Raw genomic sequence first — 46,385 nt, forward strand, 5'->3', positions numbered from 1 at the left:
GTCCGCCCGGACCGGCGGCCGCCCGGACCGCAGCCGTCCGGGCCGGTGTCCGTCCCGGTCCGGGTGTCTCGCTCAGGCGCGGCCGATGCCGTCCAGTTCCTCCAGGGCGTCCGCCGGGAGGGCCAGGTCGGCCGCCGCGATGTTCTCGTGGAGGTGGGCCACCGACGAGGTGCCGGGGATCAGGGCGATGGCCGGGGAGCGGTGGAGCAGCCAGGCCAGGGCCACCTGCTGCGGGGAGGCGCCCAGGCGGGCGGCCACCCTGGTCAGCGTCTCGGACTGCAGGGGGGTGAAGCCGCCCAGGGGGAAGTACGGCACGAAGGCGATGCCCTCCGCGGCGCAGCGGTCGACCAGGGTGTCGTCCTGGCGGTTGGCGAGGTTGTAGAGGTTCTGGACCGTCACGACCGGGGCGATGGCCTGCGCCTCGGTGAGCTGTCTGGCGGACGCGGCGCTCAGGCCGAGGTGGCGGATCAGCCCCTGCTGCCGCAGCTCGGCCAGGGCGCCGAACTGCTCGGCCACGGGCTCCTCGTGCGGTGTGTCGTGGGAGCCGAGACGCAGGTTCACCACGTCCAGGGCGTCCAGACCGAGGTGCCGGAGGTTGTCGTGGACCTGGGCCCTGAGATCGGCCGGGTCCAGGATCTGCCGCCAGCTGCCGTCCTCGCCGCGGCGGGCGCCGACCTTCGTGACGATGCGCAGGTCCTCCGGGTAGGGGTGCAGCGCCTCCCTGATCAGTTCGTTGACGACCGCGGGACCGTAGAAGTCCGCCGTGTCGATGTGGGTGATGCCGGCGTCCACCGCCGCGCGCAGGACCGCGATCGCCGCGTCACGGTCCCGGGGCGGGCCGAAGACGTTCGGCCCGGCGAGCTGCATGGCGCCGTAGCCGACGCGGGTGAGGGTCAGGCCGTCGGCCGGGGTGAGGGTTCCGCCGAGGGATGCGGGCATGTCGTCGTGCCTTTCGCGAGTATGCCGTGGGACGTGCTGCCCCCACCCTGCGTCCGGTCCGCGGGCCGCGGCAGCGCCCCGCCGTTCCTGGGAGTGACAGGGACAGGAACGTCCGGCGGGCACGGCCGTACGGTGAGGGCATGGACACCACGAACGCGCTCGGCGAGTTCCTGCGCGCCCGCCGGGCGCTGGTCCGCCCGGAGGACGTCGGGCTGCGCGGCGGCGGTCTGCGCCGGGTGCCGGGGCTGCGGCGCGAGGAGGTCGCGATGCTCGCCGGCATCAGCTCCGACTACTACCTGCGCCTGGAGCAGGGCCGGGACCGCAATCCGTCGCCGCAGGTGCTGGAGGCCGTCGCCCGGGTGCTGCGGCTGGACGCCGACGCCACCGCGCACCTGATCGGCCTGGCGCGGGCGTCCGGCGCACGCCGGCCGTCGGAGCGGTCGCGCGCCACGGGCCGCGTCCGCGGCGCGGCGGGGCGGGAGACGGTGCCCGTCAGCATCCTGCAGCTCATCGACGGCTGGCCGGACCACCCCGCCTACGTGCAGAACAGGTTCACCGACGTGCTCGCCGTGAACCGCCTGGCCGCCGCCCTGTCCCCGAACTACGCCCCGGGCGTCAACCTGCTCAGGGCGGTCTTCCTCGACCCCGCCGAGCGGGACCTGAGGGACGACTGGGAGGAGACCACGCGGGAGGCGGTGGCCACCCTGCGGGCCCGCGTCGGACCGGACGTGGACCATCCGCGGCTGCGGGAGCTGGTCGGTGAGCTCTCCGTCCGCAGCGACCGCTTCCGCAGCCTGTGGGCCCGCCACGACGTGCTCCCCCGCAGGGGGCTGGTCAGGCGGCTGAACCATCCGCGGGTGGGCGCGCTGGAACTGCGCTCGGACAAGCTGACCGTCGACGGCACCGACGGGCTGACCCTGGTGGTCTTCCACGCCGAGCCCGGCAGCCGCAGCGCGGAGCTGCTGAGGATCCTCGGCAGCCTCGCCGCCTCCCCGGACGGCGAAGGGCCGGGTGGCGGAGCACCGCTCGGCGACGGGCCGCGCGGCGGCGCGGCGGCCGACTCGGAGGCCGGGCCCGCGCCGGAGCGGCCGGTGCGGCGGGAACGGTGGGAGCAGTAGATCCCGCACGGCATGCGCGAGGGGCCCCGGACCGTGCGGTCCGGGGCCCCTCGTACGCTCCTGCGCGCCAGCGCTACGGCAGCTGCGCCGCCCGCGCCTCGCGCCGGTTGTCGCGGAAGTTGTTCACCCGGCGGGCCGTGGCGAACACCGGGATCACCGCGCCGAGCACCAGCTGCAGCGCGCAGCCGGTCTGCAGCAGCAGCTGGCCGCTGGGGGCGTCGAAGGCCCACGCCGCCAGCAGACCCATCGACAGCACGATCCACGACAGCATCGCCACCGCCAGGCGGCCGCGCGGCTTGGGGTACTCCACCCGGCTCACCATCAGCCAGGCGGTGCCGAGGATCGCCAGCAGCGTGGCGAAGAACGGCAGCTCCAGCAGGACGATCGAGACGACCGTCAGCGCGCCGAAGGGGCTTGGCATGCCCTGGAACATGCCGTCCTTCATCGTCACGCAGGAGAACCGCGCCAGTCTGAGCACCACCGCCAGCAGCACCACCACCGCGCCCAGCGCCGCCACCCGCTGGTGGGCGTCGTCCGCGACCATGCCGTAGACGAGGACGAAGTACGCCGGGGCCAGGCCGAAGCTGATCAGGTCGGACAGGTTGTCCAGCTCGGCGCCCATGGGGGAGGAGCGCAGCTTGCGCGCCACCAGGCCGTCGAACAGGTCGAACACGGCCGCGCACAGCATCAGGATCACGGCCGTGGCCGCGCTGTGCCGGGCCATGCCCGTGGACTCGTCGTTGCCGGTCAGGTGCGGGATCAGGATGCCGGTGGTGGTGAAGTACACCGCCATGAAGCCGCACGTGGCGTTGCCGAGGGTGAGGGTGTCGGCTATCGACAGCCTCAGCGAGAGGGGCATCTCCTCCTCGTCGTCGTCCTCGGCGGCCTCCGGCACCCAGCCGGTCTGCGTCTGCGGGTCAATCACGGTCAATGCGAGTCACCCCAGCCACGGTCTTCTGGCCGACCTCCACCGCGACCTCGACGCCCTCGGGCAGGTAGAGGTCGACGCGCGAACCGAAGCGGATCAGGCCGATCCGCTCGCCCTGCTCGACCTTGGTGCCCTCGGGCAGGTACGGGACGATGCGGCGGGCCACCGCGCCGGCGATCTGGATCATCTCGATGTCGCCGAGCTCGGTGTCGAAGTGCCAGATCACCCGCTCGTTGTTCTCGCTCTCCTTGTTGAAGGCGGGAACGAAACCGCCGGGCACGTGCTCGACGGACGTCACCGTGCCGGCCAGCGGGGCGCGGTTGACGTGGACGTTGAGCGGGCTCATGAAGATGGCGACGCGGGTGCGGCCGTCCTTCCAGGGCATGATGCTCTGCACCACACCGTCGGCGGGGGAGAGGACCCGGCCCTGGCCGATCTCGCGCTCGGGGTCGCGGAAGAACCACAGCATCCCCGCCGCGAGCGCGGTGGCGGGAACGGCGACGGCCTTGGCGGCGCCGGAGCGGCGGGCGCGGGCCAGGCTGACGGCTGCGGTGGCGACGGTCGGCAGAAGCCACGGCGATGCTCCGCGCGCGAGGCGTACGCCGACTCGGCTGTCGCGTGGTGCAGAGGTTTGGCTGTGGGGCATGGATGACCTTCGTAGCGGATGATGCCGCGCTTCTGACGGGGGACGGCGGCTTTCCGCGATCGTAGCGGCTAACGGCCGCAACTGGGTAAGCCGGGAAGACGAGTCGGCGGCCGAAGCGTGCCCACGGGGTGTGATCTTCTTCTCGAAGAAAACACCCCGTAGCAGGTCATTCAGCCCTGGAAGCGGTACTCCTCGAGCAGCCGCCGCCCAATGATCATTTTCTGGATCTCGGCGGTCCCTTCACCGATCAGCAGCATCGGCGCCTCCCGGTAGAGGCGCTCGATCTCGTACTCCTTGGAGAAGCCGTAGCCGCCGTGGATCCGGAAGGCGTCCTCCACGACCTCCTTGCAGTACTCGGAGGCGAGGTACTTCGCCATGCCGGCCTCGAGGTCGTTGCGCTGACCGGAGTCCTTCTTGCGGGCCGCGTTGACCATCATCGCATGCGCGGCCTCGACCTTCGTGGCCATCTCCGCCAGCTTGAACTGGATCGCCTGGTGCTGGGCGATGGGCTTGCCGAAGGTGTGCCGCTGCTGGGCGTAGGCGACGGCGAGCTCGAAGGCGCGCTGCGCGACGCCGCAGCCACGCGCCGCGACGTTGACGCGGCCCACCTCGACACCGTCCATCATCTGGTAGAAGCCGCGCCCGGTGACCCCGCCGAGCACCCGGTCGGCGGGAATCCGCAGGCCGTCCATGATGAGCTCGGTGGTGTCGACCCCCTTGTAGCCCATCTTCTCGATCTTGCCGGGGATGGTGAGACCGGGGCGGACCTCGCCGAAGCCGGGCTCCTTCTCCACCAGGAAGGTGGTCATGGACTTGTGCGGCGGCGTGCCCTCGGGGTGACCTTCGTCACTGCGGACCAGGACGGCGACGAGCGAGGACGTGCCGCCGTTGGTCAGCCACATCTTCTGGCCGGTCAGGACGTACTCGTCGCCGTCCTTCACCGCCTTGGAGGTGATCGCCGACACGTCGGAGCCCAGGCCCGGCTCCGACATGGAGAAGGCGCCGCGGATCTCGCCGGCCGCCATCTTCGGCAGGAAGTAGTCCTTCTGCTCCTGCGTGCCGTGCTGCTTGAGCATGTACGCCACAATGAAGTGGGTGTTGATGATGCCGGACACCGACATCCAGCCGCGGGCGATCTCCTCCACGCACAGCGCGTACGTCAGGAGGGACTCGCCCAGACCCCCGTACTCCTCGGGGATCATCAGGCCGAACAGGCCGAGCTCCTTCAGGCCGTCGACGATCTGCTGCGGGTACTCGTCGCGGTGCTCCAGCTCGGTGGCGACCGGGATGATCTCCTTGTCGACGAAGTCCCGGACGGTGGAGACGATCTCCTGCTGCACGTCGGTCAGACCGGCGGTCTGGGCGAGACGGGCCATGGCCTACTTCTCCTGCTGCTTCGGTTCCGGGCGGCCCGGCTGCTCGCCGCCGCGCTCCTTGATGTACGTCTCGGTGGGCACCATCACCTTGCGGCGGAAGACGCACACCAGGGTGCCGTCCTGCTTGTAGCCCCTGGTCTCGACGTGGACGATGCCGCGGTCGTTCTTCGACTTCGACGGCCACTTGTCCAGCACGGTCGTCTCGCCGTAGATCGTGTCGCCGTGGAAGGTCGGCGCCACGTGCTTGAGCGACTCGATCTCCAGGTTGGCGATGGCCTTGCCGGAGATGTCCGGCACGGACATGCCGAGCAGGAGCGAGTAGACGTAGTTGCCCACCACCACGTTCCGGCCGAAGTCCGTCGTCTTCTCGGCGTAGTGGGCGTCCATGTGGAGCGGGTGGTGGTTCATGGTCAGGAGGCAGAACAGGTGGTCGTCGTACTCCGTGACCGTCTTGCCCGGCCAGTGCTTGTACGTCGCGCCGACCTCGAACTCCTCGTAGGTCCGTCCGAACTGCATGCGCTCACGCCTCCGGGATCTCGAACTTGCTGGTGCGCTGCATGCCGGCGGCGCGGCCCTTGCCCGCGATGACCAGCGCCATCTTGCGGCTGGCCTCGTCGATCATCTCGTCGCCGAGCATCGCGGAGCCCTTCTTGCCGCCCGCCTCGGACGTGTAGTACTCGTACGCGTCCAGGATCAGCTCGGCGTGGTCGTAGTCCTCCTGCGAGGGGGAGAAGACCTCGTTGGCGGCGTCGACCTGGCCGGGGTGCAGCACCCACTTGCCGTCGAAGCCGAGCGCGGCGGCGCGCCGGGCGACCTCGCGGAAGCCGTCGACGTTGCGGATCTGCAGGTAGGGGCCGTCGATCGCCTGGAGGTTGTGGGCGCGGGCGGCCATGAGGATCTTCATCAGGATGTAGTGGTAGGCGTCCGCCGGGTAGCCGGGCGGCTGCTCGCCGACCACCAGCGACTTCATGTTGATCGACGCCATGAAGTCGGCCGGGCCGAAGATGATCGTCTCCAGGCGGGGGGAGGCCTGCGCGATCGCGTTGACGTTGTTCAGGCCCTGCGCGTTCTCGATCTGCGCCTCGATGCCGATGCGGCCGACCTCGAAGCCCATCGTCTTCTCGATCTGGGTCAGCAGCAGGTCCAGGGCGACGACCTGCTCGGCGTTCTGCACCTTCGGCAGCATGATGCAGTCCAGGTTCGGGCCCGCGCCCTCGACCACCGTCACGACGTCGCGGTACGTCCACTCCGTCGTCCAGTCGTTCACCCGCACGACCCTGGTCTTGCCGCTCCAGTCGCCCTCGTTCAGGAACTTCACGATCGTGTGCCGCGCCTCGGGCTTGGCCAGCGGCGCGCACGCGTCCTCCAGGTCGAGGAAGACCTGGTCGGCGGGGAGGCCCTGGGCCTTCTCCAGGAAGCGCGGGTTGCTTCCCGGTACGGCGAGACAGGAGCGCCGCGGGCGAAGGCGGTTGAAGGGGTGCGCGGCGGAGCCGCCCGTTGGAAGGGCGGTGGTGGGCGACGGGCGGGCAGTCATGCGGGGACCTCCAGAGGGTCGAGCTTGTTCGCTTTCCGGATCTCGTCGACGATGCGGCCGATGATTCCGGTGATGTCGAAGTCCTTCGGGGTGAAGACCGCGGCCACTCCGGCGGCTCGCAGCTGTTCGGCGTCACCGCTGGGGATGATGCCACCTGCGATCACCGGTATATCTGTGGCACCGGCCACACGCAGCCGCTGCAGCACGTCCGGCACCAGCTGGGCGTGCGAGCCGGAGAGGATCGACAGGCCGACCGCGTGCACGTCCTCGGCGAGGGCGGCGTCCACGATCTGCTCCGGGGTGAGCCGGATGCCCTGGTAGACCACCTCGAAGCCGGCGTCGCGGGCGCGCACGGCGATCTGCTCGGCGCCGTTGGAGTGCCCGTCCAGGCCGGGCTTGCCGACCAGGAAACGCAGCTTGCCCACCCCGAGGTCGCGGGCGGTCCGCTCCACCCGGCGGCGCACCTCGGCGAGCCTGGTGCCCTCCTGCGCGGTGACCGCGACGGGCGCGGAGGAGACGCCGGTGGGGGCCCGGTACTCGCCGAACACCTCGCGCAGCGCCCCGGCCCACTCGCCGGTGGTGACGCCGGCGCGGGCGCACTCCAGGGTGGCCTCCATGAGGTTCTCGGTGCCCTTCGCGGCCTCCTTGAGGCGCTCCAGCGCCTTGCAGGGCCGCGGGTGGTTGAACGGCGGCTGGTAGCGGGTGTCCCGCCAGTGCCGCAGCGACTCCACCACGCGGGCCTCGACCGCCGGGTCCACCGTCTGGATGGCGGTGTCCAGGTCGGCGGTGAGCGGGTTGGGCTCGGTGGTCTCGAAGATGTTGACGCCGACGATCTTCTCCTCGCCGGACTCGATCCGGGCCCGGCGCTCGGCGTGCGAGGCGACGAGCTGCGACTTGAGGTAGCCGGACTCGACGGCGGCCAGCGCGCCGCCCATCTCCTGGATGTGCCCGATCTCGGCGAAGGCCGCCTCGACCAGCTCGTCCACCTTCGCCTCGATCACCTTCGAGCCGTCGAAGATGTCGTCGTACTCCAAAAGGTCGCTCTCGTAGGCCAGCACCTGCTGGATGCGCAGCGACCACTGCTGGTCCCAGGGGCGGGGCAGGCCCAGGGCCTCGTTCCAGGCGGGCAGCTGCACGGCCCGCGCGCGGGCGTTCTTCGACAGGGTCACGGCCAGCATCTCCAGGACGATCCGCTGGACGTTGTTCTCCGGCTGCGCCTCGGTCAGGCCGAGCGAGTTCACCTGGACGCCGTAGCGGAAGCGGCGGTGCTTGGGGTCCTGGATGCCGTACCGCTCCCGCGTGATGCGGTCCCAGATGCGGCCGAAGGCGCGCATCTTGCACATCTCCTCGACGAAGCGGACGCCCGCGTTGACGAAGAAGGAGATGCGGCCCACGACGTCGCCCATGCGCTCCTGCGGCACCTGGCCGGAGTCGCGCACCGCGTCCAGCACGGCGATCGCCGTCGACATCGCGTACGCGATCTCCTGGACCGGGGTGGCGCCCGCCTCCTGCAGGTGGTAGCTGCAGATGTTGATCGGGTTCCACTTCGGCATGTGGGTGACCGTGTACGCGATCAGGTCGGTGGTCAGCCGCAGGCTGGGGCCGGGCGGGAACACGTGGGTGCCCCGCGACAGGTACTCCTTGACGATGTCGTTCTGGGTGGTCCCCTGGAGCTTGCTGATGTCGGCGCCCTGCTCCTCGGCGACCACCTGGTACAGCGCCAGCAGCCACATGGCGGTGGCGTTGATGGTCATGGAGGTGTTCATCTGCTCCAGGGGGATGTCCTGGAACAGGCGGCGCATGTCACCGAGGTGGGCGACGGGGACCCCGACCCGGCCGACCTCGCCGCGGGCGAGGACGTGGTCGGGGTCGTAGCCGGTCTGCGTGGGCAGGTCGAAGGCGACCGACAGGCCGGTCTGGCCCTTGGCGAGGTTGCGCCGGTACAGCTCGTTGGACGCCTCGGCCGTGGAGTGGCCGGCGTACGTCCGCATGAGCCACGGGCGGTCCTTCTTCCGTTCGGTCATGGCGGATGCCTCAGACGTTCCGGAAGCGGTTGATGGCGTCGATGTGCTTGGCGCGCATCTCCTCGTCGCGCACGCCCAGGCCCTCGGTGGGGGCCAGGCACAGCACGCCGACCTTGCCCTGGTGCAGGTTGCGGTGCACGTCGTAGGCGGCCTGGCCGGTCTCCTCCAGCGGGTACACCTTCGACAGCGTCGGGTGGATCTTGCCCTTGGCGATGAGGCGGTTGGCCTCGTAGGCCTCGCGGTAGTTGGCGAAGTGCGAGCCGATGATGCGCTTCAGGGACATCCACAGGTAGCGGTTGTCGTACTGGTGCAGGTAGCCCGACGTCGACGCGCAGGTGACGATCGTGCCGCCCTTGCGGGTGACGTAGACGGAGGCGCCGAAGGTCTCCCGGCCGGGGTGCTCGAAGACGATGTCGACGTCCTCGCCGCCGGTCAGCTCGCGGATGCGCTTGCCGAACCGCTTCCACTCCTTCGGGTCCTGGGTGTTCTCGTCCTTCCAGAACTTGTAGTCCTCGGCGGTGCGGTCGATGATCAGCTCGGCGCCCATCTTCCGGCAGATCTCCGCCTTCTGCGGGGAGGAGACCACGCAGATCGGGGTGGCGCCGCCGGCCAGGGCGAACTGGGTGGCGTAGGAGCCCAGGCCGCCGGAGGCGCCCCAGATCAGGACGTTGTCGCCCTGCTTCATCTGGGCGCCGTTGCGGGAGACCAGCTGGCGGTAGGCGGTGGAGTTGACCAGGCCGGGGGCCGCGGCCTCCTCCCAGGTGAGGTGCTTGGGCTTGGGCATCAGCTGGTTGCTCTTGACCAGGGCGATCTCCGCCAGGCCGCCGAAGTTGGTCTCGAAGCCCCAGATGCGCTGCTCGGGGTCGAGCATGGTGTCGTCGTGGCCGTCCGGCGACTCCAGCTCGACGGAGAGGCAGTGCGCCACGACCTCGTCGCCGGGCTTCCAGGCATTCACGCCCGGGCCGGTGCGCAGCACGACGCCCGCGAGGTCGGAGCCGATGATGTGGTACGGCAGGTCGTGCCGCTTGGTCAGCGGCGACAGCTTGCCGTAGCGCTCCAGGAAGGCGAAGGTCGGCACCGGCTCGAAGATCGAGGTCCACACCGAGTTGTAGTTGACCGAGGAGGCCATGACGGCCACCAGAGCCTCGCCCGGGCCGAGTTCGGGCACCGGGACCTCGTCCAGGTGGATCGACTTGCGCGGGTCCTTCTCACGGGTGGGCATCCCCGCGAACATCTCGACCTCGTCCTTGTGGACGGTGATCGCGCGGTACGACTCGGGGAGCGGCAGAGCGGCGAAGTCGGCCGAGGTGGAGTCGGGCGACTGGATCGCGTCCAGGATGTCCTTCACGGTCACGTGTGCCTCCGGCGGTGGGCGCCCCCCGGGAGGGACGCCGAGGGGTGCGTCGAGTGCTGAGGGTTGCTGCTGGGTGAGGGTGTGCCGTCGGTTCGGCGGTGGTGCTGTGGCGGCGCTTTGTGGCGCGAGGGTTGCCTGTGACGCAGGCGTCCGGACACGCGGGCCGTGAGGTCCGCGGGGACAGCCCGGACAGCCTCAAGGTATGGCACGGTGTGTCAACTGACAAGGCACTGCGTGCCAGAAATTGCTCTCAGATGAAATCTTTACTTAACAAATGAGCGATGATCGATCAAATCTACTTTCGAGTAGAGGGAGGAAGCCCACAAAGCGCAGGGCCGGAAGCGGCACTCAGTGTCGCTTCCGGCCCTGCGCGCTTCCGGCCCTGTGTCGCTCTCGGCTCTTCGCCGGTGTCTGTCCCGCTGCGGCTACGAGCGGTCCTTCAGCGCCTGCTCGATGGTCCGCATCACCTCGTCCAGCGGGGCGTCCGTGCGGGCCACGGCCACCAGGACCTCGCCCTGCCCGGTGACCGCGGCCGGCTCCGCCCCCGGCTCCTGCGGGGCCTGTCGCCCGATGCCGATGCCCGCGCCGAAGGTCCGCCGCACGATCGCGAAGGCGTGGTCGAGCTGGGCCTCCACGTCGCCCTGGCCGCCGGCCCGCAGCCAGCGGCGCAGCACGTGGTTGTGGGCGGTGACGACGGCGGAGGCGGCGACCTCGGCGAGCAGCGGGTCGTCGTTGGCGTCGTCGGCGTGCGCGTGCTCGTCGAAGTGGCCGAGCAGGTAGCGGGTGAAGAGGCGCTCGTAGCGCGCCACGGAGGCGATCTCCGCCTCGCGCAGCGTGGGCACCTCGCGGGTCAGCTTGTAGCGGGCGACCGAGATGTCCGGCCGCGCCGCGTACATCTTCATGACCTCCTTGATGCCGCGGCAGACGGTGTCGAGCGGGTGCTCGTGCGGCGGGGCCGCCTTCAGCACCGCCTCGGCGCGCACCAGGGTGTCGTCGTGGTCGGGGAAGATCGCCTCCTCCTTGGAGCGGAAGTGGCGGAAGAAGGTGCGGCGGGCCACTCCCGCCGCCGCGGCGATCTCGTCGACCGTGGTCGCCTCGTACCCCTTGGTGGCGAACAGCTCCATGGCCGCGGCCGCCAGTTCGCGGCGCATCTTCAGCCGCTGGGCGGCGGCACGGCTGCCTGCGGCGCTCTCCGGCGTGTCGGGCGCGGCGGGTGTACGTGAGGACTTGGCGGGCTGGGACATGCCCCGAACGTACTGCATCCGCGCAGCGTGATGCGCGGACCCGGGGCTTGCCCCGCCCGCGCCGGGCGGGGCAAGCCCCGGGGCGGGCGGGGTGCCGGCGGCCGGGTCCAGCAGCCCGCCCCAGTGCGCGGCGCTCCGCGTCCGCTCGCCGGGCCGGTCAGCGCTTGGCATATTCGCGGAAGCCGCGGCCGGTCTTGCGGCCGAGGCAGCCCGCGGCCACCAGGTGCTCCAGGAGCGGGGCCGGGGCCAGGCCCGGGTCGCGGAACTCCTCGTGCAGGACCTTCTCGATGGCCAGCGACACGTCCAGGCCGACCACGTCCAGCAGCTCGAACGGGCCCATCGGGTAGCCGCCGCCCAGCTTCATCGCGGTGTCGATGTCGTCGAGGGAGGCGTAGTGCTCCTGGACCATCTTGACCGCGTTGTTGAGGTACGGGAACAGCAGCGCGTTGACGATGAACCCGGCCCGGTCGCCGCAGTCCACGGCGTGCTTGCGGATCTTCCCGCACACCTCGCGGACCGTGGCGTGCACGTCGTCGGCGGTGAGCACGGTGCGCACGACCTCGACGAGCTTCATGGCCGGCGCCGGGTTGAAGAAGTGCATGCCGATCACGTCCCGCGGGCGGGAGGTGGCGCGGGCGCAGGCGACGACGGGCAGCGAGGAGGTGGTGGTGGCGAGCACCGCGCCGGGCTTGCAGACCTTGTCCAGCGTGGCGAACAGCTGCCGCTTGACCTCCAGGTCCTCGGCCACCGCCTCCACCGCCAGGTCGACGTCGGCGAAGTCGTCACAGGTGCCGGTCGGGGTGATGCGGTCCAGGGCCTGCGCGGCCGCCTCGGCGGTCAGCCGGCCCTTGTCGACGCTGCGGGAGAGGGACTTGCCGATCCGGGCCTTGGCGGCCCGCGCCTTCTCCTCGCTGCGCGCGGCCAGCACCACCTCGTAGCCGGCCTTGGCGAAGACCTCGGCGATGCCGGAGGCCATGGTGCCGGAGCCGGCGACGCCGACGGAGCGGACCGGGCGGCCGGGGGTGCGCGGGCCGTCCTCGCGCGGGGTGAGGTCGTCCGGCACCACCGTGCCGCTGCCGGGCGCCTCGTAGGTGTAGAAGCCGCGGCCCGCCTTGCGTCCCGTCAGGCCGGCCTCGCTGAGCTGCTTCAGGATGGGCGCGGGGGCGTGCAGGCGGTCGTGCGAGGCGGCGTACATGGCCTCCAGGACCGTGCGCGCGGTGTCGATGCCGATCAGGTCCAGCAGTGCCAGCGGGCCCATCGGCAGCCCGCAGCCCAGCCGCATCGCCGCGTCGATGTCCTCGCGGGAGGCGTAGCGCGACTCGTACATCGCCGCGGCCTGGTTGAGGTAGCCGAACAGCAGCCCGTCGGCGATGAAACCGGGCCGGTCGCCGATGGAGACGGGCTCCTTGCCGAGGTCGAGGACGAGGTCGGTGACCGCGGCCACGGCCTGCGGCGCGGTCAGCACCGAGGAGGCGATCTCCACCAGCCTCATGGCCGGCGCCGGGTTGAAGAAGTGCAGGCCCAGCACCCGTTCCGGGCGGGCGGAGTCGGCGGCCAGGCGCGTGACCGAGAGCGCGTTGGTGCCGGTGGCCAGGATGGTCTCCGGCCGCACGATGCCGTCCAGTTCGCGGAAGATCTGCTGCTTGAGCTCGTACGACTCCGGCACGACCTCGACGACCAGGTCGGCGCCGGCCGCGGCCGCGAGGTCGGTGGAGGTGGTCACGCGGGCGAGGGTGCGCGCACGCTCCTCCTCGGTGAGGCGGCCGCGCTCGACGGCGCGGGCGGTGGAGGCCTCCAGGGCGGCGACGCAGCGGGCGGCGGCGGTCTCGCTGACGTCGATGCCGATCACGTCGCGGCCGGCCCGGGCCAGGACCTCGGCGATGCCGGTACCCATGGTGCCGAGGCCGACGACGGCGACGGTCCGCAGGGGCGATGCGGCGGGGGACAGGGAAGTGTCGGACTGGGGAGTGGCCATCGCGGGACTCCAGGCAGGGATGAGGGTGACGACGAAAGGGCCGCCGGGGTGCGCCGGAGCGCACCCCGGGAGCGGCGAGGAGTGCGGGTGTGGGTGGGCCGGGCTACGAGCGCACACGCCCGGTGCCGTCGGGGTCCGCACTCGGCGGGGCCGAAGCGGGGGCGCGCACACGCCCGTTCCGACGGCGGGAAACCGACCGGCCCTGTCCCGGAGCCGGGTCGTACAGCGGTACCAGGTACCGAACCGAACAGCGTCGCGGCGGCCGCGTCACCAGACCGCAGCGAGCAGAAGTGCGAGGGGGTAACTCGCTCGTCTGAGCTTAACCGGCTGGTAACGAGCGCGCCACCCCCTGAGTTTGTGATCTGGCTCCCGCCCCGCCCGCCCCGCCCCTACGCTCGAGACATGGACGAAGAGTTGCGCTCGCTCACGGAGCGCTTACGGCGGGAGTCGGGCGGTTCGGCGGCCTGCGAGCGCCTGGCGGCCACCGGGGACCTCGACGAGCTGGCCGGCGTGCTCACGGCGCCCGGACAGCCGCTGTGGGCGCGGGAACTGGCCGCGTTCCGGCTCGGACTGGCCGGGGACCGGCGCGCCTTCGAGTCCCTCGTGCTCTTCCTCAACCACCGCGACCCGCCGCGCTGCGCCTCCGCCGCGTACGCCCTGGCCCGCCTGCGCGACCCGCGCACCGCCCGCGCGGCGGCGGCCCTCGCCACCAACGAACTGCGCGTCGCCTACGCCCTGCACCCCGTCCGCCTGCTCGTGGAACTGCGCGCACCGGAGTCCGTGCCGGCCCTGATCACCACGCTTCGGCGCCGCCTGCGCCCCCACGACCCCCACCGCCGCGTCGCCCTCGCCTGCATCGAGGGCCTCGGCGCGCTGGGCGACGCCCGGGCCCGGCCGGTGCTGACGGAGGCGCTCGCCCACCCGCCCCTGGCCCAGGCCGCCGCCCACGCGCTGAAACGGCTCCCGCAGGCGGGGTGAGGGGCGGGCGCCCGGTGGCGACGGGGGTGGGGGTGGGGGCGCGGGGTCAGGCGCCGGGTGCGGTGACGGGCCGCGCGTGCGGCACCGTCACGGAGCGCACCTCCGGTACGGCGACACCGCCGGCCTCGAAGGCCTCCTCCGCGCCGTCGGGCCAAAAGCCCGCCCGTTCGGAGAAGCGACGGGCGCGGGCGTTGTCCCTCAGCACCCACAGGAACACGCGGGGACGGCCGGCGGCCGAGCAGCGGCGCACCGTCTCGGCGAGCAGCGCGCGTCCCGCGCCGCGGCCCTGGTGCCCGGGGTGGACGTAGAGGGCGTACAGCTCGGCGTCCGCGGTGTGCGCGTCACCGTCCCGGTACGGGCCGAACGCGGCCCAGCCGGTGACCTCGCCCTCCTGCTCGGCGACCAGGTTCACCACCCGGCCGCCGCCCCCGGCCAGGCGCGCCCGGTGCCGGGCGGCGTCCTCGGCCACGTCGAGGCCGTCCAGGTACGCCTGCGGCATCAGGCCCCGGTAGGCGGTCTGCCGGCCGCGCACCCGGATCTCGGCCACTCGGTCGCAGTCGGCGTGCGTCATCTCCCGCACCGGTACGGCGCTCACGTCCCGACCAGGGCCGGCGCCTCGGCCTCCATGAGGAACTCGGGGCGGACCGGGGCCGCCACCTGCGGCGCGGAGGAGGCCGGGAGGCGGTCGTCGGGCAGGTGGGCGGCGCGGGCCTCGCGCAGGGCGGGCAGGTGGGCCATGTCCGTGACGAAGCAGGTGACGAAGCAGGTGACGAAGCAGGTGAGTTCGACGACGTCGTCGAAGCCGGCGCCGGCCGCCGCGAGGCAGCGGCGCAGGTTCTCGAAGACCTGGCGGGCCTGGGCCGCCGGGTCGCCCGCGCCGACCAACTCGCCCGCCTCGTCGAGGGGGAGCCGGCCGGAGACGACGACCAGGCGGCCGGTGCCCGTCACGACGTGCGTGTACGGGGCGGCGGGGGCGACCCCGTCGGGGGCGGTGATCCGGATCGGCGCGCTCATGCGGCCCCTCATGGGCCACGGCACCGACAACGCCCCCGACAGCGCCCCCGACGGGCGGCCGCCCTGCCGCCGGGTACGGCTCAGCCGCGGAAGCCGAGCAGGCCGTGCAGGGTCGAGCCGTGGGCCGGGTGGGCCGCCTTGGCGCTGCTCAGCGGCTTCGGGTCGGGCAGCTTGCGGCACACCGCGTCGACCTCGCCGCGGCCGCGCGGCACGGTGCCGTCGGCCAGGTACTTGGCGAGGTGGGTGTCGAGGCAGGTGTTGCCGCTCAGCGTGATGCCGTGGTTGCCGCCGCCCTGCTCGACCACCAGACTGGAGCGGGCCAGCAGGCGGTGCACGGTGACCCCGCCCTCGTACGGCGTGGCCGCGTCGTCGGTGGCCTGGAACAGCAGGACCGGCGGCAGCTTGGCGTTGGCGACGTTCACCGGCCGCAGCGAGCCGGTCGGCCAGAACGCGCACGGCGCGTTGTACCAGGCGTTGTTCCACGCCATGAACGGCGCCTTGGAGTACACCGCCCAGTTGTCCCGGCGCCACCGGTCCCAGTCGCGCGGCCAGGCGGCGTCCCGGCACTGCACCGCCGTGTAGACGCTGTAGCCGTTGTCGCCGGAGGCGTCGACGGCGGCGAAGTTCTCGTACGCCTCCACCAGCGGGTCGGCTTTCTTGTCGTTCACGTAGGCCGCGAACGCCTCCGCCAGGTAGGGCCAGTAGCCGTTGTAGTACCCGCCGGGGATGAAGGTGTCCTCCAGCTCCGCGGCCCCGACCTTGCCGCCCGCCGGCTTCCTGGCCAGGGCGGCGCGCATCGCGTACCACTTGGCCTCGACCCGCGCCGGGTCGGTGCCCAGGTGGTAGGTCGAGTCGTACTTGGCGATCCACGCCATCAGGGCGCGGTGGCGGTCGTTGAAGGCGTAGTCCTGCCGGAGGTTGTCGCCGTACCAGACACCGGTGGGGTCGACGACGGAGTCCAGCACCAGGCGGCGCACCCGCTCCGGGTAGAGCTTGGCGTACACCGCGCCGAGATAGGTGCCGTAGGAGTAGCCGAAGTAATTGATCTTCCCGGCGCCCAGTGCCCGGCGGATGGAGTCCATGTCCCGCACGGCGTTGAGGGTGTTGATGTGCGGCAGCAGACTCGCGTACTTCGTGCCGCAGGCCCGGGCGAAGGAACGGACGCGCTCCAGGTTGGCCTTCTCCACGGCCGGGGTGGCCGGCACGCTGTCCGGGCGCACGGGGTTGAAGTGGCCCGGCTTGCAGTCGAGGGCGGGCTTGCTGTCGCCCACCCCGCGCGGGTCGAAGCCGATGACGTCGTACTGCGCCGCGACCGACTTGGGCAGCGAGGAGGCGACGAAACCGGCGAGGGTCAGTCCGCTGCCGCCGGGGCCGCCGGGGTTGACCAGCAGCGGACCCTGCGAGGTCCTGGCGGTGTGCGGGACGCGGGACAGGGCCAGCGTGATCTGCTTCCCGCGCGGGTCGCGGTAGTCCAGCGGCACCTTCACCGACGCGCACTGCAGCGTCGGGTAGTCGGAGGTGGCGCACTTCTTCCAGGTGACGGCGGCCTGCGCGGCGCCCGCGGTCTGCGTGCGCGCCTGGGCGGGCACGGCCGTGACGCATCCGGCCACGACGACGGCGGTACCGCACAGCACCGCTGCGCGTTTTCTCATAGGGCCTCCCGGGACGGAGGGGTCTGCGGACCGTGAGGATCACGGCCCTCGCCGCATCGTCCCGGAAACCGGGCTGCCGAGAACGTGATCTGACAATACTTGACCCAATTGGGTCTCGGTATGCCCTCGAACGCGTCAAATGGCTCAAATTAGGGAAAGTTGGGTCGCTCCGGGCTGTTCGGGAGGGGGCGGGCCGGGGCGTTCGGGAGGTATCGGGCCGGGGCGGCGGACGCGCCGCGGCAGCTCCGCGCGCGTGGGCCCGATGCCGTACTCCTCGGCCGGCTCGTGCACCTGACGCGTGATCCGGCGCTGGTACCACGTGGGCGCGTAGGCGCCGTCCGCGTACAGCCGCTCATAGCGGCGCACCAGGTGCGGGTGGCGCCGCTCCAGCCAGGCCATGAACCACTCGCGGGCGCCCGGCCGCAGGTGCAGGGTCAGCGGCGTGACGGAGGTGGCGCCGGCTGGCGACGGAGGTGGCGCCGGACGACTTCGGCGCCTTCGGGCGGGGGGGGCTTTTCGCATGCCCAAGGGGTTGGGTCACCGCCGCGTCGGTGCGAGCAGGGCGATCTCCCCACCGCCTCGCTGGTGCCCTCCAAGAGGGCCGGTATCTCCCGGGGCCTGATCCCCTGCGCCCTCAGGTGAAGCGGTGTCGCCGCCCTGCCGTTGAACGCAGCAAGGGCTCATTTCGCTCCGGCCGCTTCCTGCGCCGCATCGAGGATCAGGTGCCACGGGTATTCCTTCGGCTTGCCCCGGCCCGGCTGGTTCGGCACGAAGCCGCCCTCGCCATACAGCACCCGCACGCCCATGAGCCGGAGTTCGGCGACGCTCCGCTCGAACTGGCGGTGTCGCACATAGGCCGCGTTCACGCACGGCATGGCCACCATCGGGATGCTCTTGCCGATGCCTTCCGCGATGACGCCCACCACGAAGTCCCGGGTGATGCCGAGCGCCCAGGCGTTGATGGTGTTGAAGGTGGCCGGCGCCACCGCGATCACGTCCGCCTTCGGCCACACGTCCGGCTCGCCGGGCATCTTGTACTCGCTGCGCACCGGATGCCCGGTCAGCCGTTCCAGCTCCGCCAACTGCGGAGCGAGCCAGCGCGCCGCGGTCGGAGTGAGGCCCAGGCACACGTCGAAGCCGCGGGCCCGCGCGTCCTGGACCACCCGTGCGATGTCGAAGACGGGCGGGGCCGCCGAGCCGAACAGGTAGAGCACTCCGGAAGTCGTCATGCCGTCCATCCGACCACACACAACCGCCCCCGCTCACAGAGGAGTCGGGGACGGAACGCCGCACCACGCGGCCGGCCGCGGGTACTGTTCCAAGTGGCTGCTCAGAACGGAGACCAGCATGCCCGCACTGGAGGAAGACCACACGGGCGCGCGCATCGCGGAACAGCGCAAACTCGCCAGACTCACCCAGCGCCAACTGGCCGACCGGCTGCCCTACTCGTACAGCCTGCTCACCCAGGTCGAATGCGGTGCCCGCCCGGCCACAGCCGACTTCGTGGCCGCCTGCGCCAAGGCCCTCAACGTCGACGTGACCGTGCTGACCGGACAGCCGTACGTGACCGAGCTGCAGCGCGACCGGCTCGCCGAGCTCGTGCGGCCGATCCGGGAATCCCTCGACCTGTACGACCTCGGCCCGAACCCAGACCTGACCGTACGGCCCGCCGAGCAGCTCATCGCCGGCGCCGGCACACTGTGTGAAGAGGTCCGGGCCACCCATCTGCGCAAGGCCGCGCGGGACCTGCCCGGCCTCATCGCCGAGCTCACGCACACCGCCTGGTCGACGCCGTCGACCGAGCTGTGGCAGGCGCTCGCCTCCGCCTACCGCACCGCGCACGACATCAGCGTGAAGCTGGGCTACTACGACCTGTCCGCCGTCGCCCTGGACCGGATGGACTGGGCGGCGCAGCGCGCCTCAAACGCCTGCCTGGCCGCCGTACGGCAGTACATGCGCGCCCTGATGTACTTCCGCGAGGGCGAATACCGGATCGGGCAGCGGCTGGTCGCCTCCGGACACAGCGTTGTCGCGCAGGCCGACAAGACCCGGGAGGCGCTGGCGGTCACCGGGCAGCTGCACCTCGGGGCGTCGGTCATCTCGGCGCGGGCCGAGGACGCGGCTGCGGTGAAAGTCCACATCGGTGAGGCGCGCCGGATCGCGAAGCGGATCGGGGACGCCTCCGACGTGCACTGGCTGTCCTTCGGCCCGACCAACGTGGACCTGCACGAGATGTCCGCGGCCGTCGAGATGCGCCAGTACGACGACGCGCTGAAGAAAGCGCGGAAGATCAGCAAGGCGCTCCCGTCGCGCCTGGCCACGTCCCGCCGCGCGCATTTCCTGATCGACCGGGCTCGCACCGAGATGGAAACCGGGAACACCGAGGACGCGCTGAAGTCCCTCGTCGAAGCCCGCAGGGTGGCCCCCGAACAGACGCGCTACCATCCGGCGGCCCGGGAGACCATCACAGGCCTGGTGCACCTGTCCCGACGCACCCCGGACACCCTCAACCACATGGCCGCCTGGATCGGCCTGTAGGACTCTCACCACTCTCACGAAACTGTGAAAGTTGAGCCCCTTTCGAAGAGTCACGCTGGTCTCACACCCAGTCAGTGACGATGAGGGGCAGCGTGATGAGAGAGGCTCACGACACCACGAGCGATGCTCCACAGTCGCCCCGCCCGTCGCAGGGTGCGCCCCGGCAGCCGCGCGAACGACTCCGGGGCCGGCCAACGCTGCTGAGGAGCGTCAACATCATGAACGCTACAGCCCAACCGCCCACCGCGGCAGAGCCGAGGCAGGCTCCGCCGGACATCGACACGATGCGGGCCACCGCGCGCCGCGTCTTCGCCGCCGGGCTCTCCGCTGACGATCTGTCCGCTGACGATCTGGACACGCTCGTGCCGGCGCTGCGCGGGCACGTGCGGTTGCTCATCCCCGAAGTCCAGCAGGCCGCGGAGCGGACTCCGACGGACAGCGTGCAGCGGCACTGCGCCCTGGCCTGCGTCGGTGACGCGCGCGGCAAGCTGCGGCTCGGGGACGGCCGCACGCCGCCCGCCCGCGTGGCCGTGGCGCAGAAGCTCGCCCGCTGCGTCAACGCCCTGTGCGACCACTACACGACCCTGGGCGGCGGGCGGATGTGAGAGCCGGTCCTCGGCCCGGCCGCGTACGTGGTGGCCGTGACCGGCCCGGTCCTCGCCCTGGTGCTCGCGAGGACACCGCACCGACGCACCCCAGGGCGGCCGCTTCGGGTCAGGGCCGCGCCTCAGAGCCTCCGCCCAGCCGGTGTTCCGGAAGACCCGGCGGGGGCGGGGCCGCCCGCCCCGCCGGTGTTCCGCATGGCGTCTGCGGGGCGGGTCGCGCCAGCCACATCACCAGCCTTTGAAGGAGAACAGCATGGCCGTTGCGGACGTGCGGGAAGCCTTCCCGCTCGCGCCCGAAGGAGGGCGCATCCCGCACAGCACGGAGCCGCCGACGGGCGCCGGCACCCGTCCGTGGATTCTGCGTTTCGCCCGCATCCCCGACGCCTCCCAGGCGGTCGTCCCGCCGCTCGCCGTCCACGACGAGCGGCGGCAGGTGTCCGTCGGCCTGTACGGCGGGCCGCTGCCGTACAGGCAGACCCACAAGCCGACCGTCCCGGACGGCAACGTGCAGAACCCGCCGCCGCTCGACGAGGGCACGAAGGACTGATGCCGGTGCCCGCCGTTCTCGTGATCGCAGCCCGCGACGACTGGCCGACCGACCGGGTCGTCAAGGCGCTCACCGACGGCGGCGCGGAGGTGTTCCGCATGGACACCGGCGAGTTCCCCCAGGACCTCACCCTCGCCGGGCGCATCGACGCCCGGCGGGGCTGGTCCGACGGCCTCGCCACCGCGCTGCGAGCCGTCGACCTCGCCGACATCACCGCCGTGTACTACCGCGCCCCGAACGCCTTCGCCTTCCCGCCGGGCATGTCGGGGCCCGAGCAGCGGTTCGCCGCCGCGCAGGCCCGCTCCGGTCTGGGCGGCATCATCACCGCGCTCGACTGCCGGTGGGTGTCCCACCCCGCCGCGATGTCCCGCGCCGAGTACCAGCCGCTCCAGCTCGCCACCGCGCGGGCCTGCGGGCTCACCGTCCCGCCCACCCTCATCACCAACCGGGCCGACGCCGTCCGCGCGTTCGTCGGGGATGGGGGCGGCCGTCATCGACTGGCGCAGCGCCTACGCCTGGCACCTCCCCACCGGGTCACGCTGGCCCCTGCCCGGCTGACCCCCTTCAGCGGCCCCGCTCGTCTGTTTCTCCCGTGGCGGATGGGCGGGGCCTTGCCGGGCCGGTCGACGAAGACGGTGACGGAGACGGTGACGGAGACGGGAGTGTCGAGGGCGGCGGCGATCCGGAGGAAGTCGCTGGAGCGGGGGTCGATCTGGCCGGCCTCGATGCGTTGAAGGGTGCGCCGGTCGATGCCGGTGAGTTCCGCGAAGCGCTCCTGGGGCTGGTTCGCGTGAAGGCGTAGACCCCGATGTCCGGGGTGACCGTCCCGCCCTCGAACGCCCGCTCCGTGGAGTTCCGTAAGACCCCTCGGGAGGGTTTCTCACTCGGTGCACCTGCGCCGGCGGAGGAGCGGTGTTTCAGCGGCCCTCGGAGAGGCGCTTCCTCGTGCAGTCCCGCAGCAGCAACCACGGTGCGATGTCGGTGGAGTCCTCCAGGCGGTCGTCCTCTCCGTGCAGCAGCGCGGTGTAGGCAGCCTTCCCTGCTTCTGCTGAGGCGGTGCTGCCGGAGGTCTCTTGGCCGGCGAGTGTCCTCGTCATGCCCTTCCAGGCCCTGTCTGCGCTTGCTGCGCTGGGCATCGAACCTCCCTGACTGAAAGGGGCCATGGGGAGAAGCACACGCACGCGTGGGTGCAGCCCCGGTAGGGGTTCACCGTCCACTCGAACGGCATCCGGGAGGCGCCCGGCACCCGGTTGATGATCGACCGCGCCCGGATCTCGTGGAACGTGATCCCGTTGAACTCCGGGGTGTCGAACGTCCGGACGGTCACCGCGTCCGCGCCGAAGAGCGCGGCGTCGGCCCGGCCGTGGCCGCCGTCCCCGGAGTCCACGGTGAGGTTCTCCCCGCGCATGACGCCTCCTCGGTAGCACCGGCGCCATAATAGAACATGTGTTCGCATGATCGTGAGGTCGGGTAAGGGGCGGTCCCGGAGGGTCGGTTCCGGTCACCCGCCGGCACTCGTTCGATCGTTGCCGGACCCGATTTGGGGGGCCGGGGAGCGGGGTGGTTGGCTTGCCCCATCCGAGAACCGAAGCTCCTGGAGGAACCGATGGCGCAGGTCGAGGCCACTACCGAGCGGGTCGTCGCGGCGGACGCGGAGACGGTGTTCGACGCGCTGGCCGACTACCGCGGCACCCGCCCGAAGCTGCTGCCCGAGCACTTCAGCGAGTACGAGGTGCGGGAGGGCGGCGACGGCGAGGGCACCGTCGTGCACTGGAAGCTCCAGGCCACCAGCAAGCGCGTGCGCGACTGCCTGATGGAGGTCAGCGAGCCCACCGACGGCGAACTGGTCGAGAAGGACCGCAACTCCTCCCTGGTCACCACCTGGCGGGTCACCCCGGCCGGCGAGGGCCGCGCGCGGGTGCAGGTCACCACCACCTGGAAGGGCGCCGACGGCATCGGCGGCTTCTTCGAGAGGACCTTCGCCCCCAAGGGCCTGAACCGCATCTACGACGCGATGCTCGCCAAGCTCGCCGCCGAGGTGGAGAAGTAAAGGAGAAGAAGTAGAGAACCGCCGGGGCGGGGAAGCGGGGGACCCCCGGGACGGGGAAGTGGGAAACCCCCGGGACGGGGAAATGGAGGACCGTCGAGGCGGAGAAGCCGGGAAGCGGCCGCGCGCCGGCGGTCCCCGCCCTGTCGGCGCGCCCAACGCGTCCGCGTCCAGGGCGCGTTGCCCCTCTCACCGGTTCGAGTGGATCTCCGCGCCGGTGCGTACGACGCCGTAACCCCTTCCGCCCACCCGTAGTTGCCGCTTCACGCCGGAACCGTGCGGCAAGTGCGACGAGGGGAGCGGTACGTGGGCGGGAGCACGCTCGTGCAGGACGAACCGGCCGTGGCGGAACCGGCTGTGGCGGAACCGGCCGCGAACACGGTGCCCAGGCCCGCCGCCCCGGAGCCCGCCGCGGCCGCCGGACTCACCCCGCGCCGGCTGCGGCTGGTCTTCACCGGGCTGATGCTCGCCCTGCTGCTGGCGGCGCTGGAGCAGATGATCGTGGCGACGGCGCTGCCGCGCATCGTCGGCGAACTGCACGGGCTGGACCGCATGTCGTGGGCGATCACCGCCTACCTGCTCACCTCGACCATCGGCCTGCCGGTCTACGGCAAGCTCGGCGACCTGCTCGGCCGCAAGGGCGTCTTCCAGTTCGCGATCCTCGTCTTCGTCGTCGGCTCCGCCCTCGCCGGGCGGGCGCGGAGCATGGACCAGCTGATCGCGTTCCGCGCGGTGCAGGGCGTCGGCGCGGGCGGGCTCATGACCGGCGTGCAGGCGATCATCGCGGACATCGTGCCGCCGCGGCAGCGCGGCCGCTACCTGGGCCTGATCGGCGCCGCGTTCGGCCTCGCCTCCGTCACCGGGCCGCTCCTCGGCGGCTACTTCACCGACCACCTCTCCTGGCGCTGGTGCTTCTACGTCAACGTCCCCTTCGGGCTGGTCACCCTCGCCGTCGTCACCGCCGTGCTGAAGCTGCCCACACCGCGGGCGAAACCCCGCTTCGACGTCCTCGGCACGCTGCTGCTCACCGCGGCCTCCGCCTGCCTGGTGCTGCTCACCAGCTGGGGCGGCACCGAGTACGCCTGGGACTCGCGCGTCATCCTCGGCCTCGGCGCCGGTGCCGCGACCGCCGGCCTGCTCTTCCTCGTCGCCGAGCGCTTCGCCGCCGAACCCCTCGTTCCGCTGCGGCTGTTCCGCGACTCCGTCTTCAACGTCAGCGGCCTGGTGGGCCTGGTGACCGGCGCCGCGCTGTTCGGCGCCGCCGGCTACCTGCCGACCTTCCTGCAGATGGTCGACGGCGCCTCCGCCACCGAGTCCGGGCTGCTGATGCTGCCCATGACGGGCGGGATCGTCGTCGCGTCCGTCGTGTGCGGCCGGCTCGTCAGCCGCACCGGCCGCTACCGGTACTACCCCCTCCTCGGCACCGCCCTCGCCGCGGCCGGGACGTGGCTGCTGTCCCGGCTGGGGACCGACACGCCCCGACTGCACTACAGCGTCTGGATGGCCGTCCTCGGCGCCGGCATCGGCATGGTGATGCCGGTCCTGGTGCTCGCCGTGCAGAACTCCGTGCGCCCCGCCGACCTCGGCACCGCCACCAGCGCCCACACCTACTTCCGGCAGATCGGCGGCAGCGTCGGCGCCGCCGTCTTCGGCACCCTCCTCGCCGACCGGCTCACCGACGCCCTGCGGCGGCGCCTGCCCGCGGGAGCCGCCGCAGGACTGCCCGACCCGGAATCCCTCACCCCGCGGCTGGTGCACACGCTGCCGCCGGAGCTGCGGGACGCCTACGTGCGGGCGTACGCCGACGCCATGCCGCGCATCTTCCTCTACCTCGTGCCGGTGCTCCTGCTCGGCCTGGTCATCGCCCTCTTCCTCAAGGAGACCCCCCTCGTGAACAGCGCAGCGTCCCCCCACGCCACCGCCCCGGAGTCGGCGGGCACGGGGGCCGACGCGTCCCTGCCGCACGCCCGCCCCCGGCCTTCGGCCGAGGGAACCCACACCCCGCCCCGCTCGCCGTACCCGGCCGGCGTGCCCGTCTGCGGCACCGTGCAGCACCCCGACGGCACCGCCGTGCCCCGCGCCGCGCTCACCCTGATCGACGTGGCCGGGCAGCAGGTCGGCCGGGGTGCCACCGGCGAGGACGGCCGGTACGCGCTGTCCACGCCGGGCCCGGGGGCGTACGTCCTCATCGCCGCGGCCGGCGGCCACCAGCCGCAGGCCGTCTCCGTGACCGTGGGCGAGCGGCCCGTCGAGCTGGACGTCGTCCTCGGCGGCGCCGGACGCCTCGCGGGCAGCGTGCTCACCGCGGACGGCACCCCGGTGCGGGACGCCACCGTCACCCTGACCAACGTGCACGGCGAGGTCGTCGCCACCACCCGCAGCGGGCGCGAGGGCGGCTACGTCATCACCGAACTGGTGGCCGGCGAGTACACCCTCGCCGCCAGCGCCCCGGCCTTCCGCCCGGCCGCCCTGCCCGTCTCCGTGCAGGCGTCCCGGGAGACCCGCCAGGACGTCGAACTCGCCGGCGGCGCCGTGCTGCGCGGCACGGTCCGCGCCGGCGGCGGCCGGCCCGTGGAGGAGGCCCGCGTCACCCTCCTCGACGCGGCCGGCAACGTCGTCGACACGCAGATCACCGGCTCCGACGGCATCTTCCGCTTCGTCGACCTGTCCTCCGGCGAGTACACCGTGATCGCCGCCGGCTACCCGCCGGTCGCCACCGTCCTGCAGGTCGCCGGCGGCGGCCGCACGGAACGGGACCTGCAACTCGGGCACGAGGACTGATGGGACTGACTGGACTGGCCGGCCTGGCCGACGGCTTGACCGGACTGGCCGGCCGGTCGGGTCCGATCTGACCGAGCTACCCGAGCTACCCGATCCGCCCGACCGGTCCGACCGGCTCGCTCACCCGCGCCGCGGTTCCGCGCGGAGAGCCTTTCCGCCCCGGCGGGCGCCCGCCCTGTCGCGCGCCCGTTCCGGCAGGCGCCTGCCCCGGCGCCCGCCCGCCCCGGCGTGCCGCCGACCGCTCATGCGCCGGTTCGTGCGCCGGTTTGCGCGCCGGCCCGCGCGCCGGAGGCAGCGGCGAGTGGAATTCCCCCATTGCCGCACATCGCGACCGGCCGGAGCCGTACCGTGGTGCGACGGGGCAGATCTTGAGGGGCGGGGGAGAGAGGGGCCGGGCCATGGACAGGGGCACCGACGGTGACACGGCCCCCGGTCATGCGGCCGGCCGCATTCCGCTGGCGGTGGTCGTGGTGGACCGCGAGGGGCTCGTCTCCCACTGGAGCAGGGGCGCGCGGCTGCTGTTCGGCACGCCCAAGGAAGAGGCCATAGGCTGCCCGGTCACCGACCTGCTGCCCGTCTCCGGGGCGCTGCCCGAGGAGGACGCGGAGGCCGGGCGGGCCGGGGAGGCCGAGGAGGACAGTCCGTACGGCGCGTACTCCGCCTACTCCGCCCACGACGGGCTCGGTCCCGGCCTCGGGTCCTCCCTCGACGGGCGGCTGCACTACCCGGCCGCGGGCCGCGCCCGCCTCACCGTGCCCGGCCGCGCCCGCCTCGACGTGCTGTGGTGGGCGTACCCGCTGGTGGGCCCCGGCCCCGAGCGGCTGCTGGTGCTCGCGGCGGACGCGGGCGCCCTGCGCCGGGACCGGGCCGACGGCGAGGACGGGCCGGCCGCGGAGCACGACGGGCACGGCGGACACCCGCTCGTGGAGCGACACCCGCTCGTGGAGCGCATCGTGCCCGGCTTCGCCCTGCACACCGACTTCCCCGGCGCCGACGAACTCGCCCGCCGGCTGCCGGAGATCCTGCCCAGCATGAGCGTCGGGGAGAGCTCCCGCATCGTCGCGCAGATCCTCGAACTCGGTTACCCCGTCCTGGAGTTCAGCCAGAACGACCGGGTGCCGGTCACCCCCGACTGGGGTGTGCCCCGGCGGGCGGAGCGCCGGGCGCGCCGGGAGCGGGCGGCGCGCGCCCGGGTGGCCGGCACACCGGTTCCGGACCGGCTCGACGACGAGGGCGAGGACCTCGAACACGCGGCCGTGCGGGAGCGGCTGGAGTTCCTCAACGAGGTCAGCTCCAGGATCGGCACCTCGCTCGACCTGGCACGCACCATCGTCGAGGTCAGCCGGGCCGTCGTCCCCCGCTTCACCGACGTCGCCGGCACCTACCTGCGCGAACAGGTCGTCGCCGGCGAGGGCTTCCCGGAGGGTGTGCCCGACACGACGACGATGTGGCACCGGGTCGCCGTCGAGCACACCGACGAACCCGGCCGCTGGGACGACGTGGTCCCGGTCGGCGAGGCCATGCCGTTCCCGGCGCACACGCCGTTCTTCCAGTGCATGACCACCGGCGAGCCGGTGCTGGTGCCGCGCATCACCGAGGAGATGGGCCACGCCATCGCCTCCCAGTTCGAGAAGCGCGACATCCGGCCGCTGATCACCGGCCGCTCCATGCTCGTCGTCCCGCTCAAGGCACGCAACGTCGTCCTCGGCTTCATGATTCTGCTGCGCCACCCCGGGCGCGCCGAGTTCAACGACATGGACCGGGTCACCGGAGCCGAACTGGCCGCCCGCGCCGCGCTCGTGCTCGACAACGCGCGCATGTACACCTACCAGGAGAGCGTCGCCGAGACCCTCCAGGACAGCATGCTGCCGCACATCCCGCCCCGGATGGCCGGCTGCGACATCGCCACCCGCTACCTGCCGGGCACGCGGCTCGGCCGGGTCGGCGGCGACTGGTTCGACTCCGTCAAACTCCCCGGGGCCCGCACCGCGTTCGTCGTCGGCGACGTCATGGGCCACGGCCTGAACTCGGCGGCGATGATGGGCCAGTTGCGCACCGCCGTGCAGACCATGGCCGCGCTCGACCTGCCGCCCGCGCAACTGCTGCGCAACCTCGACGACCTCGCCCGGCGGCTCGGCGACACCCACCTCGCCACCTGCCTGTACGCCGTCTACGACCCGGTCGCGGGCGAGCTGCACCTCGCCAACGCCGGGCACATCCCGCCGGTGCTGGTGCGCGCCGGGGACGGGCGCAGCGAACTGCTCGACCTGCCGACGGGCGCGCCGATCGGAGTGGGCGGAGTGCCGTTCGAGGCGGTCCGGGTGCGCGTGGCGCCCGGCGACCGGCTGGTGATGTGCACCGACGGGCTGGTCGAGGTACGCGGCGAGGACATCGGTGTCGGGCTCGCCACCCTGTGCGAGTCCGCGGCCCACCCGGCCGCGTCCATGGACGACGCCTGCGACACCATCATCCGCGCCCTGGGCGCGCACGGCGGCCGCAAGGACGACGTGGCCCTGCTCATGGCCCGGCTCAACGGCATCGCCGCCGACGACGTCGCCGAGTGGCGGCTGGCCCGCGACCCCGCGGAGGTGGCGCGGGCGCGTGCGGTGGTCCGTGAGCGGCTGCACGACTGGGGGCTGCGGCGGCTGGCCGACACCGCCGCGCTGCTGGCCGGCGAACTCGTCACCAACGCCGTACGGCACGCCCGCCACCGCCCCGTCGAGCTGCGGCTGGTGCGCGGCGACACGCTGCTGTGCGAGGTGGACGACGACGACCACGAGCTGCCCGTGCTGCGGCACGCCGGGCCGGACACCGAGCGCGGGCGGGGGCTGCGGGTGGTGAGCACGCTCGCCCGCGAGTGGGGGGCGAGCCGGACCGAGGCCGGCAAGACGGTGTGGTTCGAACTGACCCTGCCGCGCCGCTGATCCGCGCGGGGCCGCGGGGCGTGCGACGGCGCCCGCGCGCCCGACGTGTCGTGAAGGAACGCGCCGGGCGCTTGTCGTGGGGGCCCGGGAGCGGTACACCCTACGGGCCCGTCACTCGGACGGGCGTATCGCACCGGTCGTCGCACCTGGGGAGCCGAGATGAGCGTGACGCGCAGGTACCGGGAAGCCTGGGAGGGGTTCTGGCGGGAGGCCCCGAAGGAGGAGGGCGCCGTCTTCTGGGACGCCGACCCGGCGCTGGCCGTCGGCCTGCATCTGCCCCTGTTCGAACCGTACCTGACGGATCGTCACCTCCCTCTGGTGGACCTCGGCTGCGGCAACGGCACCCAGACCCGCTTCCTCGCCGGCCGCTTCCCGCACGTCGTCGGCGTCGACCTCGCCGCGGCGGCCGTCGAGCACGCCCGGCGCGCCGATCCCGCGGGCCGGGCGACGTACCGGACCCTGGACGCCGCGGAGGAGAGCGAGGTGCGGGCCCTGCACGCGGAACTCGGCGACGCCAACGTCTACATGCGCGGCGTCCTGCACCAGTGCCAGCCGGCGGACCGCCGGCCCCTGGCCGACGCGATCGCCACCCTCGTCGGCGAACGCGGCCGGGCCTTCCTGGTCGAGCTGTCCGCGGCCGCCCGCCCCGTCCTGCACGGCCTCGCGGCCGGCCCCGCCGGCCCGCCGCCCAAGCTCGCCCCCGTCTTCCGGCACGGCATCGCGCCCGGCGAGGTCGCCGACGGGGCGGTCCCGGAGTACCTGCGGGCGGCCGGCCTGACCGTGCTGGCGAGCGGCGAACTGCCGCTGGCGACCACCGAGTCGGGCCCGGAGGGCACCCGGATAGAACTGCCCTCGCGGTGGCTGGTGGCGGGCCGCGCCGGCTGACCGGGACGGGGCGGGGCGGGGCGGTGCGGGGAGCGGGGCCGGCGGGGGAGGAGCAGTCGTACGGCGGCCGCGCACCCGCCCGCCGGCCCGCGCGGAAGCCGCCCGCCGGCCCGCGCGGAAGCCGCCCGGAGGTGTCCGGAGGCGCCCGAAGGTGTCCGGAAGCGGACGCGGACCGCTTCGCCTCGTAGCCGGTCGCCGCCCCGGCGCGTAACGTGACCCGGCATGAAGATCCTCATCAGCGCCGACATGGAGGGCGCCACCGGGGTGACCTGGCCGGCCGACGTGCTGCCGGGGACGCCGCAGTGGGAGCGGTGCCGGGCGATGTTCACCTCGGACGTCAACGCCGCGGTGCTGGGGTTCTTCGACGGCGGCGCCGACGAGGTGCTCGTCAACGAGGCGCACTGGACGATGCGCAACCTGCTGCTGGAGCGGCTGGACGAGCGGGCGCAGATGCTCACCGGCCGGCACAAGGCGCTGTCGATGGTGGAGGGCGTGCAGCACGGCGACGTCGACGGCGTCGCGTTCGTCGGCTACCACGCGGGCGCCGGCATGGAGGGCGTCCTCGCCCACACCTACCTGGCGAACTCCATCACCGGGGTGTGGCTGGACGACGTCCGCGCCAGTGAGGGGCTGCTCAACGCGCATGTCGCCGCCGAGTTCGGGGTGCCCGTCGTCCTGGTCACCGGCGACGACGTGGCCTGCGAGGACGCCCTCGGGTACGCGCCCGTGGCGCCGAAGGTGGCGGTGAAGGACCACGTCTCGCGCTACGCCGCCGTGTGCCGCACCCCGGACCGCACCGCCGCCGCCATCCGCGCCGCGGCCCGGAAGGCGGCGGCGCTGGCGGTGCGGCACGAACCGGTGCACGGCGGGCCGCACACCGTCGCCGTCGAGTTCGACGCCGAGCACCTGGCCCAGGCCGTCACCGTCGTGCCGGGCGTGACCCGCACCGGGGAGCGCCGGGTGGCGTACACCAGCCCCGCCATGTACGAGGGAATCCGCACCTTCAAGGCGGTCACCACGATCGCCTCCGCCGCGATCGAGGAGCAGTATGGCTGACGCGCAGGCACGGGAGGAGGTCGTGACCTTCACCTCCGACCTCATCCGCATCGACACCACCAACCGGGGCGGAGGCGACTGCCGGGAGCGCCCGGCCGCCGAGTACGCCGCCGCGCGGCTGGCCGAGGCGGGGCTGGAGCCGGTGCTGCTGGAGCGCACCCCGGGCCGGACCAACGTCGTCGCCCGCGTCCCCGGCAGCGGCCCGTCGGCTCACGCGCTGCTCGTCCACGGGCACCTGGACGTGGTGCCGGCGCAGCCCGCCGAGTGGAGCGTGCACCCCTTCTCCGGGGAGGTCCGCGACGGCGTCGTGTGGGGCCGGGGCGCCGTCGACATGAAGAACATGGACGCGATGATCCTCGCCGTGGTGCGGGCCTGGGCCCGGCAGGGCGTGCGGCCCCGGCGGGACGTGGTGGTCGCCTTCACCGCCGACGAGGAGGCCAGCGCCGAGGACGGCTCGGGCTTCCTCGCCGACCGGCACGCGGCGCTGTTCGAGGGCTGCACCGAGGGCATCGGCGAGTCCGGCGCGTTCACCGTCCACGACGGCACCGGCCGGCAGCTCTACCCCGTCGCCGCGGGGGAGCGCGGCACCGCCTGGCTCAGACTCACCGCCCGCGGCCGGGCCGGCCACGGCTCCAAGGTCAACCCCGACAACGCCGTCACCCGCCTCGCCGCCGCCGTCGCCCGGATCGGCGCCCACGAGTGGCCGCTGCGGCTCACCCCGACCGTGCGCGCCGCGCTCACCGAACTCGCCGCCCTGTACGGCGTCGACGCCGACCCCGACCGCGAGACCGGCAAGCTGCTGGACAAGCTCGGCCCGGCCGCGCAACTGGTCGAGCACACCCTGCGCAACAGCGCCAACCCGACCGTGCTGGAAGCCGGTTACAAGGTCAACGTCATCCCCGGGGAGGCCGTCGCCCTGGTCGACGGGCGCTATCTGCCCGGCACCGAGGAGGAGTTCCGCGCCACCCTGGACCGGCTCACCGGGCCCGACGTGACGTGGGAGTACCACCACCGCGAGGTCGCGCTCCAGGCGCCCGTGGACGCGCCGGTGTTCGCCCGGATGCGGGAGGCGATCGAGGCGTTCGCGCCCGAGGCGCACGTGGTGCCGTACTGCATGTCCGGCGGCACCGACGCCAAGCAGTTCGCCCGGCTCGGCATCACCGGCTACGGCTTCGCCCCGCTGAAGCTGCCCGAGGGCTACGACTACGCGGCGATGTTCCACGGCGTCGACGAGCGGGTCCCCGTGGAGGCGCTGCACTTCGGCGTCCGCGTCCTGGACCGGTTCCTGCGGACCGCCTAGGGACACCGCCGGACGGACAGCCGGACGGACAGCCGGACGGACACCGTCGGACGAAGCCTCCCCGGGCGGCCGGCACCCGTGGCGGTGACCGCGTCGCGAACCGCCTGCTCACCACCCGGTTGCGGTGCGGGTCCGGCCGCGGCGCGGCCCCGGCCGACGCGGACGGCGGGGCGCGTCGGTCGTCGGCCGGGGCCGGCTTCTGGTCCGTGGCGTGCGGCTACGCCGCGAGCCAGGCCGCCTGATCCGGTGCGAGCACGCCGTTCTCGAGGGGGCCGCCGGCCAGGAGGACCGCGGTGTGCTCGGGCAGCGGGCAGGGCTCGGCGGAGAGGTTGACCACGCAGACGAAGCCGGGGTCCCGGCTGAGGCACAGCACGCCGTCGGGGGCGTCCAGCCAGGTCAGCGTGCCGTCGCCGAGTGCGGGGTGCTCGCGGCGCAGGCGCAGGGCGGTGCGGTAGAGCTCCAGCATGGAGGTCTCGTCGCCGGTCTGCGCCGCCACGCTGAGCCTGCCCCAGTCGGCCGGCTGGGGCAGCCAGGGAGCGGCGGTGGCGCCTTCGGGGCTGAAGCCGTACGGCGCGGTCCGGCCGGACCAGGGGATCGGCACCCGGCAGCCGTCCCGGCCGCGGTCGGTGTGTCCGGAGCGTTCCCAGATGGGGTCCTGGAGCACGGCCTCGGGCAGGTCCTCGACCTCCGGCAGGCCCAGTTCCTCGCCTTGGTAGATGTAGGCGCCGCCGGGCAGGGCGAGCATCAGCAGGGCGGCCGCGCGGGCGCGCCGGGTGCCCAGTTCCAGGTCGGCCGGTCCCTGCGGTTCGTAGCGCTCGTCGGGCGTCCACCGCTTGACGTTCCTGCGCCCGTAGCGGCTGAGGTGGCGCATGACGTCGTGGTTGGAGAGCACCCAGGTGGCCGGTGCGCCCACCGCGCCGAGCATGGCGAGGGAGTCGTCGATGACCGACCGGAGGTCCTTGGCGTCCCAACTGGCCATGAGGAAGTCGAAGTTGAACGCGGTGTGCAGGCCGCCCGCGCGGACGTAGGCGGCCAGCCGCTCCGGTGTGTCCGCCCACGCCTCGGCGACGAAGGACCGGTCGCCGGGGAACTCGTCGGCCACCTTGCGCCAGGCGCGGTAGATGTCGTGGACCTCGTCACGGTCCCAGTGCGGGTGCGCCACGCGCTGCCCGGCTTCCCCGTCCCGCGGGGCCTGGACCGGTGGCAGGTCGGGCAGTTCCGGATGCTTGACGAGGCCGTGCGCCACGTCGATACGGAAGCCGTCCACGCCCCGGGAGAACCAGAACCGCAGGATCGACTCGAACTCCGCGCGCACCTCCGGGTGCTGCCAGTTGAGGTCGGGCTGCTCCGGCGCGAACAGGTGCAGGTACCACTCGCCGTCGGGCAGCCGGGTCCAGGCCGGGCCGCCGAAGCAGGAGACCCAGTCGTTGGGCGGCTCGCAGCCGTCGCGCCCGCGGCCGGGCCGGAAGATGTAGCGCTCCCGCTCCGGGCTGCCCGGCCCGGCCGCCACCGCCGCCCGGAACCAGGCGTGCTGGTCCGAGGTGTGGTTGGGCACGATGTCGGGGATGACGCGGAGGCCGTGGCGGTGGGCTTCCTCGATCAGTTGCTCGGCCTCCGCCAGGGTGCCGAACAGCGGGTCGATCTCCCGGTAGTCCGCCACGTCGTAACCGTGGTCCGCCATGGGCGACTTGTACCAGGGGTTGATCCAGATGGCGTCGACGCCGAGCTCCTTGAGGTACGGCAGACGGGAGCGGAGGCCGGCGATGTCGCCGACGCCGTCACCGTTCCCGTCGGCGAAACTGCGGATGTAGACCTGGTAGATGACGGCGCTGCGCCACCACGGTGCGGTACCGGACATGCTGATGCTGTGCTCCTTGTGACGAGGACGAGGACGAGGGGGAGGGGGGAGGGACGGCGGGCGCGCCCCGGTTCACTTGGCGGCGCCCGCGGTGAGTCCGGCGACGATACGGCGCTGGAAGAGCAGCACCATGACCACCAGGGGCACGGTGACGAGGACGCCCGCCGCCATCTGGCTGCCGAAGGGGGCCTCGTACGTCGTGGCGCCGGTGAACTTGGAGATGGCGACCGGGGCGGTCTGCATGGCGGGCTTGTTGGTCATGGACAGGGCGATGAGGAACTCGTTCCAGGCGGCGATGAAGGTGATGATCGCGGTGGTGAAGATGCCCGGTGCCGCAAGGGGAATGACGACCTTCCGGAACGCCTGGCCGCGGGTGCATCCGTCGACCATGGCGGCGTGCTCCAGTTCCTCCGGCATCTGTCGGAAGAACGCCGTCAGGTTCCACACCGCCAGGGGCAGCGCGAAGGACATGCTCGGCACGATCATGGCCTGGTAGGTGTTGATCCAGCCGATCCCGGTGAACAGCTTCAGCAGCGGGACCACGATCGACACGACGGGGAACATCGAGGTGGCGATGATCAGCGTGAGGATCAGCCGCTTGAAGCGGAACTCCAGGCGGGCCATCGCATAGGCGGTGAACGTGGCCAGCAGCAGCGCCAGCACGGTGGTGACGCCCGCGACGGTCAGGCTGTTGAGCAGCGCGCGCGGGAACCCCTGGGAGGGGCCGAGCACCGCCCGGTAGTTGGCGAACGACACCCGGGACGGGACGAGCGAGGTGTCGAAGAGGTCGGAGGCGGGCCGCAGGCTGGAGACCAGCATCCAGTAGAACGGGGCCAGGCAGTAGGCCGCCACCGCGGCGACCCCCGCGTACAGCAGCCAGTGGCGCCACTTCGCCGCGCCGGTCATGCCGTCACCTCCGCACGGCGGGAGAGAACGATCCCGCGCCGCCCGCCCCGCCTGCCTCCGGCCCCGCCGTCGCCGACGAGGTCGGTGCCGAGCAGCCGGACGAAGGCCAGGGCGATCAGGAAGACGTAGAGGAAGAGGAGCACCGCGTAGGCGGAGGCGGGTCCGAAGCGGACGTTGGACGCCTCGTCCTGCGCCAGCATGGACAGGGTCTCCACCGAGTTCTTCTGCGCGCCGATGAGGAGGTACGGCAGGTCGAACATGCGCAGGGCGTCCATACAGCGGAAGAGGACCGCCACCAGCAGCGCGGGCTTCACCAGGGGCAGGGTGATGTGCCAGAACTGACGCAGCGGGCCGGCGCCGTCGAGCCGGGCGGCCTCGTACACCTCCTTGCCGATCACCTGGAGACCGGCCAGGACCAGCAGGCCGATGAACGGGGCGGTCTTCCACACCTCGGCGACGATGACCGCGACCTTGGCGTGGAAGCCCTCCGTGGTCCACAGGATCTGGCGGCCGAGGAGGCCGTTGGCGATGCCGTTGCTGTTGAAGATCCACCGCCACAGCAGGCCGGAGATCGCGGTGGGCACCGCCCAGGGGACGAGGATGGCGGCCCGCACCAGCGCTCGCCCCTTGAGCGCCCTGTGCATGATCAGCGCCATCGCCATGCCGATCACCGTCTCCAGCGCGACGGTGACGCCGGTGAAGAAGGTGGTGTTCCAGAAGGCGTTCCAGAACCTGCCGCCGGCCTCGCCGAAGATGTCGGCGTAGTTCTTGAGCCCCACGAACGGCTCGGTGCTGCGGATGAAACCGGTGCGGGGATCCAGACCCTTGGGTCCGTACAGCGATTCCGTCAGCGCCATGATCGTCGGATAGAGCACGACGATCGCCAGCACCAGCAGCGTCGGAGAGACCAGGAGCGCCGCCATGCGCCCGGAGCCGGCGGTGGCGCGGGCCGCCTCGGCACGGCGGCCCACTGGCGCCAAGGGCCGCCCGGTCCGGCGGCCGGCCGCGCCGCCGGACGGGCGGGGAGCGGTCCCGGTCGGTGTCCTGGTGTCGGCCATGGTTCCGTCCCTCACTGCCCCATGACCTTCTTCAGGTCCTTCTGCAGGTCCGTCAGCGCCTGTGCGCTGCTCTTGCCGCCGTTCAGGGCGGCGTACGCCTCCCGCTGGATCGCCGAGGTCGCGTCGCCGTACTGCACGACGCGCGGACGCGGCACGGCCCGCAGGACGGACTGCTTCAGAACGGGCAGGTACGGGTACTGCTTCACCAGCGCCGGATCGTCGTACAGGCGCGCGTACGGCGGAGCGAGCGAGGCGCCCTGCAGGAAGGACTTCGCGGTCTGCTCGCTGGTGAAGAACTTCATGAAGTCCAGCGCCGTGGCCTTGTTCCTGGCGAAGGACGACAGGGCGAGGTTGTGGCCTCCCAGGCTGGAGGCACCGGGCCCGTTCAGGCCGGGCAGCGGGGCGACCGCGAACTTTCCGGCCACCTTGCTCTTCTGCGCCAGGGAGTACACGTACGGCCAGTTCCGCAGGAAGAGCAGCTTGCCGGACTGGAACGCCTGGCGGCTGTCCTCCTCCTGGTAGGTGATGGCCTCCTTGGGAATCGTCCCGTCCTTGAAGGAGCCGGCGAGGAAGTCCAGGCCCTTCCTGGCGGCGGGGGTGTCGACGTCGGGCCTGCCGTCGGCGTCGGTGACCTCACCGCCCGCGGAGTTCACGGCCTCGGCGAAGTTCACCGTGAGGCCCTCGTACTTCTGGAACTGCCCGGCGTAGCAGGACATGCCCTTGCCCTCGGGCAGCTTGCGCACCTTGGCGCAGTCCTCCTTCAACTCCGCCCAGGTCTTCGGCGGGCCCGCCACGCCGGCCTTCTTCAGCAGATCGGCGCGGTAGTACAGCATTCCGCCGTCCGAACTGGCCGGGACCGCGTACAGGCCGCCGCGGTACTTCGCCGTCTCCACCACCGGCTTCAGCATCTTGTGCAGCGGGAACTGCCTCTCGGGCAGCTTGTCGATCCACTGATGGGCGGCGAACTCCGACGTCCACACGACGTCGAGGGAGAGCACCGTGTAGGCGTCGGACTTCGTCTCCGCGTTCTGGATCATCTGCTGCCGCTGGGCGTCCGCGTCGGTCGGCAGCTGAATGAGGGTCACCTTCTCCTTGGGGTGGAGCTTGTTCCAGCGGTCGAGCACCGGCTGGAGGGTTCCGGTGGTGTCCTTGCCCGTCACGTACGTGATGGGGCCGCGGCCCTCGAACGACGCCGGCCCGGACTGTCCCGAGCCGCTGTCGCCGGACGCTCCGCAAGCCGTGAGTACGAGGCCTGCGGCGACGAGCGCGGCCGAGCACGGGAACGCTCTGATGACCCTGATCTTCACTGTCTCTCCTGGTCGTGCGGGACGGGAAACGCCGCGGGTTCCAAGGGGGAGGACCGCTGCGGCTTCGGATGACTGTAACCACCTGAGAATGCGTTGTCTCAGGGGAAAACCGCAGCTCAGCGCCTTGTGTGCGCAGGAGCGGAGGTGATCTCGTCCTGTTCGGGACAACGCTTGCACGCTAGGAGGGCCGCTGTCTGGCGTCAATGCGTTACGCGTCGGTAATTCGATGGAGTAGCAGGGAATGGTTCCTGGTATATCCGGGCATACGGGTGCATAGACCTGCGTGACAGCGCTTTCAGAAAAGGGGTGCGGTAGCCGCTTCCTCTGCTATCGTCCGGTCATGCCACCAGCTCAGCGACACCCCACGATGGCTGACGTCGCCGAACGGGCCGGAGTCTCCACGTCCACGGTCTCGCGCACCCTGCGCGGCCTGTCCACGGTTTCCCCCGAAGTCCGTGCCCGCGTCGAACGGGCCGCCAGAGAACTGGACTTCGCGATCTCACGGCAGGCCGCGAGCCTGGTCACGGGGAAGACGGGGACCGTGGCGGTGCTCGTCTGCACGCTCAACTCCTGGTTCATGGGCTCCGCCCTCTCCGCCCTGGGCCCCATGCTGCGCGCCGCGGACCTGGAACTGAACCTCTACGTGGTTCCCGACCTGGACGAGCGCGCCTCCTTCTTCAAGCGTCTCCCGGCCCGCCGGAACGCCGACGCACTGCTGGTGTTCTCCTTCGACCTCACCGACGAGGAGACCGCCCGGCTCGACGACCTGGGCATGCCCGTCATCTACGTCAGCCAGCACGTCGACGGACGTCCCAGCGTGTACGTGGACGACGTGGCCGGCGCCCTCAACGGCACGCGGCACCTGCTCAACCTCGGCCACCGCAGGATCGCCTTCCTCCAGGCCGTGGGCTCCAGCGGCTTCTCCTTCAGCTCCAGCGAACGACTGCTCGGCTACCAGCAGGCACTCACCGAAGCGGGCCTCCCCCTCGACGAGGACCTGGTCGTCGCCACCCCCTTCCCCGACAAACACGGCACCGCCAAGGCGCTCGGAAAACTGCTCAGCCTGCGCGAGCCGCCCACCGCCGTCTTCGCCGAGCACGACGAAGCCGCCGTCGCCGCCATCCGGGTCCTGCGCGCGGCCCAGATCGGTGTCCCCGAGCAGATGTCCGTCCTCGGCTTCGACGATCACCCGGTCGCCGACCTGTTCGACCTGTCCACCGTGGCCCAGTCGCCCTCGGACATCGGCCGCGAGGCCGGCGAACTGGCCCTGAGGCTCATCAACGACCCGGACGCGGACCACGCACGGCACATCGTCCTGCCCAGCCACGTCATTCCCCGCGCCACCACGGCTCCCCTGTTCCAGGCCCAGAACCGCGGGCAGGAGCAAGCCGGATCGCCGTAGGGGGACGGCCGGGAGGGCAGCGGGACGGCCGACCGGGAGACGGTCGGGAACGGTCACCGAGAGCCGTCCCGGTACGGCCTCGCTCACGCTCCGCCACCGTCGAGCACCGGGAGAGCCGTGGCCGGCGTCCGGGACGGCCGCCGCAACGCCCGCCGCGCGGTACCCGGTCACACGCCGGCAGGGGACCTGCCCTTCACACACGGGCCGGCGGCGCGCGGGCGCGGGCCCGTGCGGGGCCGGCACCCCTCTCCGCTCACCCCTGCGGGTGCCGCAGCCCCCTCACGTCGCTCGTCAGGTCCTGGGTGCCGATGACGGAGAGGAGCTCCAGCTGGGCGGCGCCCTCGGTGCCGGGCGGGGCGGTGAACCACAGCAGGCGCTGGCGTCCGTCCTCGCTGAACAGGCTGTGGCAGTCGAGTTCGACGACGCCCAGCGAGCGGTGCACGATGCGCTTGTGGTCGGTGCGCCGCAGGGCGACGTCCCGGGTCTCCCACAGCCGGGCGAACTCCTCGCTGCGGCGGCGCAGCACGGCCACCAGCCGGGTCACCTCGGAGTCGCCGCCGCGCCGGGCGGCGACCGCCTGGAGGTCGGCCACGAACACCCGGGAGTGGTGGGGGTGGTCCTCGGGAGGGTAGAGCGCGCGGGCACCGGGATCGGTGAACCAGCGGTAGACGTAGCCGGCCGCGGGGCCGCGGACCGCCGGGGGCGGGCCGAGGAGCGACCGGGCGAGGGGGTTCTGGACCAGGGTCTCGTGCAGGTCGGTGATGACCTGGGCGGGGGTCGTGGTGAGCCGGTCCAGCAGGCCGAGGAGGGCCGGCTGGACATGGGCGGCGGGTCCGTGCGCGGCCGGCGGGACGGGGCGGTCGGCGAGGTGGAAGAGGTGGTCGCGCTCGTCGCCGTTCAGCCGCAGCGCACGGGCCAGGGCGGCCAGTACCTGGGTCGAGGGCTGCGCGCCGCGGCCTCGCTCCAGCTCGGTGTAGTAGTCCGCGGACAGCCCCGCGAGCTGGGCGACCTCCTCGCGCCGCAGACCGGGCACCCGGCGCCGGGGCCCGGTCGGCAGGCCGACGTCGGCCGGGCGGACACGGTCCCGGCGGGACCTCAGGAACGCGGCGAGCTCCACATGGTTCACCCGTCCATGGTCGCCCCTGCCGCGCGGCCGAACCAGGGGACGGCCACCCCAGGGTGAGGACAGCCGTGGCAGGCACGGGACGGGTGACCCAGGCTGGAGGGACCGCACCCGACGGGGCACCGCGGCGGCGCCGTACGGCCGACACCGGCGCGTCCCGTCCCGTACCCGCGCCCCGGCCACTACCGCAGGAGGCCCCATGCCCCAGTCCGAGCCCCAGTCCGAGCCCCAGTCCGAGCCCCGGCCCGAGTCCGCGTCCCGGCCCGAGTCCGAGCCCGCGTCCCGGCGGCACCCCGACCGGACCCGTGCCGCCGTCGTCACCGGCGGCTCCCGCGGGATCGGCCGCGCGACGGTGACCCGGCTGGCCGCCGACGGCCTCGCCGTCGTGGTCGGCTACGCCGGCAACCGCGACCTCGCCGAGGCCGCCGTCGCCGAGGTCGCCGCGGCCGGCGGCCGGGCCGTCGCCGTACGGGCCGACGTCGCCGACGAACAGCAGGTGGCGGCGCTCTTCGACACCGCCGAGGCCGAGTTCGGGGGCGTCGACGTCGTCGCCCACGCGGCCGGCCGGATGTACCTGGCGCCCGTCGCCGAGCTGGACCTGGCGGAGCTGGACGCGTTGCACCGCACCAACATCCGCGGCACCTTCGTCGTCGCCCGGCAGGCCGCCCGAAGGCTGCGCCGCGGCGGGGCGCTCGTCACCTTCTCCACCTCCGTGGTCGGGCTGGCCTTCCCCGGCTACGGCGCCTACAGCGCGAGCAAGGGCGCCGTCGAGGCCCTGACGATGGTCCTCGCGCGCGAGCTGCGCGGCCGGGACGTCACCGTCAACACCGTGGCCCCCGGCCCCACCGCCACCGACCTGTTCCTCCAGGACAAGGACGAGGAGGCCATCGCCCGGCTGGCCGCCCAGCCCCCGCTGGAGCGGCTCGGCACCCCCGCCGACATCGCCGAGGTGGTCGCCTTCCTCGCCTCCCCGGCCGGCCACTGGATCAACGGCCAGGTCGTCCGCGCCAACGGCGGCATCGTCTGACGGCCGGCGCGCCCCGCACCGGCCGACCACCCCCTGCACGTTCGTACGAGGACCCCCATGAACTCCATGCCTTCCGGCTCACCCCGGACCACCCCGCCCGGAACCGTCCTGGTCACCGGCGCCTCCAGCGGCTTCGGCGCGCTGACCGTACGCGCCCTGGCCCGCGCCGGCCACACCGTCTACGCGGGGATCCGGCAGACGGCCACCCGCAACGCGCCCGCCGTGGCGGACCTGAACCGCTACGCCACCGACCACGACGTACGGCTGCACGCGGTCGAACTCGACGTCACCTCCCAGGAGTCCGCCGACACCGCCGTCCGCCGGATCCTGGCCGCCGAGGGCCGGCTGGACGTCGTCGTCCACAACGCCGGACACATGGTCACCGGCCCCGCCGAGGCCTTCACCGCCGAGCAGCCGGCACAGCTGTACGACGTCAACGTCCTGGGCGCCCAGCGCGTCAACCGGGCCGCGCTGCCCCATCTGCGGGCCCGGGGCGAGGGCCTGCTGGTGTGGATCGGCAGCTCCAGCACCCGCGGCGGCTGCCCGCCGTTCCTCGGGCCCTACTTCGCCGCGAAGGCCGCGATGGACGCCCTGGCCGTCAGCTACGCCGCCGAGGTGCTCCGCTTCGGCATCGACACCGCGATCGTCGTCCCCGGCGCCTTCACCTCCGGCACCCACCACTTCGCCCACGCGGGCGCCCCCGCCGACACCGACCGCGCCGCCGCCTACGACGAGCACTACGGCGCCCTGCTGGCCGGCCTGGAGGAGAGGCTGGCCGCGCTCATCCCGCCGGACGCCGACGCCGCCCAGGTCGCCGACGCCATCGTACGCCTGGTGGCCATGCCGGCCGGCACCCGGCCGCTGCACACCCACGTGGACCCCAGCCGTGACGGCAGCGAAGTCGTCTCCGCGGTCGCGGACCGCATCCGCGCCGACTTCTTCCGCCGCGCCGGCCTGGACGGCCTGCTCACCGCAGGCAGCTCCCTGTAACCCGCCCTGTAACCCTCCAAGTGACCCTCCGAGAGAGAGAACCCGTCATGCCGTTCGCGAACTTCAAGGTCCCCGCCGGAAGCCTCGACGACCAGCAGAAGCAGCAGATCATCACCCGCACCACCGACCTGTACGCCGAGATCTACGGCGAACGGGCCCGCGCCAACACCCTGGTCGTGGTCGAGGAGGTCACCGACGGCGGCTGGGGCATCGGCGGCACCGTCCTGACCCGCGCGATGCTCCGGCAGCCGTCGCCCGAGGACTGAGGACGGCCGGGCCGGTGGTCGCGCACGATCCGGCGGGCGCCCTTCACTATGGTCGTGGCGGACGCGAGCATCGGACTCGGTCGTCAGGCATCGGACTCGTGCGCCGGGGCGAAGGAGGAGGCGCGTGCAGACACTGCCGTACGGATCGTGGCCGTCGCCCGTCGACGCGGCGCTGGTCGCCGCGCACGACGGGAAGCCGGAGTACGTCGGCTTCGTCGGCGACGAGGCGTGGTGGACCGAGCCGCGCCCCGCCGAGGGCGGCCGCCGCACCCTGGTGCGCCGGCGCGCCGACGGGGGAGAGGAGTCGGTGCTGCCGGCGCCGTGGAACGTGCGCAGCCGCGTCATCGAGTACGGCGGCCTCCCCTGGGCGGGCACCGTCCTCGACGGCCGGCCCCTCGTCGTCTTCGCCCACTTCGCCGACCAGCGGCTGTACCGGTACGAACCGGACGCCGGGGAGCCGCGCCCGCTCACCCCCCTCTCCGCCACCGGCGGCGGGCTGCGCTTCGCGGACCCGCAGATCCGGCCGGAGCACGGCGAGGTGTGGTGCGTGCTGGAGGAGTTCACCGGTGACGGGCCCGGCGACGTGCGGCGCGTGCTCGCCGCCGTACCCCTGGACGGGTCGGCCGCCGAGGACCGGGGCGCGGTGCGCGAACTCACCGATGAGCGGCACCGGTTCGTCACCGGGCCGCGGCTGTCGCCGGACGGGCGGCGCGCCGCCTGGATCGCCTGGGACCACCCGCGCATGCCGTGGGACGGCACCGAGCTCCTGGTCGCCGACGTCCGCCCCGACGGCACCCTCGGCGCGCCGCGCACCGTCGCCGGCGGGCCCGAGGAGTCGGTCCCGCAGGCCGAATGGGCCGCCGACGGCTCCCTGCTCCACGTCAGCGACCGCACCGGCTGGTGGAACCTGTACCGCGACGGCGCGCCGGTCTGCCCGCGCGAGGAGGAGTTCGGCGGACCGCTGTGGAAGCTCGGCCAGCGCTGGTTCGCGCCGCTGGACAGCGGCCTGGTCGCCGTCGTGCACGGCCGCGGGCCCGCCGCCCTCGGCGTCCTCGACCCCGAGACCGGCGAGCTCGTCGACGCGGTCGGCCCCTGGAGCGAGTTCGAACCCACCCTCGCCGTGCACGGCGAACGCGTCCTGGCCGTCGGCGCCGGTCCGCGCACCGCCCACGAGGTCGTCGAACTGAACACCAGGACCGGCCACGCCCGCACGGTCGGCTCCGCCCACCGCGACCCCGTCGACCCCGCCTACTACCCCGAGCCGCGGTCGCGCACCTTCACCGGCCCCGGCGGCCGCGAGATCCACGCCCACCTCTACCCGCCCCGCCACCCCGGCTGCGCCGCCCCCGACGGCGAACTCCCGCCCTACGTGATCCGGGCGCACGGCGGGCCCACCAGCCGCGCCCCGCTCGTCCTCGACCTGGAGATCGCCTACTTCACCTCCCGCGGCATCGGCGTCGTCGAGGTCGACTACGGCGGCTCCACCGGCTACGGGCGCGCCTACCGCGACCGGCTGCGCGAGCAGTGGGGCGTCGTCGACGTCGAGGACTGCGCGGCCGTCGCCCGCGCCCTCGCCGAGGAGGGCACCGCCGACCGCGCCCGGATCGCCGTCCGGGGCGGCAGCGCGGGCGGCTGGACCGCGGCCGCTTCCCTGGCCGGCACCGACGTCTACGCCTGCGGCACGATCCTCTACCCCGTCCTCGACCTCATCGGCTGGGCGTCGGGGGGAACCCACGACTTCGAGTCCCGCTACCTCGACACCCTCATCGGCCCGCTGGAGAAGGTGCCCGCCCGGTACGCGGAACGCTCGCCCGCCCGGCGCGCCGACCGCGTCACCGCCCCCTTCCTGCTGCTGCAGGGCCTGGACGACGTCATCTGCCCGCCCGCCCAGTGCACCCGCTTCCTGGCCCGCCTGCGCGGCCGGGGAGTCCCGCACGCCTACCTCGCCTTCGCGGGCGAGGGACACGGCTTCCGCCGCGCCGACACGGTGATCCGCGCCCTGGAGGCCGAACTCTCCCTATACGCCCAGGTGTTCGGCTTCGACGCACCGGACGTGCCGAGACTGGAGCTGACCACGTGAAGGGCTGGAGCCGGCCCCATGAAGGGCTGGAGCCGACCGCATGAAGGACTGGAGCTGACCACATGAAGGAACTGCGCCGCCCCCGCCGCCTCGCCCCCGGCGCCCGCGTCGCCGTCGTCGCGCCCAGCGGGCCCGTGCCCGAGGAGCGGCTGCAGGCCGGGCTCGACGTGCTGCGCGGCTGGGACCTCGACCCGGTGGTCGCCCCCCACGTGCTCGACCGGCACCCCCGCTTCGGCTACCTGGCGGGCACGGACGCCGACCGCGCCGCCGACCTGCAGGCCGCCTGGTGCGATCCGGCCGTGGACGCGGTGCTGTGCGCCCGCGGCGGCTACGGCGCCCAGCGCGTCGTCGACCTGCTCGACTGGGCGGCGATGCGGGCCGCCGGGCCCAAGGTGTTCGTCGGCTTCAGCGACGTCACCGCGCTGCACGAGGCGTTCGCCGTCCGGCTCGGCCTGGTCACGCTGCACGGGCCGATGGCGGCCGGCGTCGACTTCCTGAAGAACGCGCGCGCCCAGGAGCACCTGAGGGCCACCCTGTTCGCGCCCGAGGCGGTCCGCACGATCGCCTCCGCCGGGCGCGCCCTGGTGCCCGGCCGTGCCCGCGGTGTCACCCTCGGCGGCTGCGCGAGCCTGCTCGCCGCCGAACTCGGCACGCCCCACGCCCGGCCCGGCGCCCGCGGCGGGCTGCTCCTGCTGGAGGACGTCGGCGAGGAGGCGTACCGCCTCGACCGCATCCTGACCCAGTTGCTGCGCTCGCACTGGCTCGACGGCGTCGCGGGGATCGTGCTCGGCTCCTGGGCCGAGTGCGGCCCCTGCGAGGAGGAGCTGCGCGCGGTGTTCGCCGACCGGCTCGGCGGGCTCGGCGTGCCGGTGGCCGAGGAGTTCGGGTTCGGGCACTGCGCGGGCGCGCTGACGATGCCGCTGGGCGTGCGCGCCGAACTCGACGCGGAGGCGGGAACGCTGACGCTGGACGAGCCGGCGCTGCTGTGATCCGGCGCTGTTGTGATCCGGCGCTGCGGTGGGCCGCGACCGGGCCGTCCGCGGCGCCGCCGCCGGCGGTGACCGGCGGCGCGGTGACCAGTGGTGGGGTGAGCGGCGGTGGGGTGAGCGGCGGTGGGGTGAGCGGCGCCGTGGAGACCGGCGGCGCGGTGACCGGCCGCGAGGTGATCGGCGGCGCGGAGACCGGCGTTAGGGTGGCGGAGTGTCCGACACCGCGTCCCGTTACCTGGCCGAAGGCCCCCGCGTGGGCATACGCCCCTTCACCTACGACGACGGTCCCGAGTTCGCCGCCCGCGCCCGGGAGAGCAAGGACCTGCACCACCCGTGGCTCTTCCCGCCGCTCACCCCGCAGGCGTACACCGCCTATGCCGCCCGGCTGATCGAGGACCCCGCCAAGGCCGGGTTCCTGGTCTGCGAGAAGGACACCGGCGGCGACGGCGGTGCCCTCGCGGGCTTCGTCAACATCAACAACATCGTCCGGGGCGGCTTCCGGAGCGGCGCCCTCGGCTACGGCGCCTTCGCGCACGCGGCCGGGCGCGGGCTGATGCGCGAGGGCCTGGAGCTGGTGATCCGCCACGCCTTCGGGCCGATGCGGCTGCACCGGCTGGAGATCAACGTGCAGCCGCTCAACACCCGCTCGATCGCGCTCGCCCGCCGCTGCGGCTTCCGCCTGGAGGGCTTCTCACCGAAGATGCTGTTCGTCGACGGCGCCTGGCGCGACCACGAGCGGTGGGCGCTCACCGCCGAGATGCTGCAGGACGACGACGGCTGACGCCCTCGCCCGTCCCGGCCGGCGCGGCCCGGCGACGGGTGACCGGGCGGCCGGTCAGCCCCGGCGGTCGACGTACTCGTACACCGCCCCGTCCGGGTGCATCGCGATCAGGCTGCGGCCGGCCGGGGTGGCGACCGGGCCGGCGACGACGCGCGCGCCCAGCTCGCCGAGAACCCGGCAGGCCTCGTCGACGTCCTTGACGGCGATCGTCGCCGCCACCTTCCGCAGCACCTCCAGCTCGGCCTCGGGCCCGCTCATCAGCAGAAAGCAGCCGACGGCGGCCACCCGGACGCCACCGCGCTCGAACCGGAGAGCCCTGCCGCCCGCGAGGCGCTCGTAGAAGGGGACCGCCTGCTCCAGGTCGTCGACGCAGACGCGCAGCGTGGCACCGAGAATCTCCATGCGGCCGAGCCTAGTTGGCGGCGCCGGGCCGGGAGATCGGTTCCGGTGATCGGGCCCGCTCCCGCCGGGCGCGGCGGGTCTGTGGGCCCCGGGCGCGGCGGGTCTGTGGGGCCCGGGCGGGGGTACCCGTGTTTCATGGACCGCTTGGATCATCTGGAGCACCTGGACAAGCATCTGGTCGACGAGCTGGCGCAGGTGGCGCGCGAGACGGTGCGCGACGAGCTGCGCCGGCAGACCCGGGAGCGGCGCCGTACGGCGATGCTGTACGCCGCCTCGGGTGCCGTCGCCCTGTACGCGGGTGCGGCCCTCGCCCTCACCCTGGGCCTCGCCCTCGCCATCGGCCTGCCCGACTGGGCGGCCGCCCTGATCACCGCGGTCGTCCTCGCCGCCGTCGCCTACGCGCTGCGCAACGCGGCCCGGCCCTCCGCGCCCACCACGTCCGCCGCGCCCACCACGCCCACCACGCCCACCACGCCCGCCGAGGGCGGCACGGGCGGCACGGGCGGCGCCCCGTACCCGCCGATGCCGCCCGTCGCGCCCGGCGGGGCCGGCGCGGCGACCGGGGCGCCGGGCGCGGGCACACCGGCCCCCGGCGCGGCCGGGGCACGCCCGCCGGGCCCGGACGACATCGACCCCGAGACGCACCACCGGGCCTGACGGGCCTGACGGGCCTGACGCGGGCGTCGCGGGAACACGACAGTGGAAAAGGGAAGGGGCCGTGGGAGCGGCAG

The 46,385-nt window shown here is 73.0% G+C and carries 41 protein-coding genes and 3 pseudogenes; 20 read left to right on the plus strand and 24 right to left on the minus strand.

The features are described 5' to 3' along the window. Positions 1 to 72: 72 nt before the first annotated feature. On the minus strand, positions 73 to 939 hold the full coding sequence (locus tag IE225_RS00005) for an oxidoreductase (protein WP_190055155.1): 867 nt from the start codon (positions 937 to 939) through the stop codon (positions 73 to 75). A 140-nt stretch (positions 940 to 1,079) separates the two neighbouring features. Between IE225_RS00005 and IE225_RS00010 the strand changes: the two genes are divergently transcribed. Beyond that, complete coding sequence (locus IE225_RS00010; RefSeq protein ID WP_190055156.1) at positions 1,080 to 2,057, plus strand: helix-turn-helix domain-containing protein; 978 nt, start codon at positions 1,080 to 1,082, stop codon at positions 2,055 to 2,057. Between the two features lie 73 nt (positions 2,058 to 2,130). On the opposite strand, the gene pssA is transcribed toward IE225_RS00010, so the two are convergent. From pssA to IE225_RS00055, 9 genes are all read right to left on the minus strand, one after another. Continuing rightward, a complete protein-coding gene (pssA, locus tag IE225_RS00015; protein WP_190055654.1) occupies positions 2,131 to 2,952 on the minus strand; it encodes a CDP-diacylglycerol--serine O-phosphatidyltransferase in 822 nt (273 codons plus the stop codon). Between the two features lie 22 nt (positions 2,953 to 2,974). Then, positions 2,975 to 3,631, minus strand: a complete 657-nt coding sequence (locus IE225_RS00020) for a phosphatidylserine decarboxylase (RefSeq protein ID WP_190055157.1) — start codon at positions 3,629 to 3,631, stop codon at positions 2,975 to 2,977. Between the two features lie 170 nt (positions 3,632 to 3,801). Beyond that, a complete protein-coding gene (locus IE225_RS00025) occupies positions 3,802 to 5,007 on the minus strand; it encodes an acyl-CoA dehydrogenase family protein (protein WP_190055158.1) in 1,206 nt (401 codons plus the stop codon). 3 nt (positions 5,008 to 5,010) lie between these two features. Next, entirely contained in the window at positions 5,011 to 5,523 is a 513-nt protein-coding gene (locus IE225_RS00030; RefSeq protein WP_190055159.1) for a MaoC family dehydratase, read from the minus strand. Positions 5,524 to 5,527: 4 nt separating this feature from the next. Next, positions 5,528 to 6,541 (minus strand): HpcH/HpaI aldolase/citrate lyase family protein, encoded by a 1,014-nt coding sequence (locus IE225_RS00035; protein ID WP_190055160.1) that lies wholly within the window; start codon positions 6,539 to 6,541, stop codon positions 5,528 to 5,530. Continuing rightward, on the minus strand, positions 6,538 to 8,565 hold the full coding sequence (locus IE225_RS00040; protein WP_190055161.1) for an ethylmalonyl-CoA mutase: 2,028 nt from the start codon (positions 8,563 to 8,565) through the stop codon (positions 6,538 to 6,540). The genes IE225_RS00035 and IE225_RS00040 overlap by 4 nt, the downstream gene beginning before the upstream one ends. A 10-nt stretch (positions 8,566 to 8,575) precedes the next feature. Next, on the minus strand, positions 8,576 to 9,913 hold the full coding sequence (ccrA, locus tag IE225_RS00045) for a crotonyl-CoA carboxylase/reductase (RefSeq protein WP_190055655.1): 1,338 nt from the start codon (positions 9,911 to 9,913) through the stop codon (positions 8,576 to 8,578). 431 nt (positions 9,914 to 10,344) lie between these two features. Further along, on the minus strand, positions 10,345 to 11,181 hold the full coding sequence (locus tag IE225_RS00050) for a TetR family transcriptional regulator (RefSeq protein ID WP_190055162.1): 837 nt from the start codon (positions 11,179 to 11,181) through the stop codon (positions 10,345 to 10,347). A gap of 139 nt (positions 11,182 to 11,320) precedes the next feature. Next, a complete protein-coding gene (locus tag IE225_RS00055) occupies positions 11,321 to 13,138 on the minus strand; it encodes a 3-hydroxyacyl-CoA dehydrogenase family protein (protein WP_190055163.1) in 1,818 nt (605 codons plus the stop codon). A 402-nt stretch (positions 13,139 to 13,540) separates the two neighbouring features. Here IE225_RS00055 and IE225_RS00060 point away from each other — a divergent pair, with 402 nt between their 5' ends. Then, complete coding sequence (locus IE225_RS00060; RefSeq protein WP_190055164.1) at positions 13,541 to 14,116, plus strand: adenylosuccinate lyase; 576 nt, start codon at positions 13,541 to 13,543, stop codon at positions 14,114 to 14,116. Between the two features lie 46 nt (positions 14,117 to 14,162). Here IE225_RS00060 and IE225_RS00065 read toward each other — a convergent pair whose 3' ends face one another. The 5 genes and pseudogenes from IE225_RS00065 to IE225_RS00085 form a co-directional block, all read right to left on the minus strand. Next, a complete protein-coding gene (locus tag IE225_RS00065) occupies positions 14,163 to 14,687 on the minus strand; it encodes a GNAT family N-acetyltransferase (protein ID WP_190055656.1) in 525 nt (174 codons plus the stop codon). Between the two features lie 20 nt (positions 14,688 to 14,707). Beyond that, positions 14,708 to 15,130: a RidA family protein gene (locus IE225_RS00070; protein ID WP_190055165.1), complete on the minus strand. Its 423-nt coding sequence runs from the start codon at positions 15,128 to 15,130 to the stop codon at positions 14,708 to 14,710. 80 nt (positions 15,131 to 15,210) lie between these two features. After that, positions 15,211 to 16,782 (minus strand): alpha/beta hydrolase, encoded by a 1,572-nt coding sequence (locus IE225_RS00075; protein WP_190055166.1) that lies wholly within the window; start codon positions 16,780 to 16,782, stop codon positions 15,211 to 15,213. A gap of 144 nt (positions 16,783 to 16,926) precedes the next feature. Continuing rightward, positions 16,927 to 17,244, minus strand: a pseudogene (locus tag IE225_RS00080) (Rv2578c family radical SAM protein); the annotation flags it as partial. 218 nt (positions 17,245 to 17,462) lie between these two features. Next, on the minus strand, positions 17,463 to 18,011 hold the full coding sequence (locus IE225_RS00085) for a flavoprotein (RefSeq protein ID WP_190055657.1): 549 nt from the start codon (positions 18,009 to 18,011) through the stop codon (positions 17,463 to 17,465). Positions 18,012 to 18,129: 118 nt separating this feature from the next. Here IE225_RS00085 and IE225_RS00090 point away from each other — a divergent pair, with 118 nt between their 5' ends. The 4 genes and pseudogenes from IE225_RS00090 to IE225_RS33930 all read left to right on the plus strand — a co-directional run. Continuing rightward, positions 18,130 to 19,320 (plus strand): helix-turn-helix domain-containing protein, encoded by a 1,191-nt coding sequence (locus tag IE225_RS00090; protein ID WP_190055167.1) that lies wholly within the window; start codon positions 18,130 to 18,132, stop codon positions 19,318 to 19,320. A 218-nt stretch (positions 19,321 to 19,538) separates the two neighbouring features. After that, positions 19,539 to 19,925 (plus strand): DUF6415 family natural product biosynthesis protein, encoded by a 387-nt coding sequence (locus IE225_RS00095; RefSeq protein ID WP_229879084.1) that lies wholly within the window; start codon positions 19,539 to 19,541, stop codon positions 19,923 to 19,925. A 253-nt stretch (positions 19,926 to 20,178) separates the two neighbouring features. Further along, the gene (locus IE225_RS00100) at positions 20,179 to 20,472 is read left to right on the plus strand and encodes a hypothetical protein (protein ID WP_190055168.1); all 294 of its coding nucleotides are present in this window, start codon (positions 20,179 to 20,181) and stop codon (positions 20,470 to 20,472) included. Then, positions 20,472 to 20,816: pseudogene (locus tag IE225_RS33930) on the plus strand (MvdC/MvdD family ATP grasp protein); the annotation flags it as partial. The gene IE225_RS00100 and the pseudogene IE225_RS33930, both read left to right, overlap by 1 nt. Positions 20,817 to 20,962: 146 nt before the next feature. On the opposite strand, the gene IE225_RS33935 reads toward IE225_RS33930, so the two are convergent. The 3 genes and pseudogenes from IE225_RS33935 to IE225_RS00115 form a co-directional block, all read right to left on the minus strand. Continuing rightward, positions 20,963 to 21,223 (minus strand): helix-turn-helix domain-containing protein, encoded by a 261-nt coding sequence (locus IE225_RS33935; protein WP_373303126.1) that lies wholly within the window; start codon positions 21,221 to 21,223, stop codon positions 20,963 to 20,965. Between the two features lie 166 nt (positions 21,224 to 21,389). Then, a complete protein-coding gene (locus IE225_RS00110) occupies positions 21,390 to 21,569 on the minus strand; it encodes a hypothetical protein (RefSeq protein ID WP_190055169.1) in 180 nt (59 codons plus the stop codon). Positions 21,570 to 21,637: 68 nt separating this feature from the next. Beyond that, positions 21,638 to 21,880: pseudogene (locus tag IE225_RS00115) on the minus strand (Rv2578c family radical SAM protein); the annotation flags it as partial. A gap of 198 nt (positions 21,881 to 22,078) precedes the next feature. Between IE225_RS00115 and IE225_RS00120 the strand changes: the two are divergent. From IE225_RS00120 to IE225_RS00145, 6 genes are all read left to right on the plus strand, one after another. Further along, complete coding sequence (locus IE225_RS00120; protein WP_190055170.1) at positions 22,079 to 22,522, plus strand: SRPBCC family protein; 444 nt, start codon at positions 22,079 to 22,081, stop codon at positions 22,520 to 22,522. A 303-nt stretch (positions 22,523 to 22,825) separates the two neighbouring features. Beyond that, entirely contained in the window at positions 22,826 to 25,300 is a 2,475-nt protein-coding gene (locus IE225_RS00125) for an MFS transporter (RefSeq protein ID WP_190055171.1), read from the plus strand. A gap of 398 nt (positions 25,301 to 25,698) precedes the next feature. After that, a complete protein-coding gene (locus IE225_RS00130) occupies positions 25,699 to 28,224 on the plus strand; it encodes an ATP-binding SpoIIE family protein phosphatase (RefSeq protein ID WP_190055172.1) in 2,526 nt (841 codons plus the stop codon). A gap of 159 nt (positions 28,225 to 28,383) precedes the next feature. Next, a complete protein-coding gene (locus IE225_RS00135) occupies positions 28,384 to 29,109 on the plus strand; it encodes a class I SAM-dependent methyltransferase (protein WP_190055173.1) in 726 nt (241 codons plus the stop codon). Between the two features lie 222 nt (positions 29,110 to 29,331). Then, positions 29,332 to 30,165, plus strand: a complete 834-nt coding sequence (locus tag IE225_RS00140; RefSeq protein WP_190055174.1) for a M55 family metallopeptidase — start codon at positions 29,332 to 29,334, stop codon at positions 30,163 to 30,165. Further along, positions 30,158 to 31,465: a M20/M25/M40 family metallo-hydrolase gene (locus IE225_RS00145; RefSeq protein ID WP_190055175.1), complete on the plus strand. Its 1,308-nt coding sequence runs from the start codon at positions 30,158 to 30,160 to the stop codon at positions 31,463 to 31,465. The genes IE225_RS00140 and IE225_RS00145 overlap by 8 nt, the downstream gene beginning before the upstream one ends. Positions 31,466 to 31,682: 217 nt before the next feature. Here the strand turns inward: IE225_RS00145 and IE225_RS00150 are convergent, their stop codons facing one another. The 4 genes from IE225_RS00150 to IE225_RS00165 form a co-directional block, all read right to left on the minus strand. Beyond that, positions 31,683 to 33,323, minus strand: a complete 1,641-nt coding sequence (locus IE225_RS00150; RefSeq protein ID WP_190055176.1) for a glycoside hydrolase family 13 protein — start codon at positions 33,321 to 33,323, stop codon at positions 31,683 to 31,685. 72 nt (positions 33,324 to 33,395) lie between these two features. Further along, on the minus strand, positions 33,396 to 34,229 hold the full coding sequence (locus tag IE225_RS00155) for a carbohydrate ABC transporter permease (protein ID WP_190055177.1): 834 nt from the start codon (positions 34,227 to 34,229) through the stop codon (positions 33,396 to 33,398). Next, positions 34,226 to 35,287 carry a carbohydrate ABC transporter permease gene (locus tag IE225_RS00160; protein WP_190055178.1) on the minus strand — a complete coding sequence of 354 codons (1,062 nt, stop codon included), beginning with the start codon at positions 35,285 to 35,287 and terminating at the stop codon, positions 34,226 to 34,228. Before IE225_RS00160 ends, IE225_RS00155 begins: the two co-directional genes overlap by 4 nt. 11 nt (positions 35,288 to 35,298) lie before the next feature. Beyond that, positions 35,299 to 36,447, minus strand: coding sequence for an ABC transporter substrate-binding protein (locus IE225_RS00165; RefSeq protein ID WP_229879087.1), 1,149 nt, complete (start codon positions 36,445 to 36,447; stop codon positions 35,299 to 35,301). A 487-nt stretch (positions 36,448 to 36,934) separates the two neighbouring features. Here IE225_RS00165 and IE225_RS00170 point away from each other — a divergent pair, with 487 nt between their 5' ends. Next, the gene (locus tag IE225_RS00170) at positions 36,935 to 37,996 is read left to right on the plus strand and encodes a LacI family DNA-binding transcriptional regulator (RefSeq protein WP_308432424.1); all 1,062 of its coding nucleotides are present in this window, start codon (positions 36,935 to 36,937) and stop codon (positions 37,994 to 37,996) included. A 253-nt stretch (positions 37,997 to 38,249) separates the two neighbouring features. On the opposite strand, the gene IE225_RS00175 is transcribed toward IE225_RS00170, so the two are convergent. After that, positions 38,250 to 39,122 carry a helix-turn-helix transcriptional regulator gene (locus tag IE225_RS00175; protein ID WP_190055179.1) on the minus strand — a complete coding sequence of 291 codons (873 nt, stop codon included), beginning with the start codon at positions 39,120 to 39,122 and terminating at the stop codon, positions 38,250 to 38,252. A gap of 196 nt (positions 39,123 to 39,318) precedes the next feature. Between IE225_RS00175 and IE225_RS00180 the strand changes: the two genes are divergently transcribed. The 6 genes from IE225_RS00180 to IE225_RS00205 all read left to right on the plus strand — a co-directional run bounded on the left by IE225_RS00180 (position 39,319) and on the right by IE225_RS00205 (position 45,252). After that, entirely contained in the window at positions 39,319 to 40,146 is an 828-nt protein-coding gene (locus IE225_RS00180; RefSeq protein WP_190055180.1) for an SDR family oxidoreductase, read from the plus strand. A 57-nt stretch (positions 40,147 to 40,203) separates the two neighbouring features. Next, entirely contained in the window at positions 40,204 to 41,136 is a 933-nt protein-coding gene (locus IE225_RS00185; RefSeq protein ID WP_229879089.1) for an SDR family NAD(P)-dependent oxidoreductase, read from the plus strand. 47 nt (positions 41,137 to 41,183) lie between these two features. Beyond that, positions 41,184 to 41,402, plus strand: coding sequence for a tautomerase family protein (locus tag IE225_RS00190; RefSeq protein ID WP_190055181.1), 219 nt, complete (start codon positions 41,184 to 41,186; stop codon positions 41,400 to 41,402). 124 nt (positions 41,403 to 41,526) lie between these two features. Beyond that, a complete protein-coding gene (locus IE225_RS00195; RefSeq protein ID WP_190055182.1) occupies positions 41,527 to 43,482 on the plus strand; it encodes a dipeptidyl-peptidase 5 in 1,956 nt (651 codons plus the stop codon). 62 nt (positions 43,483 to 43,544) lie between these two features. Then, positions 43,545 to 44,471: a S66 peptidase family protein gene (locus IE225_RS00200; protein WP_190055183.1), complete on the plus strand. Its 927-nt coding sequence runs from the start codon at positions 43,545 to 43,547 to the stop codon at positions 44,469 to 44,471. 211 nt (positions 44,472 to 44,682) lie between these two features. Continuing rightward, positions 44,683 to 45,252 carry a GNAT family N-acetyltransferase gene (locus IE225_RS00205; RefSeq protein ID WP_190055184.1) on the plus strand — a complete coding sequence of 190 codons (570 nt, stop codon included), beginning with the start codon at positions 44,683 to 44,685 and terminating at the stop codon, positions 45,250 to 45,252. Positions 45,253 to 45,306: 54 nt separating this feature from the next. On the opposite strand, the gene IE225_RS00210 is transcribed toward IE225_RS00205, so the two are convergent. Then, the gene (locus tag IE225_RS00210) at positions 45,307 to 45,654 is read right to left on the minus strand and encodes a VOC family protein (RefSeq protein WP_190055185.1); all 348 of its coding nucleotides are present in this window, start codon (positions 45,652 to 45,654) and stop codon (positions 45,307 to 45,309) included. A 135-nt stretch (positions 45,655 to 45,789) separates the two neighbouring features. Between IE225_RS00210 and IE225_RS00215 the strand changes: the two genes are divergently transcribed. Continuing rightward, positions 45,790 to 46,311: a phage holin family protein gene (locus IE225_RS00215; RefSeq protein WP_190055186.1), complete on the plus strand. Its 522-nt coding sequence runs from the start codon at positions 45,790 to 45,792 to the stop codon at positions 46,309 to 46,311. Positions 46,312 to 46,385 lie beyond the last annotated feature (74 nt).

Origin of the sequence: Streptomyces echinoruber (genome assembly GCF_014651135.1) — a bacterium.
GTDB classification, from domain to species: Bacteria; Actinomycetota; Actinomycetes; order Streptomycetales; family Streptomycetaceae; genus Streptomyces; species Streptomyces echinoruber.

Excerpts from the sequence above, each read along its gene's own strand:
- IE225_RS00005 (WP_190055155.1), bottom strand. The coding sequence starts at position 939 with ATGCCCGCATCCCTCGGCGGAACCCTCACCCCGGCCGACGGCCTGACC.
- IE225_RS00010 (WP_190055156.1), top strand. The coding sequence starts at position 1,080 with ATGGACACCACGAACGCGCTCGGCGAGTTCCTGCGCGCCCGCCGGGCG.
- IE225_RS00020 (WP_190055157.1), bottom strand. The coding sequence starts at position 3,631 with ATGCCCCACAGCCAAACCTCTGCACCACGCGACAGCCGAGTCGGCGTA.
- IE225_RS00025 (WP_190055158.1), bottom strand. The coding sequence starts at position 5,007 with ATGGCCCGTCTCGCCCAGACCGCCGGTCTGACCGACGTGCAGCAGGAG.
- IE225_RS00030 (WP_190055159.1), bottom strand. The coding sequence starts at position 5,523 with ATGCAGTTCGGACGGACCTACGAGGAGTTCGAGGTCGGCGCGACGTAC.
- IE225_RS00035 (WP_190055160.1), bottom strand. The coding sequence starts at position 6,541 with ATGACTGCCCGCCCGTCGCCCACCACCGCCCTTCCAACGGGCGGCTCC.
- IE225_RS00040 (WP_190055161.1), bottom strand. The coding sequence starts at position 8,565 with ATGACCGAACGGAAGAAGGACCGCCCGTGGCTCATGCGGACGTACGCC.
- IE225_RS00050 (WP_190055162.1), bottom strand. The coding sequence starts at position 11,181 with ATGCAGTACGTTCGGGGCATGTCCCAGCCCGCCAAGTCCTCACGTACA.
- IE225_RS00055 (WP_190055163.1), bottom strand. The coding sequence starts at position 13,138 with ATGGCCACTCCCCAGTCCGACACTTCCCTGTCCCCCGCCGCATCGCCC.
- IE225_RS00060 (WP_190055164.1), top strand. The coding sequence starts at position 13,541 with ATGGACGAAGAGTTGCGCTCGCTCACGGAGCGCTTACGGCGGGAGTCG.
- IE225_RS00065 (WP_190055656.1), bottom strand. The coding sequence starts at position 14,687 with ATGACGCACGCCGACTGCGACCGAGTGGCCGAGATCCGGGTGCGCGGC.
- IE225_RS00070 (WP_190055165.1), bottom strand. The coding sequence starts at position 15,130 with ATGAGCGCGCCGATCCGGATCACCGCCCCCGACGGGGTCGCCCCCGCC.
- IE225_RS00075 (WP_190055166.1), bottom strand. The coding sequence starts at position 16,782 with ATGAGAAAACGCGCAGCGGTGCTGTGCGGTACCGCCGTCGTCGTGGCC.
- IE225_RS00085 (WP_190055657.1), bottom strand. The coding sequence starts at position 18,011 with ATGACGACTTCCGGAGTGCTCTACCTGTTCGGCTCGGCGGCCCCGCCC.
- IE225_RS00090 (WP_190055167.1), top strand. The coding sequence starts at position 18,130 with ATGCCCGCACTGGAGGAAGACCACACGGGCGCGCGCATCGCGGAACAG.
- IE225_RS00095 (WP_229879084.1), top strand. The coding sequence starts at position 19,539 with ATGAACGCTACAGCCCAACCGCCCACCGCGGCAGAGCCGAGGCAGGCT.
- IE225_RS00100 (WP_190055168.1), top strand. The coding sequence starts at position 20,179 with ATGGCCGTTGCGGACGTGCGGGAAGCCTTCCCGCTCGCGCCCGAAGGA.
- IE225_RS00110 (WP_190055169.1), bottom strand. The coding sequence starts at position 21,569 with ATGACGAGGACACTCGCCGGCCAAGAGACCTCCGGCAGCACCGCCTCA.
- IE225_RS00120 (WP_190055170.1), top strand. The coding sequence starts at position 22,079 with ATGGCGCAGGTCGAGGCCACTACCGAGCGGGTCGTCGCGGCGGACGCG.
- IE225_RS00130 (WP_190055172.1), top strand. The coding sequence starts at position 25,699 with ATGGACAGGGGCACCGACGGTGACACGGCCCCCGGTCATGCGGCCGGC.
- IE225_RS00135 (WP_190055173.1), top strand. The coding sequence starts at position 28,384 with ATGAGCGTGACGCGCAGGTACCGGGAAGCCTGGGAGGGGTTCTGGCGG.
- IE225_RS00140 (WP_190055174.1), top strand. The coding sequence starts at position 29,332 with ATGAAGATCCTCATCAGCGCCGACATGGAGGGCGCCACCGGGGTGACC.
- IE225_RS00145 (WP_190055175.1), top strand. The coding sequence starts at position 30,158 with ATGGCTGACGCGCAGGCACGGGAGGAGGTCGTGACCTTCACCTCCGAC.
- IE225_RS00150 (WP_190055176.1), bottom strand. The coding sequence starts at position 33,323 with ATGTCCGGTACCGCACCGTGGTGGCGCAGCGCCGTCATCTACCAGGTC.
- IE225_RS00155 (WP_190055177.1), bottom strand. The coding sequence starts at position 34,229 with ATGACCGGCGCGGCGAAGTGGCGCCACTGGCTGCTGTACGCGGGGGTC.
- IE225_RS00160 (WP_190055178.1), bottom strand. The coding sequence starts at position 35,287 with ATGGCCGACACCAGGACACCGACCGGGACCGCTCCCCGCCCGTCCGGC.
- IE225_RS00170 (WP_308432424.1), top strand. The coding sequence starts at position 36,935 with ATGCCACCAGCTCAGCGACACCCCACGATGGCTGACGTCGCCGAACGG.
- IE225_RS00180 (WP_190055180.1), top strand. The coding sequence starts at position 39,319 with ATGCCCCAGTCCGAGCCCCAGTCCGAGCCCCAGTCCGAGCCCCGGCCC.
- IE225_RS00185 (WP_229879089.1), top strand. The coding sequence starts at position 40,204 with ATGAACTCCATGCCTTCCGGCTCACCCCGGACCACCCCGCCCGGAACC.
- IE225_RS00190 (WP_190055181.1), top strand. The coding sequence starts at position 41,184 with ATGCCGTTCGCGAACTTCAAGGTCCCCGCCGGAAGCCTCGACGACCAG.
- IE225_RS00200 (WP_190055183.1), top strand. The coding sequence starts at position 43,545 with ATGAAGGAACTGCGCCGCCCCCGCCGCCTCGCCCCCGGCGCCCGCGTC.
- IE225_RS00210 (WP_190055185.1), bottom strand. The coding sequence starts at position 45,654 with ATGGAGATTCTCGGTGCCACGCTGCGCGTCTGCGTCGACGACCTGGAG.
- IE225_RS00215 (WP_190055186.1), top strand. The coding sequence starts at position 45,790 with ATGGACCGCTTGGATCATCTGGAGCACCTGGACAAGCATCTGGTCGAC.